This window comes from Rhizobium brockwellii, assembly GCF_000769405.2.
Lineage (GTDB): Bacteria > Pseudomonadota > Alphaproteobacteria > Rhizobiales > Rhizobiaceae > Rhizobium > Rhizobium brockwellii.
Map to the genome: position 1 here is coordinate 114,555 of NZ_CP053442.1, position 57,511 is coordinate 172,065.

Sequence of the window (57,511 nt, forward strand, 5' to 3'; positions counted from 1 at the left end):
CGTTCTTGAGCGCCAGGACCACAGCATTTCCGTGCCGGTCATGACATTTTCGAGAACGGTCAGATTGGGTGCGAGCGAAAAATGCTGATGCACCATGCCGACGCCGGCGCGGATCGCCGCACGCGGCTTGCCCTGCGGCACCTCCGTGCCCTCGATCAGAATGCGGCCGGCATCCGGCATGTAATGGCCGAAAAGGATGCTCATCAGCGTGGTCTTGCCCGCGCCGTTCTCGCCAAGCAGGGCGACCACCTCTCCCCTGGCGAGCGTCATGGAAATATCGTCATTGGCGAGATTGTCGCCGAAACGCTTGCTGACGCCGATAATTTCCAGAACAGGCCCGGTCATGACGGTAGTCCTGCAACGGGAAAACGATGCTGCCATCGCCCCTCGGCCTCCAGGCGCCCGGCAAGCGACAGCAGGCGCGGCTCGTGACCCATCGGCGCCATGATCTGCACCGGCAGCGGCATGGCATGCTCATCCTGTCCGAAAGGCAGTGTCAAAGCAGGAAAGCCCGAAATATTGGCGAGGCAGGCAAGCGGCGCAAATGCCGTCATCCGCTCGAGATGCAGATCCGTGTCGGCATGATCGGACGGAAAGGAGCCGATCGCAAGGGGCGCGGAACACAGCATCGGCATCAGGATGCAATCGACCCTGTCGAAGAGTGTCCAGAGCTTACCGCTCACCAGGACGGCCTCGCTCAGCGTGTTCCAAAGCATGGTGGCCGACAGCGCTCGTCCGCGCGCCGCGAAAGCCTGCGTCAGAGGCTCGGCCCTGCTTTCGTCAAGCGCCGCCGCCTTTATGAGTGCTGCAAGGTTGACGGAGACGATATCCGCGAAGGCGCGGCCGCTGGCGGTGACACTCCATTCGAACTCGGTCCAACTCAGCGGAACGATCTCGTGCCCGTCGCTCTCGAGAGCTCGAGCCGCATCCCCGATGGCTGCGAGCCGAGCGCCCTCAGTCGGATAGACTGAGCCGGTATCGACAAGCAGCCCGATCCGCAAACGCCCGTTGTCAATATCGACAGGGGAGGGATCCGCAAAGGGACCTCGTGAATTGCCGCTCAGCTCGTCGAAAATCAGCGCCGTATCCCGCACCGAACGGCAGACTGCGAGTTCACTCGCAATGCCAGCAAGGTGGTTGCCGAAAGATGGCCCACCCGGGATGGCGCTGCGCGTCGGCTTCATCCCGACAAGGCCGCAGCAGGCGGCGGGCACGCGGATCGAGCCGCCGGCATCGGTGGCATGCGCGATCGCGACGATCCCGGCGGCAACCGCTGCCGCCGCACCACCGGATGAGCCGCCCGCGGTTCGTGCCGGATCGAGTGGGTTGCGACAGACAGGTCCGATCGCCGGTTCGCTGGCGAGCGATAGGCCGAATTCCGGGCTGGTCGTCAGGCCGAACAGGCAGAAGCCGGCGTCGCGGAAACGGACAGCTAGATCGGAATCCGCTTCGCCGACCGTTCTTTCGAAAAGACCGGATCCGGCCGTGACCGGTAGCCCGGCAAAGGGGCCGCCAAGATCCTTTGCCAAGGTCGGCACGCCGGCAAAGGGCCTGGCGGCAAAGCGATCGGGCGCGCTCCGCCGCTCACCGTCCCGGTCGTCGGCCGAGGCAAGGCCCATGGCGGCATCGAGATAGGCGATGGCGCCGAGCGGCTCCTGCCGCGCAGCTGCCTCAAGGGAAGCCTGCATCGCCTCTGCAGCGCTCACCTTGCCATGGCTGATCGCTGCCGCCAGATCCGTCGCATCGCCACGCATCAGCCGAATTACTTCGGCTCGTCCATCATCTTCGGAACTTCGAAGCTGCCGGCCTTGATCTCCGCCCGCTTGGCTTCCATGGCAGCCTCAGCCTCGGCGGGTGCGACGCCCTTGACGAAGACGATATCGCTGCCGCCTTCCTTCATCAGGCCGTAGGACGTGTAGTTCCTGCCGACCGGCTTTCCGGCAGCGACATCGGCGATCGCAGCGTCCAGGATCGGGCGGAAGTACCACATTGCGTTGGCAAAAACCGTATCCGGATAACGCGGCGTGTAGTCGATCAGCGAGCCGACGGACTTGATGCCGCGCTCCTTGGCGGCATCGGCCGTGCCGATGCGCTCGCCGAACAGGATGTCGGCGCCGGCGTCGATCTGGGCAAGACCGGCTTCACGGGCCTTCGGCGGATCGAAGAAGGTGCCGATGAAGGAGACGAGGTGCTTTGCGTCCGGATTGACCGCCTTGACGCCGGCCGCGAACGCATTGATCAGCATGTTGACCTCGGGGATCGGAATGGCACCGACCGAACCAACGACATTCGACTTGGTCATCTTGCCCGCCAGCATGCCGGCAAGATAGGCGCCGTCATGGTTCCAGGTGCCGAAGACGCCGAAATTGTCGCCGGCCTGCTCGCCGCTCGAACCCAGCACGAAAGCGGTATCGGGATAATCGGCCGCGACCTGTCGGGCCTCTTTCTCCACCGCATAGGCCTCGCCAATGATCAGCTTGTTGCCCTGTTCGGCATATTCGCGCATGGCGCGCGGATAATCGGTGCCGGAGACTCCTTCGGAGAAGACATATTCGATCACGCCTTCCTTGGCCGCGTCCTGCAGGGCCTTGTGCAGACAGGAGTTCCAGGCATTTTCCACCGGCGACGCATGAATGCCGGCAACCTTCAGCGGCGCAGCCGCCCTTGCCAGCGGGGCAAAGCCGCTGACCCCAAGCGCAATGCCGGACGCGATCACTGCCCGGCGTGAAATCAGGATATCTTTGGTCATTGATTGTTCCCCTTTTTTACCATTTGGTTCAAAAATCATAGTAGCGCCCAAAAATGTGTCAAGCAGCAAACAGGCTTAAAAATCAGGCTGTTCGACCCGTGCTCGCCGCCGGCTCGTCGAAGCGCGGAGGCGATGGGCTGGATTTACAAGGTGTTATGTCTTGGCGTGACGACGTCGGCAGGATATGCAAGTATCATTGGGGTTGGGGGACATGAAATGGGGGAAGAAGAGGGCGCCTCGCGGCGACCGATCGCGAGCCGGTCGTCGTCCTGGGCCATCGGCCTCAGCGCGTGGCTGGCGCGGAGTGGCGCGACGCCGAACGGCATTTCGCTTTTATCGGTCGTATTCGCAGGTATAGGCGCAGCGCTCATCGTTTTCACAACACATCCGATTGCCATGGTTTGTGCCGCGATCTCGGTGCAACTGCGGCTCGTCTGCAATCTGCTGGACGGAATGGTCGCGATCGAAGGCGGCAAGAAAACCAAGAGCGGGCCGCTCTACAATGAATTTCCCGACCGGGTTGCCGACAGCCTGTTTCTCATCGCGGCTGGCTATGCCTGCGGCTTTGGCTGGCTCGGCTGGCTGGCTGCGCTGCTCGCCGCACTCACCGCCTATATCAGGGTCTTCGGAGGATCGGTCGGCCTTCCCCAGGACTTCAGCGGCGTCATGGCCAAGCAGCGCCGCATGGCGGTGCTGACGGCGGGCCTCCTCGCCCAGAGCGTCGAGACGCTGATATCCGGCAGCCACTGGTCGCTGATCCTGGCATCTGCGGTCATCGCGGCCGGCAGCCTTGTTACATGCATCACACGCACGATAACGCTTGCCCGTTCCCTGGAGAGACTATGATCGCCCTCATTCGTCGCCTTCTCGTGCTGTTCGTCCGTATCCTGGTCGGCGCCCGAAGCGAGTGGCGGGGCTGCACGCCCGATTCCAGCCGCCGCATCTATTTCGCCAATCACAACAGCCATGTCGATACCGTCGCCGTCATGGCCGCCCTGCCGTGGCCGGTGCGCCGGCTGACCCACCCGATTGCGGCGCGCGACTATTGGGGAACGAGCGCTTTTCGCCGCTTTATCGCGGAGAAATGCCTGCGCGCCGTTCTGATAGACCGCAAGCCTGCGCCGGACAGCAATCCGCTGGAGCCTCTCGAGCGCCTGCTCGAGGAAGGTCGTTCGATCCTGATTTTTCCTGAGGGGACGAGAAGCGCCACCGATGAGATCGCCCCGTTTCGCAGCGGCATCTATCGCCTCGCCTGCCGTTTTCCGGACGTCGATCTGGTGCCAATCCATCTCGACAACCTTCAGCGCATCCTGCCGAAGGGAAGCATGCTGATCGTCCCGATCACCTGCACGGCGCGCTTCGGCAAGCCGCTCCGCGTCGAACCAGGCGAGGAAAAGGCCGAATTCCTGACCCGCGCCCGCGCAGCGGTGATTGAGCTCGCAGATGGGGGGCATGCCGCATGACCAGCCTTTTCTCCATCGTGCTGGCCGCGATCCTCGGCCTGCTTGCCGTCGCCTCGGCCATCGGTTTCATCCTGCAGCGACGCGCGACAGAACCCGGCTCCGTCGCCACCGTTCAGAACCTCAACGCCCGTATCCGCTCCTGGTGGATCATGGTTGCCGTCTTCGGCGGCGCGATCCTGCTCGGCGAAACGTCGACGGTCATCCTGTTCGCATTTCTATCGTTTATGGCGCTTCGCGAATTCTGGACGCTGACGCCATCGCGACGCGGCGATCATCTGGCGCTTTTCTTGTCGTTCTTCGTGGTGCTGCCGATCCATTACGTGCTGCTCGGAACCGAGTGGTACGGCCTCTTTTCCATCTTCATCCCGGTCTATGCCTTCCTGATCCTGCCGGCAGTGGCGACCCTAACGGGCGACGTCAACGAATTCCTGGCCCGCAGCGCCAGGGTGCAATGGGGATTGATGCTGACGGTCTATTCGATCAGCCATGCCCCGGCACTCCTCATGCTGGAGACCGGCACGCCGCCGGCACTTCTTCTCGTTTATCTGGTCGTGGTCGTGCAGCTCAGCGACGTTTTCCAGTATGTCTGGGGCAAGCTCCTCGGGAAGCACCGCTTCTCGCCGAATATCAGTCCGTCGAAGACGATCGAAGGGCTGGTCGGAGGCGGCGCCTCCGCCATCCTCGCGGGAACACTGCTTTATCGCTTGACGCCGTTCTCACCGCTGCAGGCCGCTGCCATCAGCACGGTCATCGTCGTCGCCGGCTTCTTCGGCGGCTTCGTGCTCTCGGCCATCAAGCGCGATCTCAATGCCAAGGACTGGGGCTATGTGATCGAGGGCCATGGCGGTGTGCTCGACCGCCTCGACTCCATCACCTTCGCCGCGCCGCTGTTCTTCCACATCGTCCGCTATTGGTTCACCACGTAGAAGCTGGTTCTGGCTAAAGCCGGTCGATCTCCTCGAGGCTCTCGAACAGCCGGTGCTGAACATCCCGCTCCTGCTTGCTGATGGCGGTCATCAGCTTGCCCATCGTTCCCCGAAGGCCGTGCAGCTCGTCGACCAGCTCCATGACGACATCGACGCCGGCTTCGTTGACGCCCATGTTTGCCATGAGATCGAGGATCAGCCGGGCGCGTGCGACGTCGGCGTCGCGAAATTGCCGTTGGCCACCTGACGTCTCCGGGATCAGCCAACCCTGTTCGATCCAGAGGTCGAGCTGGACGATGTCGATTTTCAAGTAAAGACGGAATTCGAGATCATCCATGATCAAGCCTCCATGTTCTTTCTCGGATCGTGGGAGTTTGCCGTCGCCCATTCCTTCATGAAGGCCGTCAGCCGTTCATCCGGGGCGTCGGGCAGCACAATCTTCAGCGAAATGTAGACGTCGCCATGTTCGCCGCCGCGTTTTACAACACCCTTGCCCTTGAGACGCAGGACCTTGCCGCTGTTCGAATGAGGTGGCAGCGTCAAATTAACTGGTCCGGACGGCGTCGGCACACGAACCTTGCCGCCGAGCACGGCCTCGCTGAGGGAGATCGGCAGTTCCAGGCGGATATCGTCACCGTCTCGCAAGAAGAAACTGTGCGGGCGCACACGGATTTCGATCAGGGCATCGCCCGCCGGCCCGCCGCCGATGCCCGGCTCGCCCTTGCCGCGCAGCCGCAAGGTCTGGCCGTCGCGCGTCCCCGGCGGGATCTGTACGTCGAGCGCCGGGCCACTCGGCAGCTTGATCTCCGTCCTGGTGCCGTTGACGGCCTCAAGAAAGTCAACCTCCATGGAAAATTGCCGGTCACGACCACGACCACGGGTCTGGCCGCCGCCGGCACGGCGCGAAAAGAAATTGGCAAAGACATCGTCGGCATCGCCGAAGTCGGCAAAGCCGGCACTGTTGTGATAGGGATCGCCAGGGCCGTTCTTCGAGGCATAGTCGCGGTAATAGTTGCGCTGCGCCCGCTCGGCGCCGGTTATATCGATCTCGCCGCGGTCGAAGCGGCCGCGTTTTTCCTCGTCGCTCAAGATCTCGTTGGCAGCCGAAATCTCCTTGAACTGCTCCTCGGCGCGTTTGTCGCCGGGGTTAAGGTCGGGGTGGAGCTTCTTGGCGAGCTTGCGGAACGCGCTTTGAATATCCTTTTGCGTCGCATCCCGCTTTACGCCCAGAAGCTCATATGGATCCTGGCTCATACATATCTCCGGTCGGGCAGCGAATACTGCTGGTTGGTTTGGGGATGATATAGGTTGCCGGGCCGCCGTCGGGGAGGGGAGGCCGCCCGGATTGCTCTTCAGGAGGCCTTGTGGAGGTTAGAGCGGTGCCACATCTTCCGCTTGAGATGCTGAGCCTTCAAGCGCTGGCGCTGGCCGCCGATCGACAAGAACCGAGCATCCGGCGTGGCGCACGACCTTTTCGACGATCGAGGAGAAGACGTAGTCGGTGATATCGGGCACATGCGATGAAAGCAGAATGAGATCGGCCGACTTCTCCCTTGCTGAAGACACCAGCAGGGAGGCCGCAACACCGATGCGAACCTCGATGACCGCCGGTATTTCCAGCTCCTTGCAGAGCGATGACAGTTTCTTTTCGGCGTCGACGATGGCGTTCGTTTCGAATTCTTCGGGGAGGTCCATCAGGTGACGGTGCGGGATATTCTCGATGACGTGCATGACGATGACGCTTCCACCTTCATCCAACAGCGCTGCAGCCCGGCGAAGGATGCGGATTGCCGTCTGTCTGGAACCCATGCCGATACCGCAGATGATCGTTCGATACATTGAAATCCATATCCTCGAATGCGAATGATAGCACCGATCATACCGGTGTCGACTGTCCCGACATTGACGAATATCAAGCAGTAGTGCCGCAACGGCAGCGCGCATGAAATGGCCAACTGCTTCGGAACGGACCTCCGGCTGAATCGTCGCAGTTGACGGCATGGCCCTCGGCAACATTTCTCACCTGACGTCGTCACTGATTGAGGTTCATATGCCGAATTTTGCGATTATCGGATCGGGCGCGATGGGAAGTGCCGTCGCCAAACGGCTGATCGACCACGGCGCTACGGTGCTGACTTACCTCGAGGGCAGGAGCGAGCGGACGATTGCGCGGGCAAAGGCAGCCGGCATGGTGCCGGTCGGCCGCCAGGAGCTGACGAAGGCCGAGCTGATCCTGTCGATCGTTCCGCCGGCTGAGGCGATCAAGGTCGCAGACCTCATCGCGGACATATCGTCGGGGATGCCGGTCCCGCCACCCTTCGTCGACCTCAACGCCATCGCGCCGAAAACGATGCAGGCGTTGGCGGCACGCTTCGAAGGCAGCGGCGTCGAGGCGCTTGACGGTGCGATCATCGGCGGGCCGCCGGTCCCCGGCAAGCCAGGTCCGACCATCTATATCAGCGGCGACACCGCGGAGCGAAGCCGGCTGATCGAGGATTGCGGCCTGCGGATCCGCAGGCTCGACGGACCGCTCGGCGCCGCCTCGGCACTGAAGATGTGTTATGCCGGCATCAACAAGGGATTTGTCGGCCTTGGCACCGCCATGCTGCTTGCCGCATCGCGTTCGGGTGCCGCCGAAAGCCTGAAAGCCGAACTCTCCGAAAGCCTTCCCGACATCGATCGCAAGCTGTCGGGATCCATACCCGACATGTATCCGAAAGCCTATCGGTGGGTTGCCGAAATGCAGGAGATCGCCGATTTCCTCGGCGAGGATGATCCGGCAGCGACCATCTTCCGCGGCATGGCGGACGTCTTCTCCAGGATGGCGACCGACGTGGAGGGCAGCCGTGTGCTCGTCGGGCAGTTGGACGAAATCCTCGGCAGCACCGACATTGGTAGCTGACCGCAATACTCAAGCAATCCCCGCAACAGCCTACCAGGTGCTTGGCTACTTCCATTCTTTGATGAAGGATGCGCACGATGATGATCTGGCCCGCGTCCTTAATTTTGAAGTACAGAAAATGAGAGCCAACGGAGATCTTTCTGTACACGTTCCAAGAGCCGCCTGGTCTCCGTGTTGCCTAACAAGATCATCGAAAAAGCTTACAAACACCATCGCCCCTATAAATCCGAAGACGATACCAGGGCCTTTGCGTGTTGCGTAAACCAGGCATTCTGCAACACGCAAGAAGGCCTTGTACTATAGGGCTTCTCGCCAGTTTTGACCCATTTATTTCAAACTCGGCAATTCTGAAAAAACGCCCGTCTGCGAACGGGCTCGACATCCCAGATCGCCAGGCCCTTTACTTCGCCGATTTGTCCGCGATGATACCCAATTTATGAATTTCCGGTGTTTTGGCGAACATGTCGCCTGCCTTGATATTTTCCATCAACGCGGCGGCGACCTTTCCGTTGAGATGCGCGTCGCGTCCAGCCTCGTCATCAAACGTATCGAATATCGCGAAAGAGGAAGGCCCCTCTTGAATCGCATACCACGAGATCGTGCCGGGCTCGGCATTCACCAAAGGAACTGCCGACCGCAGGAAGTCCGCGACCTCCTTCTCCTTGCCGGGCTTGGCTTCAAGCGGAACGTATAGGGCGAACCTTGTCATTCTACTCTCCTGTTCTGATCATCGCGAGTGTCTCTCGGCCACCAATTGGCTTCGTGTCATAAACCCTCAACCGTATAATTTCTGGCATCGAGATCCAATCCTTGCGGAACTCTCTTTACTTTCCCATTGCGGTAATTTGAGGAATAAGGCACGCGGCGGCATTGGCTGAACGTCGCAGCGTCCGCAGTTGCTGAGAGAGCTGACACTGCACCCGCCGTGCATTTCTCAAGACTTTTGCAACAGTCTTACAGGTGTTGTTTTTCCTGCCTGATTTTATGTCTTCACCGTAAATTTATATGTGGCCGGCGCTTTGACGATTGCGTGAAACCGCGCCGACACCTGTGACAAAACCTCATCGCCTCTGCTATGTCAGGAAAAATGCGGCAGCCCAACTGGCGTCGCGCTCTGTCCGATCAATGCCAGGAGTTTGAAAGATGAGCGGTTCTCCCGATTATACACCCCCGAAGGTCTGGACCTGGAACAAGGTGAATGGCGGCCAGTTCGCCAGCATCAATCGCCCGATCGCGGGACCGACGCATGACAAGGAGCTTCCGATCGGCCGCCATCCGCTGCAACTCTATTCGCTCGGAACGCCGAACGGCCAGAAGGTCACCATCATGCTCGAGGAGCTGCTGGCCCTTGGCCATGAAGGTGCGGAGTATGACGCCTGGCTGATCAAGATCGGCGATGGCGACCAGTTCGGAAGCGGCTTCGTCGCGGTCAATCCCAATTCCAAGATACCGGCGCTGATGGACCGCAGTGGGCCAAAGCCGATCCGTGTCTTCGAGTCCGGTGCGATCCTCACCTATCTCGCCGAGAAGTTCGGCGCCTTCCTGCCGACCGAACCGAGCGCGCGCGCCGAATGCCTGTCATGGCTGTTCTGGCAGATGGGAAGCGCGCCCTATCTCGGCGGCGGCTTCGGCCATTTCTACGCCTATGCGCCGACGAAGATCGAATATGCGATCGACCGCTTCGCCATGGAAGTGAAGCGTCAGCTCGACGTGCTCGATCGTCGCCTCGCCGAAAGCGAGTATCTGGCAGGCAGCCAATATACGATCGCCGATATTGCCGTCTGGCCCTGGTATGGCGGGTTGGTGAAGGGCTGGACCTATGGTGCAGCCGAGTTTCTGCAGGTCGAGGACTATAAGAACGTGCTGCGCTGGGCCGACACCATCCACAGCAGGCCGGCCGTGCAACGCGGCCGGATGGTCAACCGCCTCTCCGGTGATCCCTCGAGCCAGTTGCACGAGCGCCACGACGCCAGCGACTTCGACACCAGGACGCAGGACAAGCTCGCGGCCGCCGAGTAAGCGAGCGGCCTCAGCCACTTGTCGCCGCAACAAATGATGCTCCGCCGCCTTTACGGCGGCGGAGCATTTGCATGCTGCCCGAACTCAGTTCTTGACCGTGTCTTCCAGGAAGAACCGGCCGAGCGGGTTCTGGTAGAAGTTCTCGATATTCTTGCGAGAGACGTTGATATAGGGGCTGTAATAGAGGTCGATCCAGTTGACGTCGTCCTTGGCCATCTTCTGCAGATCGACATACATCTGTTCGCGCTTCTTCGGGTCGAGCTCGAGACGCGCCTTGGCAACCAGTTCCTTCACCGCCTCGTTCTTGTAGTTGGTCGAATAGTTGTTGTTGGAATCGTGGCCGAGGACGAAGGTGGTCTTCTGGTCCGGATCGAGAATGTCATTGGTCCAGTAGTTGACCGAGACGTCGTAGTCGCCGGCAACGATCATGTCCCATTCCTGGCTCGGGTCGACCTTCTGCAAATTGGCGGTGATGCCGGCCTTCTGCAGTTGCTGCTGGACCAGAACGGCCGTCTGTTCGTCGACTTCGTCGCCGGCGCGGACCAGATAATTCAGCGTCAGGTCCGAGACGCCGGCGGCGGCCAGCAACTCCTTTGCCTTTTCGGGATCATAAGGCCGCTGCAGGTTGTCGGCATAATAATAGAGCGCGCCCTTCGGAATATAGGAGTTGGCGACGGTGCCCTGGCCGAAGGTGACGGTATCGACGATTGCCTTCTTGTCGATCGCGAGATCCAGCGCCTGGCGGACTTCCTTTTTGCCGAGCGCGCCATGCGCATGATTGATCAGAAGATGATCCTCGCGAGTCGAAGCGTCGATATCGACGTTGAGGTTCGGGTCCTTCTTCAACTCCTCGACGCGAGAAAAGGGAACGAAGATCGCCGTATCCAGCTCGCCGGCCTGAACGTTCAGCATGCGGGTATTGTCGTCAGGCACCGAGATCCACTCGACACCGTCGAGCTTCACCCGGTCCGCCTGCCAGAAATTCGGGTTCTTCTTCAGGATGACGCGGTCGCCGCGCCGCCATTCCTCGACGGTGAACGCGCCGGATGCGATCGGCTTTTCGCCATAGACGTCGGGACCGAGCGATTCCATGCCCTTCTTGGAGATGACCGAGGCATTGGGCAGCGCCAGCGTCGAAAGGAACGGCGCGGACTGGTTCTTGAGCTTGATCGTCAGCGTGTGCGCGTCGGTCGCCACGGCCGTGTCGATCACCTTATAGGAATCGCTCCAGAGCGATGCAGCGTCATCGCGGATGCGCAGCAGGCTGTAGGCCGCATCTTCCGCCGTCAGCGGCGAACCGTCGGAGAATTTCGCGTCGCGGATCTTGAACGTGTAGGTCAGCCCGTCATCCGAGGTGGTCCAGCTTTCGGCAAGGCCCGGCTCCAGTTTCGTGCCTGTCTTGTCGACGCGGATCAGCACGTCGTAGACGTTGGAGAACACCCAGTTGTCGATGTTCTGCGCGGTCTTGATGGGATCGAACGTCGTCGAATCCTCGCGGCGGCCGATGGTGAGTACACCGGCGGCCTCGGCATAGCTTGCACTGAGCGTCAGACCGGCGAGCAAGGCTGCAAGCCCGATTGATTTCCACCTGTTTGTCATGAGTTCGTTCCCTTCGTTGTTATGGCATGCGTTTGATTGATTGAATCGGCATCGAATGCGGATCGTCCTTGCCGCCGACACCTTGAAGCAGCGGCTTGTCAGGATCGATGTCAGGAATGGCAGCGATCAGCGCCGCCGTGTAGGGATGTTTCGGCCGCGCGAAGACCTCTTCGGAGCGGCCTTCCTCAACGATCTCGCCGCGATACATCACGACGACCCGTTCACAGAGATTGCGGACGATTGCGAGATCATGGGCGATGAAGATCAGCGTCAGGTTCATCTTCGCCGTGAGATCGCGGAAGAGTTCGATGATCTGTGCCTGGATGGTGACGTCGAGGGCGGCCACGCATTCGTCGGCGATGATCAGCTTCGGATCGACGGCCAGCGCCCGGGCGATGCCGGCGCGCTGGCACTGGCCGCCGCTCATGCTGCGCGGTTTGCGGCCGGCGAATTCGCGTTCGAGGCCGACGAGATCGAGCAGTTCGCCGATTCGAACAGGGATATCGGCCTTGGCGACCTTGCCCTGCACCTTCAGCACCTCGGCCAGCATCTGCCCGATCGTCAGCCGCGGATTGAGCGCATTATAGGGGTCCTGGAACACCATCGCCGTCTCGCGCCTGAGCTTTGCCAGGCCAGCGCTTTTCTGTAGCGCCAGATCGACGCCGTCGAAGGTGACGTGACCCGAAGAAAGCGGGGTGAGGCCGAGCACGGCGCGGGCAAGCGTGCTCTTGCCGCTGCCGGATTCGCCGACGATGCCGACCGTCTCGCCCGGCATGATCTGCAGGCTGACGCCGGCAACGGCGCTGACCGTCTTAGCACCGCCCCTGAGCAGGGCGCCGCCGGCTCTGAAACGCACGTGGAGGTCATCGATTTCGAGTAACGGTCTCGCCGGCTGGCTGGCCTCGGCAAGCTCCGGCAATGGCGCTGATATCTCGCCCGGCAGGGAAGGGTGGCTGTTGATCAGGTTGATCGTATAGGGATGCTGCGGCCGCGCCAGAATCGTCCGCTTCGGCCCCTCTTCAAGCAGTTTGCCGCCGCGCAGCACGGCAATGCGGTCGCAAGTCTGGGCGACGATGCCGAGATCGTGGGTGATCAGAATGATCGACAGGCCGCGCCGATCGCGAATGTCAATCAACAGCCGCAGGATCTGCGCCTGGATGGTCACGTCGAGTGCCGTCGTCGGCTCGTCGGCGATCAGGATTTTCGGATTGCAGGACAGCGCCACGCCGATCATCGCGCGCTGCCGCATGCCGCCGGAAAATTCGTGCGGATAGCTGTCGTACTGGCGCTTCGGATCGGGGAAGCCGACCTGCGCCAGGATTTCCGTCGCTGCGGCGCGGGCCTCGCGGGCGCCGAGGCTCTGGTGATAGCGGATGCCCTCGGCGATCTGATCGCCGATCCGCATCACCGGGTCGAGATGGCTGGTCGGGTTCTGGAAGATCATGCCGATCTCGCCGCCGCGCACTTTCAGCATCTCGCCATCATCGATCCGCATGAGGTCGCGCCCCTCGAGCAGCACGCTACCGCTTTCGATCTTCAGCAGCGAGGAGGGCAGCAGACGCACCAGGGAACGGCAGAACAGGCTCTTGCCCGAGCCGCTCTCGCCGACAAGACCGAGGATCTCGCCCTTGCCGAGGTCGAGCGAGACCGCATCGAGCAGCGTGCGCGGGCCGGAATCGACATGCGCCCTGACGGTGAGATCACGGACGGACAGCACGGATCCGCTCATTCGTGCACCCCCAGCAGTTCGCCGAGCGCGTCGCCCAGCATGCTGAAGCCGAAGGCGAGGCAGACGATGGAGAGACCGGGAAACAGCGTGATCCACCATGCGGTGGTGATGAAGCTCTGTCCTTCCGCGACCATCACACCCCATTCGGCGATCGGCGGCTGGACGCCGAGGCCGAGATAACTGACGGCAGCGCCGCTGAGAAGCACCAGCGTCGCATCGGACATCGAAAAGACGATCGAGCCGGCGATCGCGTTCGGCAGCAGATGGCGGAACATGATGCGCGGGCGGCTGAAGCCGAGACTGACGGCGGCAACGGCATAGTCGCTGCCTTTCAGCACCAGCATCTGCGCCCGGATCAGCCGCGCATAGGAGACCCAGCCGACCAGCGCCATGGCGATGTAGAAACTGCCGAGGCCGGGGCCGAGGATCGCGATGATCGACAGCATCAGCACCAGGAAGGGGAAGGCGAGGATGATATCGACGAGGCGCATGAACAGCGCATCGACGATCCCGCCGAAAAAGCCGGCGATCGTGCCGACCGTCGTGCCGATCACGAAGGGGAAGATGACGCCGATCAGCGCCATCTGCAGGTCGAGGCGGGCGCCCCAGATGACGCGGGAGAGGATGTCTCGGCCGAAATTGTCGGTGCCGAAGGGATGCAACAATGACGGCGCCTGCAGGCGCACCTCGGCATTCTGCATGATCGGGTCGTAGGGCGCGACGAGGGGCGCGCCGACCGCCACCAGCACGAAGAACAGCAGCAGGCCGGCACTGAGCACAAGCATCGGCCGCCGGCCGAAGAACCGGCGCCAGCCGGGGGATGCGGGGGCGATCGCCTCGATGCTCATAGCTTCACCCTCGGATCGACGGCGACAGTGACAATGTCGGCGATGAAGTTGATGAGCACGGTGGCGCAGGCAAAGACCATGGCGACGCCCTGCACCACCATGTAGTCGCGTGAGAAGATCGCCCTGACCAGCAGCTGTCCCATGCCGGGCAGCGCAAAGACGCTCTCGACTACCACAGTGCCGCCGATCAGCCAGCCGATATTGACGGCAAGCAGATTGATCGTCGGCACCAGCGAATTCGGCAGGACGTGTCGCCAGAAGACGATGCCTTCGGGCATGCCGCGAGCGCGCGCCGCGGTCGCGACATCCGACTTCAGTTGCTCGATCATCGCCGCCCGCAGGCTGCGCGTCAGCACGGTCGAGAGCGACAGCGCGACCGTCAGGCTCGGCAGCACCAGATGCGACAGCTTTTCGCGGATCGTTGCACCATAGCCCGAAACCGGCAGCACACCGAGTTCGACACTGAAGAGGATGATCAGCATCAACCCCAGCCAGAAGGGCGGAAAGCCGATGCCGAAGGTCGAGACGATGCGCACCGCATGATCCGGCGCCCGGCCGGCATTGCGTGCGGCAATCGCCGCCATCGGCACTGCGATCAGGACCGACAGCACGACGCTGGAGACGACGAGCGCAAGCGTCGGCTCGATGCGGGTGACGATCAGCTTCAGCACGTCGATCTTGTAGAGGATCGACTTGCCCATTTCGCCATTGGCAAGGTTCTTGAGGAAATAGACATATTGCAGCCACATCGGCTGATCGAGCCCGTACTGGGCGCGGATGCTGGCAAGTGCTGCCGGCGTCGCGCGCGTGCCGAGGATGTTGCGTGCCGGATCGCCGGGGATAAGCCGGACCAGAATGAACGTGATGACGCTGATGCCGAAGATGACAGGCAGGAACTGCAGCGGACGCGTCAGAACGAATTTATAGCGATGCATGACGGCGATCGCCCCTTTGTCTTCGTCGGGTTCGGTCCGCTTCCTGTTGCATCAGCCTGCCTCGTGCCGGTTGAGAAAATCGAGAAGCGCCGGATAATAGTCCTGCGGGTTCTCATAGAACGGCATATGGCTGGCATTGGCAAATACCTTGAGTTCGGCATTCGGCAGCGCAAGCTTCATCCTGAGCGCACAGGCTGGCGTCAGCTCGTCATGCTCGCCCGTCGTGATGAGCACCGGCAGCGTCAGCCGCGGCAGATCGGGGATGCGGTTCCAGTCCTTGAGGTTGCCGATATAGAGAAACTCGTTCGGTCCCTGCATCGTCTCGTAGGGCGCCATGTTCCAATCGTCGAGCGAGCGCCGCACCGGTGCCGGCCATTCCGGCAGACGGCAGACGTGGCGATAGTTGAGGATGGTGACGGCGGCGAGATATTCCGGATGATTGTAGGTGCCCTGCGCCTCGTGCTTCTGCATCATCGAGACGGTTTCGGGACCGAGCGCTGCGCGCAGCCGTTCCAGTTCCGAGATCAGATGCGGCATGTCGGCGACGGTATCCTCAAGGATCAGCGTCTTGAGGTTTTCGGGATAGGTCAGCGCATATTCTATCGCCAGCCAGCCGCCCCAGGAATGGCCGAGCATGTGGACCTTGCCGAGCCCCAGCGCTTTACGCACCGTCTCGGTCTCCTCGACATAGCGGCCGATCGTCCAGAGTGTGAGATCGTCCGGCCGGTCGGAGGCGCCGGTGCCGAGTTGATCGAAGGCGATGACGCGATAGCCCTTATCGATCAGGCAGGAATGCGCCTCGCGCAGGTAATCGCAAGGCAGACCCGGCCCGCCGTTGAGGCAGAAAACCGTCTCGCTGCCGGTCCCGAAGCTGTAGGCAACGACGCGATAGCCATCGACATCGATCTCGAATCGCTCGTCCGGCCGTATTTCACGCCACATTGATCGCTCCGGCAGAAGATTTCGCTTGCTCAATATTTGGGCACGGCTAAATTTTTACCTTAAACCGCATTCAGTGCCAGCTATAAGAAGTGATAGGGTGGGCCGCGATGCCGAACCCCGGGAGCAGCCCATGCTTGACGACCCCATTCTTGACGACATCGGAACGATCAGACGGCAGTTTACAGCGCACGAAACGCTGGACGGCCGGATCGACCAGGCCTTTCAGGCGATGAAGCAGATCGGCTTCGAGGCGCTGATCTACGACTATACACCCGTTCCCTACGATCTCGACGGCGCGATCATGATACCATCGCTGCTGAAGCTGCGGAATATCTCCGACGACATGCACGACTACTGGTTCAATCGCGGCTATTTCCGTATCGATCCGGTGCAGCAGGTGGCGCTGCGCACCTCCGCACCCTTCTTCTGGAACTACGACCCGGACGCCGACACGCTGATCAACCGTTTCATGAACGACGACACCGCGCCGGTAACGCGCTATTTGAGCGAGCGAGATATGTCGACCGGCGTCACCGTCCCGGTTCATATGCCACGCGGCGACTATGCCACCGTCACCGGCATCCGCTTCGGCCGAAACAAAGATTTCGAGCGGCACGCACTGCGCTATATCGCCGACTTCAACCTGCTTGCCCATGTCTTCCATGAGACCGCCTATTCGCTTTTCGACACGCGGGCGAAGAGCGTCGGCACGATCCGCCTGACCGAACGGGAACGGGAATGCCTGCGCCATTCGGCGGAAGGCTACTCCGCCAAGGAAATTTCCCGCATCATCGACCGTTCCGTGCCGACCGTCGTGATGCATCTGAACGCCGCGACAAAGAAACTCGGCGCCCGCAACCGCACCCAGGCCGTGGTTCGCGCCATCCATTACCGCCTGCTCGAAGACCGGCCGACCCATAATTGGCCACCCTATAACTTGTGATAGCTGCCTTCACCGTCGCCGCCGCGTTATGCTTTTCATCATTGCTAAGAGATGGAGACACCGGTGGGCGAAGTCACGACCAAAGAAGCCTATCTGCCCTTTCGCGACTATCGCACCTGGTATCGCATCACCGGTTCGCTGGAGAGCGGCAAGCTACCTCTCGTCGTCGCCCATGGCGGGCCTGGCTGCACCCATGATTATGTCGATTCCTTCAAGGATATCGCCGCCCTCGACGGCCGTCCGGTCATCCATTACGACCAGCTCGGCAATGGCAATTCCACCCGACTTCCGGAAAAGGGCCCGGATTTCTGGACGGTCGGCCTGTTTCTCGAAGAACTGGACGCACTGCTTTGCCATCTCGGCATTCGGGATCGCTATGCCTTCCTCGGCCAGTCCTGGGGCGGCATGCTCGGTGCCGAACACGCGGTGCGCCGGCCGGAAGGCCTGAAGGCGCTTGTCATCGCCAACTCGCCGGCGAACATGCACACCTGGGTTTCGGAGGCAAACCGGCTGAGGCAGGAACTGCCGAAGGAGGTGCAGGACACGCTGCTGAAGCACGAGCTGGCGGGAAGCCTCACCGATCCGGACTATATCGCTGCCTCGCGTGTCTTCTATGACCGCCATGTCTGCCGGGTGGTGCCGTGGCCGCCCGAAGTGGCGCGGACCTTTGCGATCATGGACGAAGACAACACCGTCTACCGCAACATGAATGGCCCGACCGAATTTCACGTCATCGGCACGATGAAGGACTGGACGATCGAGAACAGGCTCGACCGCATCGAAGCCCCGACACTGCTGATCTCGGGAAAATACGACGAGGCGACACCCCTGGTGGTAAGGCCCTATCTCGAACGCGTTCCGGGCTGCGAATGGGTGCTCTTCGAAAATTCCAGCCACATGCCGCATGTCGAGGAAAAGCAGCTTTGCCTGGCGACCGTTTCCGGTTTCCTGTCACGGCACGATTGAGAAAACTCGTCCACGCTGACAACACCGTTTCTTGCCGTGGAGGTGACGTTTGAGATAGTCTTGGTCCCATTCGAGAACGACGGAACGGACCGATGAACGATCATCCGCAGGCAGGGAGCGCGACAATCCTCGCAACGAGCAGGGGACGCGGCTGGCACGGCCTGGAGGCCGATCTGGTGCGCATTCCGCCTGGCCGCACGCATATTGCGGGCACGCCCTATCATCGCCTCGGAATTCATGTCGGCCGGCCGGTGCGCGCCCAATGCCGCTGTGACGGGCGGGAGCATCGCCGACTGCAGAAGCATGGCGATATCGACGTGGTGCCAGCCGGCCTCGATGGCGTCTGGGAGGACGACCGCGAATGCACGATCCTGCGACTGAAGATCAGCAAGGATCTTTTCCATCGGGCTGCCATCGACCTCGGCCGCGATCCCGCAACGGCAATCGTGCCGCAATTTCAACTCCGTGATCCGCGGCTCGAGGCAGTCGTCTGGGCCTTGAAAGCGGAACTCGAAGCGAATGTGCCGTCCGACAATCTCTACGCCGATACGCTGGCGACGGCCCTCGCGCTCCGTCTGGTCGAGGCGGGCAGCGGCAGCGCTCGTCCAGTGGATAGCGGCAGAGCGCTCTCGCCCCGTCAGAAGCGGCTGCTTGCCGACTACATCGAGGATAATCTCGATACGCCGCTTTCCCTTGCAGACCTGGCCGGTCTTGCCGGACTGAGCCTCTCGCATCTGAAGACGCGGTTTCGAAACAGTTTCGGCATGCCGCCGCATCAATATGTGATGCACCGCCGGATCTCGCGTGCCGAGGCACTGATCCGGAGCTCCAGCCTGCCGCTGAGCCAGATCGCGCTGGAAGCAGGCTTCGCGCATCAAAGCCATATGGCAAACAGCATGAAGCGGCTGGTCGGCGTCAGCCCCGGCACCATCGCCCGCCTGCGCAATTGATCAAAAATGGCCGATCCTGCAACGGATCGGCCGAATGCGCAGGCAATGCCCCTTAGCGCCAGCGCATCATTCCTTCGACTGCGAACAGAGAAGGAATGATCATGTTTGTCATCTTCGGCGCCACCGGCAAGGTTGGCAAGGCAACGATAACAAGGCTTCGGGGCGAGGGCGCTCCGGTCAGGGCAGTGCTCCGCGATCCCGCCAAGGCCGCACCCCTTGCGGCGCTCGGATGCGAGATCGCCATGGCCGAGGTCGGCGATGCCGATGCCATGGCGCTCGCGATGAGAGACGCGGCGGCTGTACAGCTCATCTGCCCGATCGACCCTCGCGCCGCCGATGCCAGCCACCAGATGATGCAGTCGATCGAGCGGATGGCGGAGGCGATCGACGCCGCCCGGCCGCCGCGCGTCCTGGCGATCTCCGATTACGGTGCGCATCTGACGATCGATACCGGCATTACCAGCCTGTTCCGAGCGATGGAGGAGCGGTTCCGGCAGTGCCGCGCCAGGATGGTCTTTCTGCGTTCGGCCGAACATATGGAAAACTGCGCACGCTATCTGAAGATCGCCAATGAGACCGGCGTGATGCCGAGCATGCACCAACCGCTGGAACGACCCTTCCCGACCGTTTCAGCCGCCGATATCGGCGATATGGCCGCAAACCTTCTGCTCGTCGACGAGGATCATGGCCCTTTGCCGCGGATCATCCATGGCGAGGGGCCGCGCGAATACACGGCGCTCGAGATCGCTGCGGCCTTGGGGCGGTTATTGACCCGGAGCGTCGTCGCACGCGAACTGCCGCGCGCCGATTGGCCGGCAACGCTGATGCGCGCAGGACTTTCGGAAAGTTACACCGATCTGATCGTCAGGCTGGGCGATGTGCACAACAAGGGCTTGATTGAAGCCGAAGCCGGCGTCGGCGAAATCCGTCGTGGCCGCACGGAGCTTTCCGCTGCCATTGAACCATTTCGTCCTGATGTCCGGCAGGCGGTGTCGTGATAGTCTCAATTACGTGACGCACGGAGAGGAGTCCTGCCGGGGACGGCAGCTCCCGAGAACCTCTATCGGCGAATGAGCCATTTCTTGGCGACACGGCAAGCCATCGTGTAGGCCGGGTCGAAGACGTTGCCAACGTCATATCGCACCACCTGGCCGAGCAGATGGCTGGCCGCCGTTCTGTCCAGACCATAATCCGATGCCAGCCAGGTCAACATTTCGCTGGTCGCGTGCTGGAGCGCCTGATCGAGGGGCCGGGCATTGCCGATGGTGAAGATGTCTTCGGCGGTTTCCCCGCGCGGCCAGACCAGTCCGGCCTTCTTTTCCACCGTCAGCTGCACCGTGACTTCGAACGTCGTCTCGATGCCGGTTCCGACGATCTCGCCATCCCCTTGCACGGCATGGCAGTCGCCCAGAAAGAACAGGGCGCCGGGGGCGGCTACGGGCAAGCGGACGGTGGTGCCCGGGCCGAACAGCCGATAGTCCATGTTGCCGCCATATTCGCCGCTGGTGGCGGTCGATATCGCCTGGCCGAGGCTGGGCGCCACGCCGAAACAGCCGATCATCGGGGCGAGAGGCAGAACGAAATTTTCAAGACCTGCAACCGGTTCGGAAAGGCGGACGGTCAGGGCTTCGCGGTCGATCGCCCAGATGGCGATATCGCGCGGCGGCAGGTCGCGAACCGCCTCGGGATCGACCACATTGGCGGCGACGACGCTGCGGGTAAAACCCGTGTCCCTGGTCGGGATCATGCTGATGATCTCGACCTTCAGCGCATCTCCGGGCTCGGCACCTTCCACGAAGATCGGGCCGTTCATCGGATTGGGGCCGGATGTCTGCTTGATGCCGTCCTTGTCATGCCCGGCAGCATCGAGCGTCTCGGTGACCACGGTATCGCCGTCGGCGATGTACAGGGCCGGCGGAAGAGAGCCGATGACATTGTGAAAGCTCGTCGGAATGAAGCGGTGAGTGGTCATGAAAATACAGCTCTCGCTCGTTTCGAATGTCATGAGCCTGCGGCTGAACTGCCCGGCGGAGAGAGTTCGAGACTACTGCATAATTGCTTAAACCGGAATCGATTTAAGGATAAAATTATGCAGCAATTCAATCTGCTACAGCGTCCCTTGCGCGTCTTTTCGGACACGCGGCGCTGTCGATCAGAGATTGCCGGCACTGACGAAGTCGGGAGCGCCGAAGCTGCCGTCCAATCCATTTTTCGGCGTCGGTCCGATCACGGATGCGATCACCGACGAAGTGGATAGCCGTCTGCGGCGCATCGCTTTCGATACATGGAGCGAGAAGTCCTATCGCAAGTTCGACGACAAGGGCAACGATATCGGAAAAACAGAACCGATCTAGTTGCGGCGCCGGCTCCCGATGCGACATTGACCGAAGCCAAGGATCTTCCCTTATGCACACAACGCGGCATTGACAGCAACATTCAACAGGATTGAGCAGCGCGACCGTTACTGCATGTACCAGCCATGGCTGACGACGAGTGACTGGCCGGTGAGAGCATTGGTTTCGAAACCGGCAAATAGCAGCGCCACTTCGGCGACATCGTCGACCGTGGTAAACTGTGCATCCACCGTGCCTCCGAGCATTACCTTCTTGATGACCTCGTCTTCGGAAATTCCTAGTTCCTTTGCCTGTTCCGGAATTTGCTTGTCGACCAGCGGCGTCCGGACGAAGCCGGGGCAGATGACGTTGGCACGCACGCCATCCGGTCCGCCTTCCTTGGCGACCACACGAGCAAGGCCGAGCAAGCCGTGCTTGGCGGTGACGTAGGCCGATTTCAGCGGCGAAGCCTCATGCGAATGCACCGAGCCCATATAGATGATCGCGCCGCCCTTCTGCGCTTTCATGTGGGGAACGCAAGCCTTGGTGGTGAGGAATGCGCCATCGAGATGGATGGCAAGCATCTTCTTCCAGTCGGAAAAGGCGTAGTCCTCGATCTTGTTGACGATCTGGATGCCCGCATTTGAGACGAGCACGTCCACCCGGCCCCACTTGGTTACGACGGCGGCGACGCCGGCATTCACGGCTTCCTCGCTGGTGACGTCCATCGCAAGACCGATCGCCTCGCCCGGGCCTGTAGCCGTCAGGTCCTTGGCCGCCGCTTCCGCCGCCTCGAGCTTCAGGTCGGCGATGACGACCTTGGCACCTTCAGAAACGTATTTTTTGGCGATCGCCAGCCCGATACCGCTGGCCGAGCCGGTGACGATGCAGACCTTGTCCCTAAGCTTCATGGTTTGGACTCCTTATTTTGCAAGATAATCATGGACCACTTCGCCGAGGCCCAGCGTCAGGTCCGAGAGAATATGGATGGCGGATTTAACCTCAAGCACCGGCAGGTCGGCGACCGGCGCCAGTGCATGCGGAAACAGCGCCAGGGCGCCCGGGCCTTCCCACGCGCCCTTCACCGTCAGATCCTCCAGATAGTAGCGCACCAGCTCGCAGATGCGCGGTGTGCAATCGACATGTGGAATGATCTTCAGCATGAAATTCGGCTGCATCAGGCTTTCGAGGATTTTCGCCTTGTCGAGTGTCCGATGCTTGAAGCCCATCGTTGCGGTGGCGACGCGCTGACCGCCATAGTCAAGCGTGCCGACAAGCGCATCTTTGACGGATGTCAGCGATGGCTCGGCCAGTTTCTTCGGAAAGCCCCAAATCTCGCGGCCACCGGCGATCGGCGCGTCGTCGTTGAGGTACATAGAATGCACGTAACCGCCGTGTACGCCTTCATAGGTCACCGGGATGACTTGGCCGGATTCGGTATAGTCGCCAAACCCGGTCGAGTCCGGCATGCGGATGAATTCGTATTTCACCAGCGGCTCATCGAACTGCAGCGGCTCCGGCACGACCCGGCGCAGGGCCTCCGGATCGGTGCGATAGGTGATGATCATATATTCGCGATTGACGAAGCGGTACGGCCCTGGCGGGTAGGATGGGCTCGTCAGCGGCATGGCAAAGGCATTGCGAACGACATCTTCAATTTTCATGGTTTTTCCCACGCAGGCGTTGCTCGGCAAGGTCGAAAATCCGTATCCCATTGGTCGGACGCGTCCGGTTGAGCCACTCTGGATGTTTTAGCGTCTCGACCACATCGTCATGGCCGGCCTTCCAGTGTTCCTCCACGGAGAGCCGCGAAAACTCATAGTCCTTGGATCCGGTTTCGTAGGCGGCACGCCTATAGATCAGGTGCACCATGGTGACGGCGCAATCATTGCCGATCCTTTCAAGAAGCTTCGCATCAGGATCGTCCTTCAGCTCAGGCGGCAGCTTTTCCATCAGCCGCTTGGCCGCCATGCGCACCGACTGAAGCTTGCGGAACTGGTCGGTGTTGAGCCGGGTGCGGCTGGAAAAACGGATTTCCTTCTCGCGGGCATCGACGTCAAAGACATCCTTGGGCAGCACGCCCTTGGCGCTGAACAAATCGACCTGGAAGATGCAGAGATCTGTCTCCAACTCGCTACCACCGAGAATGCGCTGCAGCGGCGTGTTGGAAACGATACCGCCATCCCAATAAAAGCGGCCATCGATCTCGACAGGCGCAAAACCCGGCGGCAGTGCTCCGGAGGCGGCCACGTGTTTGGGCGAAAAAGCGCAATCGCGGTTGTCGAAGTAATTGAAGTTGCCGCTAACAACATCGACCGCGCCGAGGCTGAGACGGATGGCACCCGAGTTGATCAGGTCGAAATCGACCAGATCGGCGAGTGTTTCCTGCAGCGGCGCGGTGTCGTAAAGGCTGATCGCGGCCATCGGATCGCCCGGGATGTTCCATGGCGCAAAGACACGCGGCGTGAAAAAGCCGGGAACGCCGGTCAAGGACCCCAGAAAGGCCGAGGATTCGTTGAACCATTTGCGCATCGCATTGCCATTGCCGAGAAAATGGCCGGGCAATCCGGAGGAGACCCGATGCCAGAAGGTCCGGAGGTTATCGACACGCTGATCGACGGGGCTTCCGGCAATGATGGCTGAGTTGATTGAGCCGATAGATATCCCGGCCAACCAGTCGGGGCGGATGCCAGCCTCATGCAAAGCTTCGTAAGCGCCGGCCTGGTAGGCACCCAGAGCACCACCGCCCTGAAACACCAGCACGGTTTTCTCTGTCGGAATAGTACTCACGGGACGCTTTTCCTTAAATGCTGCGGCCGCTAACAAATAACACAGGGAAGGCCATCAATCTGCACAGTGCAGATTAAGTTTTAGTAATGCAGGAAAGCTTCTTCAATCATCGTATTCCAAGTTATTTCAGAGGCTTGCTAGTCAAAGCGGCGGATTGTTCGCAATCATTGAGGCCCTTTGGTAGTCCTGCCGAGCGCATCTTGCAATGCAACAAAATGTGACAGCACTGGCTGTGTGGAGATGTAGACTCCGAATTCACCCATGCCAGGCCAATCCTTCATTTCAGGCTTTCTACGCCGTTCGACCACAGTCGTCAGCTGGTTCAATCAATGAAGTCTCGCTTCGAGACAGGAGGCATTCTTATGTTCCATAATGTTGATTACGCCGCAAATATTGTGCCGCAAAGTTGTAGCCGCAAAGTTGAAGTGTCCTGTTTCTGCAAAGTTGGAATGTCACACTCCCCGGGTTTGATGACCTGGGAGATTGCGGATGGGACTGAATTCGATGAGCGAGCGCGATCCGCAGCGGATCGGGATTTTGTCGAAAGTCATCGCCGACCGGATGACGTTGGTGTTGGCAGGAAGAGCGAAACGTCGCCTCCGGAACAATGCGTCTTCATCCGAGTTTGCCTAGCTGGACTAGCCGCTCGCGAAATCCCTCGTGAGCAGCGCCATCTTCACAGGAATCCCTAATGATATTACCGCAAGGCACAGTCGTCGCCGTCACTGACGGCGAGAAGCTAGACCTCTATCGCAATAACGGGTCGGGTCCGGAGCTAAGTCTGTCCCTCATACATGGCGTATCGATCGTGGACGAAGCCAAAGGCTCCGGCGGACGTCACGGAAGCACGTCGGCAAATCCGGATGACAGCCAGCTCGCCGAAGACGGGTTCTCCGCAGGCATCGCGCAGTACCTTAACAAGCAAGTGCTCGAAGGCGAGATCGAACATCTGGCTATCATTTCCGCACCGCGTTCGCTGGGCGAACTGCGCAAGCACTACCACAAGTTTCTTGCTGCGAAACTCCTGCTTGAAATCCCCAAGGAGCTCACCGGCCACTCGGTCGAAGACATCGAGAAGGCCGTCCTGGGGGCTTGAGTTTCTGCCGCGGGATAGGGCATCGAGACGCCCTGTCATTAGCACTCTTGGTAGATTTGGAAGACCGCCGTCGCGTTGATGTGGACGGTCTTAGGGGACGATCGGCTGACGGCGGGACAAGAGTTCATAGCGACCTCGGAGCCAACGCCGTCTGGCCGACCGAACTGAAAGGCGAGTGCATCATCTCGCGGCCTCTTTTCGCCTATCGATGATCAGTCTAGACGGCGGCTGGGCCAGCCTTCACACTGGTGAGAAGCTTGACGAGCGCCTGTGCTCTCGCGGTGGACGATGCCGGGTTCTGCCCCGTGATCAACCTTCCGTCGGTAATAGCGAAACTCTCCCAGTTCGCCTTCTTCTCATACAGGCCGCCGAGACGTTTGAGCTCGTCTTCAACGAGGAAAGGCACGACCTTCGTCAATTGCACCTCCTCCTCCTCGCCATTGGTAAAGCCTGTCACCCGCTTTCCCTTGACGATCGGTGCGCCTTTATAGTTTACGCGATGAAGCACCGCCGGCGCGTGGCAGACTGCCGCTACTGGTTTGCCGGAGTTGTAGAAGGACTCGATCAGCTTGATGGACTCCGGATTGTCCACGAGGTCCCACATCGGGCCATGGCCGCCGGGATAGAAGACGGCGTTGAAGTCTTCGGACCGGACTTCGCTCAGCTTCCTGGTGGTCGCAAATACCTTCTGCGCGGCCTTGTCAGCCTTGAACCGCGTCATCGCGGGTATCTGATTTTCCGGCAGATCGCTTTTTGGATCGATCGTAGGTTGACCGCCTTTGGGTGACACGAGAGTCAAGTCGACGCCTGCATCGCGGAAGACCTAGTATGGTGCAGCGCCCTACTCGAGCCAGAAGCCAGTCTTGCGCCCTGCGCTTCCGAGGGTGTCATGTGAGGTGAATACCATGAGGACCTTCATGTGTAGGCTCCTTCCACTTCTCTGTTTCGCAGCCGGTTGGCTGCACGATTGGAAGCATGTCTCAGATCGGCGAGTTTTGCATGTGCACGTTGGTAACGCCGATACCTTGGTGTGGGTGAAAGCCCCTGGACCCGGGGCATGTGTGTTTTTTAGAGCTCGCCGGTCAGGAACTGCGCTCTGCCCATGCCGAACGACCAGTCTTCGTCCGAGTTGATATGCAGCGAGACCATCACGTCGGATGGCGGCACATCGCAACGAGCCTGGAGCGCGCGCGTGAGGTTTGAATAAAAAGCCACCTTCGCATCGCGAGACCTCGGACGGCTGGTGATTTCGAGCAGGATGAATTTCTCGGTCCGAGCGATGTCGAGCCCGGTGTCGAGCGCGCGAAAATGTGACGCCTCGTGCTCTTGAAGGATCTGGTACCGGTCTCTCGGCGGAACTCCAAAGGACTTCACGACGACCTCGTGGACCGTATCAAGCAGCACGTCGATCTCCTGCGGCAGGCGACCTTTCAGAATATGGACTTTGACAAGGGGCATTGGCGTCTCCAAGATTGCTGAATACGGCGTCGCCGACAAATATCCTCCTGACAAAATCCAAAGCTATTGCACGATGGTATGTCGACGCCTCAATGGCTCGGGAAAACCACTTTCCGATTGCCGCGGCACCTCGAACCACGAGGTAGCTGGGAAAGAACCCAGTTCGTTCGCGGCACGGTCCGCATCCTTTGTCGTCGAGCCGAGAGCTTCGGTCCTTGCATGCACCGAGATCCGGGCGGCGGCGAAAAACGCACAAGCCGCAGGTGGTGACCGGCGGCCTGCATTTTCTTCGTTGGGATCACCCTGAGATCAAGCTTTTCCTTCAGCCTTCTTCCTCCGGTACTGGACGGTTGGAAGGCCGCCCCAGCCCCAGTTGTCCAATTCGACCTCCTCGATCACCACATATGTCGATTCCAGCGGCTTATTGAGGACGTCGAGCATGACCTGGCTGACGCCGGCGATGATTGCTGCCTTCTCCTCGGGAGTGACCGAAGTGCGATCAGGGATCGTGCCTTCACGGGTTACTTGTACGGTGACTATTGGCATTTCCTATTCTCCTTGTTCGATACCTTTATCGATCTGTTAGGCGGCCATTGCTGCAAGGTGCTTCTCAAGTTCGTCGACGTGCGCATATCCAGCGCCGACCTTGCGAAGAGTTTCACCCTTCTTCAAGAACAGCGTCGGGAAGCTCGAAACACCCATGGCGCGTACCGTCGCGAAATCCGTCGCAGCCTCTTCGATCGTGCTCCGTTTATTCCACTCTGCCAGGAATTCCTCCGAGACGACGGGATGACCGAGTTCGGTGAGTGCGCGAGATCCGGTCTCAGCCAGTATGGCGCCGTCCGTGGTGTCAAGCGCGTCGACGTAGAAGGCATGCTGGAATGCCCGGAAGACGCTCAGAAGATCCGCGTCCGGCCGGAGGATACGAGCGGTCACGACCGCACGGCACACGGGTTCGGTGTCGTAGACGAAGCCTTTTCTGGCGAGGAGGCCTTCTCGGTTGAACGGTACGCCGCTGGCTTCCTCGACCTTGCCCCAGTGGTGCAGTCTGAACTGCTTGCCCGCATCGTCGAGAACGTCGGTCGCGCCCGCGCGCAGTCCACCGAGAATGATCGTCAAGGATAGGTCCGGATGTCGCTCAAGCAGCAGTCCCATTTGCTTGCCGAATCCATAGCACCACGAGCACATCGGATCGGCGGCTAGTACAAGTTCCATTGTCTTTCCTTTCACTCGCTTGCCGGGCGCGCGGCATATCCACGCCACGTGCCCGCTTCCTGGTCGAGGCCTACCAGCGGCCGGCGTTCTGGCCACCGTCGACGTGTAGGATCTCTCCAGTGACGAAGCTTGCGCTCTCGAGGTAGATCACGGCGTCGACGATGTCGCTTATCTCGCCCATGTGGCCGACCGGATGGAGAGCGGAGAGGAACTCGTGAGTCTCGGGAGCGTGCATCGGGGTCTTGATGATACCAGGAGACACGGCGTTCACCCGGACACCCGTCTTGGCGAACTCGATGGCCAGTTCCTTCGTGACGGCGTTCAGACCGCCCTTGGTGAGCGAAGCGAGAGCCGTGGGGACGCTCGACACCGGCTGGTTTACGAGGCTCGTGGTGATGCTGACGATGTGGCCGGAGCCCTGCTTGAGCATCTCCCTCGCCGCCCGCTGCGTGATGTGGAAGAAGCCCGAAACGTTCACGCCGAAGTTCAGGTCGTAGTCTTCCTGAGTGAAGTCGACGAAAGGCTTTGCAGTGAACACGCCCGCGTTGTTGACCAACGTGTCGATCCGGCCGAAGCGTTGAATCGCCTCGCGGACGACGCGCTCTGCGGTCTCGGAATTGGAGATGTCGCCCGCCACGGCATGTACGCCGTCATCCGAACCCTGTTTGATCGAACGCGATGTGGCGACCACGCGATAGTTCCGCTCGCGATAGGCGCGGACCAGACCTTCGCCGATGCCCTGCGATGCACCGGTGATGATGGCGACCTTCTGCTGATTGCTCATGATATACATCCTTTTCAATTGCAGCGGTCCTTGCTCGGGCCGCCCTCCGCCCTCGGCGTCGGTGCAATTGATTTAAGTGCTGACGTTCATCGGGAGAATTACTGAAGAGCGGCATTCACTCCGCCGTTTTTCGGGAGAATGTCTTGCTACCGCAGCTATCTGCGCGCTCCGAAGATCCCGCGTGTAGGCGAGGACGGACGCAGCCGATACCAAGGTGTGGGGCACACCTTCGGACAATATCGGTCCGGAACCCACCTCTGTAGCCTGAGGTCGCCGCCGAGAGATCCCGAGGCGGGGCAACAATAGGAGCCGACATGACCGACGCCACGCAGCAAGCGAAACCCCCGTCTAAGACGTCAGATACAAGACTGACCAGCATGAACCTTGAACTCGTCGTGATCCCGGTCTCCGACGTGGATCGTTCAAGAACGTTTTACGAAAGCCTGGGCTGGCGACTGGACATAGACCACGCCACGGGCGACGATTACCGCATCGTCCAGTTTACCCCGGCTGGCTCCGGAGGCTCGGTGATGTTCGGCCAGAACATCACCACGGCGGCGCCCGGCTCCGCCCAGGGCATGCATCTCGTCGTGTCCGACGTCCTTGCCGCGCGTGACGACCTCGTACGACGCGGCGTGAAGGTCAGCGACCCTTTCCACGACGTCGGCGGAATCTTCCATCACTCCAACGGCAAGGGAATTGCCAAGGGACCGAATCCCGAAAGGAAGAGCTACGCCTCGTATGTCACGTTCGAGGATCCCGATGGCAACGCATGGACGTTGCAGGAGGTGACGGCGCGTCTTCCTGGATCGCTCCGCGACACGAGCTTCACGACGCAGCTTCACGACGCCGTCTGGGGATCCGCGAAGTAAACGGACCCGTTGATGGGACTTTTGCTCACCGTATTTCTGTCCGTAGAGTGACGAGCCGACATCGCCTCCGTTCCTCGACAAGGGTGATACGCTGCAAAGCAGCGAAACGCTCCAGCGTCCTCCCCTCCGCCGGAGCGCGCGGATCTAGCCAAGATCCGCCTGGGCCGTCTCCTTTTCCGCCGGGAGACGGCCTCTTTCGAACACCGAGATGGGTAGACGCAATGGCCACCGAAGATATATTCGCCAGACAGGCATCCGCGGATTCAAGTCTTTCAAGGAATCTACAATGAAGAAGACCCGCCCCAAGGTGTTAGGCGCTACGACCATCCGGCAGGTGGCTGGGACGCGTTGAAGGCGGTTGCCAAAACGCTGGCCCGTCAGCAGATCGTAGCGCAGGGCAGCAGAACCTTGCTAAAGGCGAACCAACGGGAAGGATTCGACTGTCCCGGATGCGCGTGGCCGGACCCCCGCGTGATCGAGCGGTTCGCGGCGCCTCAAGATTCCGTCGAGATGGTCACGATGTCCTCCACGCCGATCGCATAGACCTATCACCAGCTCCGCGTCGGCGGCGATCTGGCCGCCTCAAAGGCCTGATGAAAGCAGTCTTCGAGCTCGATACGGCAAGTCTTGCCGCAGGTGGCGACGGCGTCCTCGACAGGACTTTCATCGACGAGAACACGTCCGGTTTCGATTTAGACGCGTTCGCTGCTATGGAGAATTGTCACTCCCTGGAGACACCCAGCCGCTATTCGGCATAGTTACACAAGGCTGCCGGACTCCGCCGCGATGCGTCCAAGTTCCGCCCGTAGACGCGGTACCGCAAAGTCAATGAATGTTCGCACCTTGGGAACGGCTGCACGGCCCTGAGGGGTCAGGATATGAACGGGCAACGCAGGTGGCTCGGCGTGCGAAAGAATGATCCTCAGATGGCCGGCGCGGACGTATTCAGCGACATGGTAGGAATAGAGACGCGTCACGCCCATTCCCTCCGCCGCCGATGCCGCGGCGGCCCGAACACTGTTGACAAGGTAACGGGGAGCGAAGTGGACGGTCCTCGGGACGGAAGAACCCTCGGTTGGCGCAAAGCTCCAGGATTCGAGACCGAAATTCGAGAAGGCGATGAGGTCGTGTTTGGTTAGATCGGAAAGCTCATCGATTGCGGGATGACTTTCGAGGTATTGCGGGGCGGCCACCACCACGCGCCGCACATCGCCACCGATGCGGGTGGCGATGTGCGACGAGTCCGTGAGGTTGCCGATTCGAAGCGCAGCGTCCACGCCTTCGTCGACCAGGTTCACGAAGCGATCGAGCATCAGAAGCCGAACTGAGACGCTTGAATGATCCCTTAGGAAGGCGTCGAGAATAGGCCGCAGCACCTCCTCGCCCAAAATGGGCGGTGCGGAGATGGTCAGCGTCCCACGAGGCGAGGATCGCTCCGAACCTGCGACCATGTCGGCCTCCTCGAGATCGACCAGCACCCTCCGGCAGGCTTCGACGTACCGCTGGCCCGCTTCGCTGAGCTTCAGACTTCGCGTCGTCCGGTGAAGTAGTTCTACGCCAACATGTTGTTCAAGCAGACCCAATGCTCGGCTGATCGCCGTCGGGGATCGCTTCAGCTTGCGAGCAGCGCCCGCCAAGCTGCCTTCTTCGACTGCGGTGACAAAGACCTTCATTGCATCTATACGATCCATCATCCACTCCTGACGCACGGTAGATCTTCGATGACGCGCGCGCAGTTGCTCGTCATGGTCTTCTACGCGAAAAGCAGGATGATGCGCGACCCTCTTGGTCCGATACCATCGTACAATCGACTCGCCGCCGGATCCGCTCATTCTGGCCGGGCTAAAAAAGCGAGTTGATGATCGGGCCGTCAAGCCCCCTCCGCCAAGTCAACGGCGACCGCGTTCAACTTCAACAAATCGATTTCCACACAGCAGTCGAGCCGGGACGTTGGAACGGCCGTCCGATACCAAGGTGTCGGCCATACCTTGGTGCAATAGTTGCAAGGCTCCTTTGGTGCGACCTTCCTCCTTGTCGAATAAGGCGCACAAGCAAGGAGGACGCCATGTCCCACGTACAGCCGAATGTCACCCGTCGAACACTGCTTGCGGTCGCTGCGTCCGCGAGCGCTATCGGGATGATTCCCGAAGCGTTCGCAGCCACCGGTGCATTACCCGCTCTCCGACCCTTCAAGTTCATCGCGACCGAGGACCAGCTCGTCGATCTTCATCGCCGCGTTGCTGCCACCCGCTGGCCGGACGAGGAGAACGTTACGGACGACAGTCAGGGTGTCAGGCTCGACACAATCAAGAAGCTCGCCAAGCATTGGAAAAGCCACAACTGGCGCAAGGTCGAGGCCCGGCTTAACGCCTTCCCGCAGTTCATCACGGAGATCGACGGCCTCGACATCCATTTCATCCACGTCAAGTCGAAGCACGCAAATGCGCTGCCGATCATCATCACCCATGGCTGGCCAGGCTCTATCATCGAGCAGTTAAAGATCATCGAGCCGCTGACTGATCCGACGTCCCACGGCGGCACCGAAGCCGACGCCTTCCACGTGGTCATCCCGTCGCTGCCAGGGTACGGGTTCTCGGGAAAGCCCCGTCAAACAGGTTGGAACCCACCGCGCATCGCAAAGGCTTGGGCGGCCCTCATGGAGCGTCTCGGTTACAACAAATATGTCGCTCAAGGAGGCGACTGGGGTAATGCCGTAACCGAATTGATGGCGGTGCAGCAACCCAAGGGACTTCTCGGCATCCATACCAACATGGCGGCGACGGTGCCTGCGGAAATCTCGAAGGCACTCGCAACGGGCGCCCCGCCTGTCGGCCTCGGTCCGGACGAGAAGCGTGCTTGGGACCAACTCGTCGATTTCAACCAAAATGGCCTTGGTTACGCAATCGAGATGAACAATCGCCCCCAGACCCTTTACGGCATTGCCGACTCGCCGATCGGCCTCGCCGCCTGGATGCTCGACCATGACATCCGCAGCTACCGGATGATCGCCCGATCCATCGACGGAGAGAAGGAGGGACTGTCGCCCGACGATGTACTGGACAACGTCACGCTCTACTGGCTGACGAACACGGCGATCTCCTCGGGCCGTCTCTACTGGGACAACGCCCACCACCCGACGGGTGGCTTCTTCGATCCGCGCGGAATCAAGATTCCGGTCGCTGTCAGCGCCTTCCCGGACGAAATCTACCAGGCGCCGCAAAGCTGGGCTGAAATGGCCTATCCTAATCTGATCCACTACAACCGACTGTCGAAAGGCGGGCACTTCGCCGCGTGGGAGCAGCCCGAACTGTTCACCTCCGAACTTCGCGCTTCGTTCGCGCCGCTACGGGATCAGATCTGACGCTGGATGGCACGGTCTTTAGACGCGCAAAGTTGACGCCCTAGTCTCAAGCAGAATGGCCTTCGGACCTGATGTCAGTCCGGAGGCCACACCAGATGGCCGAACGACACTGGTCTCGGCGGCGCGTGTTTCGGAGTTAAGCACACGACAGGTTCGCCGGCTGCTGGATAGGATCGGGACGAGTGGTGCGGCGTCGATGCTCTCGCGCCTCCTCGGGCAGCCGCCGAAAGCCGGGGGAAAACCCGACTTGACCGCTATGCGAGGCGGGCCAGGCCGCAGCCATGGGATACGAAGTATCTGCCTCGAAGCTCGCTTGGGATCGCCGGAGCGAACTAGTCCGCCGCGTCCTACGGCTCGCGTATTGCGTTGTCGAGGCCACGTAGCAGCGGATACAGAAAATAGGAGATCACCGTACGGTTGCCGACCTTGATTTCCGTGGTCACAGTCATGCCGGGAAGCAGCCGCACCGGCACGTCCGTGGCATTCAGCCGTGTATCGGCAAGCAGGATCCGCGCCTTGAAGAAGGGGGCGGCCGGCTGGCTGGTGGCGGCCTCCTGCTGGCCCGTGAGGAAGGTGTCCTGGCTGATGGTCCTCACCTCGCCTGTCGCGGTGCCGTATTTCTGGAACGGATAGGCATCGAGCTTGATACGGGCTTCCTTGCCGACGGCCACCCGGCCGATATCACGCGTGTTGATCGAGACTTCCGCTTCCAGCGGCACGTTAATGGGCACGAGTGTGACCACCGGCTCCGCCTCCCGCACCACCGAACCGACCGAGCGCTGCGCCAGGTCGAGCACGACGGAATCGGCCGGCGCCGTCAGCACGACCATGTTGCGGCGCAGTGCCATCTTCTTGAGTTCCTCGTCCGCCATGTCACGCTGGCCGCGCAGCTCCACCAATTGCTCCATCGCCGCCCGGCGGAAATCCTCGATGAAGGCCTGCCGGTCGGCCCTCAGCTTGGCATAGGCGTGTGCGGCCTCGTCGGCCCGGCCGCGAACGGCCGTCAGATCGGATTCGACGTCGAGGCGGGCATCGCGCGAGCCGAGCAGCGTGATCAGCGAGCCGCTCTGCTTATTATAGAGCCGCTCCCGCGCCGCCTCGATCTGCGAGAGCCCATCGCGCCTGTCATTGAGCACAGCCTCCTGGTTCTTGCTCGCCGCAAGAGCGGCCGACTGGCCGGCTATCTGTTGCTCGAAATTCTGCAGCTGCGCCACGTAGAAGGCCCGTCGTTGGCCGAAGAGCTGCGCTTGCAGCATCTGGTCGGGCGTACCTGCCGCCGTGTAATCGTCGCCGGCAAGCTCGGCCTCGATGCGCCTCACCTGGGCGTCGAGCGCGGAGAACTTCGCCTGCTGCTGGTCGACATCGGCCTGGCTGAAAGTGGCGTCGAGGGTGGCGAGCGTCTGGCCGGCATGCACCACTTCGCCGGCCTTCACCTCGATGGTGCGGATGATCGAGGTTTCGAGCGGCTGGACGACGATGGTCGGCTGGGTGGTGACGAGCTTGCCAGGCGCGATCACCACCTCGTCGATCGACGAGACCGAGGCCCAGATGATCGCCGAAGCAATCAGCGCGGTTACGCAATAGAGCGTCATGCGTGCAACTCTGGGCGGCGCACGTTCCTCGAGCTCGACGGCATCGGATTGGAATTCCGCAATTGCCGGCGGCAGCGGCGGGCGGGCCGTCAGTTGCCTTCCCCCGTCTGAGGGCGCCTTGTCTGAAGGGCCATTGCCTGAAGGGACCGGCAGGTTCTCGCTGGGTTTTCTGATGTGCGCGTTCATGCAACCTGCCTCATCTGCTGGGACCATAGTTGGCGATAGGTCATGCAGCGCGATACAAGCTGATCATGCCGGCCGATATCGGCAACCTTGCCACGCTCGATGACGAGAATGGCATCGGCATCGACGAGCGTCGAAAGCCGGTGGGATACGATGATGACGGTGCGGCCGGCGGCGATGCGGCTCAGATTATCGCGGATGATCGCCTCACTGTCGGGGTCGAGCGCGCTCGTCGCCTCGTCGAAGATCAACAGCTTCGGATCGGTGATAAGCGCGCGGGCAATGGCAAGCCGCTGCTTCTGGCCGCCTGACAGGTTGGAGGCGTTTTCCTCCAGCATCGTGTCAAAGCCGCGCGGCAGGCGCTCGATGAACTCCTCGGCGCCGGCGATGCGGGCAACTTCCATGATCTCCTCGATGCTGGCATCGGGCTTGGCGGCGGCAATATTTTCGCGCACCGAGCCGCGAAACAGGAAACTATCCTGCAGCACGACGCCGATGCTCGTTCTCAGATGCACGAGGTCGATCTCGCGGCTGTCATAGCCATCCATGCGCACGAGGCCTTCCTGGCTCTGATAGAGCCCCTGGATGAGCCTTGTGATCGTCGTCTTGCCCGAGCCGCTCTTGCCGACCACGCCGAAGAGGCAGCCCGCCGGAATGGCAAAGGAGACATTATCGAGCGCCGGCGCGCTATCCGGGCCGTAACGGAAGCTGACCCTGTCGAATTCGATGCGGCCCTGCAGATGCGGCCGAACACCTCGTCCGCGGCCCGCCTGCTCCGGCCGCTGGTTCATGATCTCGCCGAGCATGCGCACGGAGAGCGCGACTTCCTGATATTCGTGCACCATTGTGACGATCTGCACCAGTGGTCCCGAAACCCGGCCGGCGAGCATGTTGAAGGCGACCAGCGCGCCGATCGTCATCGCGCCGCTGAAGACATCGAGCGCGCCGAGGCCGATGATCGCGACGCTCATCAGCTTCTCCAGCAGTCCGGTCATCGCCTGGGCGATGGTCGAGATCTTGTCGACCCGGAAACGCACGGAGATCGACTGAGCCGAATAATCGTCCCACACCTTGCGCTGGCGCGGCTCCAGCGCCAGCGATTTGACGGTGCGCATGCCATGCACGGTTTCCACGAGCAATGCCTGCCGGTCGCCTTCGGCCTGGTAGAGTGCCTGCAACCGGCGCTGGAACGGCCCGACGAGCATCATCACCACGAGCCCGACGAGGGCTGCGAAACCGAGCACGACAAGCGTCAGCTTGACGCTGTAAAGAAGCAAGATCGGCACGAAGACCAGCAGCGAAACGCCATCCAGGAGCGTGAGAAACAGCCGGCCGGTCAGGAATTCGCGGATGCGCCCGGTCTGCTGCATATGCTTGACGAGAACGCCGGCCGAGGCATGCTCGAAGAGCGCGATCGGCAGGTTGAGCAGATGGCCGAAGGTGCGGGTCGCGACGCGGATGTCGATCCTGTTCGTCGCATAGAGCAGCAAATAGCGGCGCAGGAAGGTGAAGGTCGCGTCGAAGACGAGCGCGATCGCGATGCCCGCCGTCAGAACCGTCAGCGTCGCATAGCTCTGATGCACCAGCACCTTGTCGATGACGAGCTGAAAGAAGATCGGCGTCGTCAGCCCCAGCCCGTAGAGCACGAAGGCGGCGAGCGCAACGTCTCGGAAGAAGCTGCGCTGCTTGATGATCTCGGGGACGAACCAGCGGAAGCCGAAGGGCCGGTCCTCATCGGACATGCGATAGTTGCGCTTCAGCAGGATCACCGACCCGAGCCAGGCCTTGGCGAACTGCTCTTCGCTGAGCATCATCACCTCGGCGCGTGACGCCAGCGGGTCGAGTACGCGGATTCTCTCATCCTCCCCGCTCCCGACAGCGCCGGCGATGACCACCCAATTGCCGTTCGTCAGCTCTGCGAGCACCGGGAAGGCCTCGCCGAGTTGGAACAGGGATCGCCAGTCGAGTGTCAGATGCCTTGCCCTGAGGCCGGCATCCTTGGCCATGCGCAGCAGCTGCCGCATGGCAACAGGATCGTTGCCGACGGCATAATCGTGCTGCAATCGTTCAGGAGCAAGATCGACGCCGTGATGACGCGCGACCAGTGCAAGACAGTGCAGGTTGGTATGCAGAAAACCACTCATGGCCCACCCGAAACAATACGAGACCGAGGCTTCGATTTGAAAAGTAGAGCGTCTTTGTGCGTCCGAATGGACGCACGGCGCTCTAGACCTGTCTTATCAGTTGAAGTTCGGCGAGGCGTTCGAAGCGCCGGCCTGCACCGTCTGAATATCGGCAGCCGCCGCAGCTGGCATATCGCCGATGCGACGGACCGCACCCGACTCGACCAAGCCGCCAAGCGCCTTCTGCATGAGATCGACCGCATTGGCGAAGGCGTCGACCGGCATGATGATGCGCTGGCGGAAAACCGGCTTCGGATTGTTGTTGGCGTCACGATCAGTGGCCGAGAGCGACATCAGGTCGATGCGCACGATCGTTCCCGTGATGGTGATTTCGCCGATGCCATCTGCATAGAGTTCGTTGCTCATAGTTCTCTCCTCTGGTTGATAATCAAAACGTCTTCACCTTAGGGCGCCTTACGTCCATTAGGACGCTCTAACTATTTCAATGTGCGTGCTGCCACGCCGGAAACGGGTCCCGAAGCCCGGCGGCGGTCTGCGGATCGAAGCCTGTCTCCTCACCGGTCAGGCAGTCGTCGAGCGCGGTGCGGATGGCTTCCTCGTCGAAGCCGGCGCCGATGAAGACCAGTTCCTGGCGGCGGTCGCCCCAGACCTCGTCCCAATGCCGGTCGAGTAGCTGGCGGAATTGAGGATAACGCGGCCATTGCGCCTTCGGCACGGACGTCCACCAGAAGCCTTTGGTGTCGATGCGGCACTGCGTGCCGGCAATCGACAGCAGGCCGATCTCGTCGGGCCTTGTCGCCATCCAGAAATGGCCCTTCGCGCGGATGAGGCCCTGCCATTTCCTGTCGAGAAAATCCCGCAACCTGGAGGGATCGAACGGCCGGCGGCCGCGATAGACGAAGCTCGAAATACCGTATTCCTCCGTCTCCGGCACATGGTCGCCCCAGCCGAAAAGTTCTTTGTGCCACAGCGGATGGCGAGCAGCTCTGGCTTCGCTGAAGAGGCCGGTATTCAGGATGGCGTCGAGTGTCAGACGGCCGAAGCCGGTCTCGATGACACGGGCATCGGGGTTGAGTGCGGCAACGATGCGGCGAACCTCGGCAAGCGCTGCAGGCGGCACATCCTGCGCCTTGTTGATGACCACCACATCGGCGAACTCGATCTGCTCGACGAGCAGTTCCACCAGCTTGCGCTCGTCGTCTCCGTCCCGGCTCTCGCCGCGATCCCGCAGGAATTCCGCGCTCGCATAATCAGCCAGAAGATTGACCGCATCGACGACGGAAACCATCGTGTCGAGCCGCGCGACATCGCAGAGGGCGGCCCCGCTCTCGTCGCGGAAGGAGAAGGTGGCTGCGACCGGTAGCGGCTCGGCGATCCCGGTGCCTTCGATCAGCAGATAATCGAAGCGGCCGGCGGCGGCGAGGCGGCGCACTTCGTTCAGGAGATCGTCGCGCAATGTGCAGCAGATGCAGCCATTGGTGAGCTCCACCAGCGTCTCGTCCGTCCGCGACAGGTTGGCGCCTCCGTCGCGCACCAGATCGGCATCGATATTCACCTCGCTCATGTCGTTGACGATGACGGCGACCCGGCGCCCCTCGCGATTGCGCAGGACATGGTTGAGGATCGTCGTCTTGCCGGCGCCAAGAAAACCGGCAAGGACCGTCACCGGAAGTCTGTTGTCTGCACTCATCATCGGTACTCCCCGCTCGCTTCTTTTACGCCGCGAGCTGCGGTCTGAATGCTACGTCCACATAGTAGTTTGTGCTGTTATAGCTGGCGCTCGGGAATAACCCGCTCGACCCATAGGCATAGACGCCGTTACTGCCGCTGAGCGCCGTCAAGTCGCCATTCGTTACATCGGCGCTGAAGTAATTGCCGGTCGCCGAATAATTGCCGTTGGTGCTGTAGGAAACGACATAGGTCGTATCCGCGGCGACCTCGACCTGCTGCGTGAGCATCGCAGTCTGCCAGCCGCTTGCAGTTTCATTGTTGAAGGTGACGCTGCCGAGCAATGTGCCCGAGGCGGTCCAGAGATAGCCGTTGTGCGGGCCCGTATTGTCCGCCCCCTTGTAGAAGCGGATGCCGGTGACCCAGCCTGCCGTATCGGCCTGGAATTTCATGCCGAGATTAACCGGCTGGTTGTCGTTGACGGAGACGATTAAAGGCGTCGCATCGGCGGCAAAGAGGTTCTGCTCCGGCCCTCCCGTCTGGCCGCCGTTGATGGTGAGCGCAACCTGCGCCGACGCCGTGCCGCCATTGCCGTCTGCAATCGCGTAGCTAAAGCTCGCCGGTCCCGAATAGCCTGCCGTCGGCGTGAAGGTTACCGTCTGGGCCTGCGCGTCGTAGGCGACCGAGCCATTGACCGCGCCGCTGACGTTGGTGATGGCAAGCGGATCGCCATCGGCATCGGTGTCGTTTGCCAGGAGCATGGAGGCCTGGATGGTAATCGGCGTGCCGGTACTGGTCGACAAGCCGCTGTCATTGGCGGCGACCGGAACCGCATTCTGCGCGCCGCCCTGCTGATAGAGCACGTCGACCCAGTAGTTGCTCGCATTATAGGAAGCGGTCGGGAACAGGCTGCCCGAGCCATAGGCATAAAGACCGTTGCCGCCACTCGTAGCACTCGACGGTGCCGTCAGCGCGCCGTTCGCATGGTCCGTCGTGAAGTAGTTCGCCGTTGCGGAATAGAAACCGTTCGAATGGTAGCTCGCCACATAGGTGGCGCCGGCCGCAACATTGATCGGCTGGGTGAAGGAAACCGTCTGCCAGCCGCTCGCCGTCTCGTTGATGAAGGTCGCCTGGGCCAGAAGCTGGCCGCTCACTGTCCAGAGCGAGCCGACATGCGTGCCGGTATCTTGGGCGCTCCTGTAATAGGTGAGCCCGGTGATCTGGCCGCTGGCGGAAGCGATGAACTTGACGCCGAGTTCGACCGAGTTGGCATCATTGGCGGCGGCAACGCCCGACGTGTCGGCGCCGGTGAACAGGCTTGACGTCGTGCCTCCCGCGGGCGGCGTGCCGACAGTGAGGCTCACCGTGGCCGACGCCGCGCCGCCATATCCGTCCGAGATCGAATAGGAGAAGCTTGCCGCACCCGTATAACCCGCTGTCGGAGTGAAAATGACGGACTTGGTCTGGCTGTCGAAGGTCACCGTTCCGTTGACCGCGCCATTGACGCCGGTGATGCTGAGCGGGTCGCCATCGGCATCGGTGTCGTTTGCGAGCAGGCTGGCTGCGGAAATCGACAGCGCCGTATTGGAATAGGTCGTGTAGCCATTGTCATTGGCGGCGAACGGCACCGCATTGCTTGTCTGGTTGTAGACGACATCCACCCAGTAGTTCGACGACTGGTAGCTGGAGGTCGGGAAACCCGTGCCATCGCCGAAGACGCCGTTACTGCCGGCGAGCGCCGTCAGCGCCCCATTGGTGTGGGCGGACGTGAAATAGCCTGCTGTCGCCACATAGGAGCCTGTCGTGTGGTAGGAGGCGACATAGGTCGTCCCGGCCGCGATATGCACCGGATTGGTGAATGTCGCCGTCTGCCAACCGTTCACCGATCCGCTGTCGGCGAAGCTGACGGTCGCGACCAGCGTGCCGTCGGCCGTCCAGAGGGAGCCGGTATGGGCGCCGGCATCGCCGGCCGCCTTGTAGTAGCGGATGCCGGTAATCATGCCGCTGGACGAAGCGACGAACCTCATCCCGAGTTCCAGCGACTGACCTTCGTTGAAGCTTGCGCCCGTCGGACCTTCGCTTGATGTAAACAGCGTTTCCCCGCCAGGGCCCTGGTTTACGGTGAGGCTGACGTTGCCCTGATCCGTGCCGCCGCGCCCGTCCGACAGCGTATAGGTGAAGCTTGCCGGCCCCGAATAATTGTTGGTCGGCGTGAAGATGACGGTGCCGTTCTGCCGATTGAGCGTCACCGTTCCGTTGACGGCATTGCTGACGGCCGAAATCGTCATCGCATCGCCATTGGGATCGGCATCGTTTCCGATGAGCGAGGCGATCGATATGACGACGCTGTTGTTGCGGGTGATGGTCAGCCCCGTATCGTCGGCTGCAACCGGCGCGCTGTTGGGTCCGGCATCGAAGACCACGTCGACCCAATAGTTGGTGCCGGTGCCGGGGCTCTGGCCGGGGAATGTGCCGGCATTGTCGCCATAGGCATAGACGCCGCCGCCATCGACGGCCTTCAGCGCGCCGCTAGCATAGGGGCTGCCGAAATAATTCTCGGTGGCGGAGTAGAAGCCGCTGCCGTGATAGGAGGCCACATAAGTCGTGCCGGCGGCAATCTGGATCGGCGAGGAGAACATCACCGTCTGCCAGCCGGAGAGCGGTTCGCCAACCGACACGCCGCTCGCCAGCAACGTTCCGTTGGCACTCCACAGGCTGACGACATGGTCGCCGGTATCGTAGAAGCCTTTGTAGAAGCGGATGCCCTGCACCGAACCTGCCGTCGTCGCCTGGAAGCGCAGGCCGAGCTCGACCGGATTGGGATCGACCGCCGCTTCGACCGCAGGCTTTTCCGCCAGCGTCCACAGGCCCTGTGTGCCCGGTAGGGTAACCGTGACCTGCTTGCCGGCCGATGGTGCCTCCAGATTGACGCTGTCGTCGACGGCGCGCGACAAGATCGTATAGGTGCCGCTCGCCTGGACGACCCAGTTATAGCTCCAGCTCTCGCGGCCGGTGGCCTTGAACCAGTGCTGGCCGCCGTCGGTCGAAACTTCCACGCCGGCAATGATGCCGCCGCCGAAATCCTGCGCCGTGCCGGTGATGGTGACGCGCTGCCCCTCGACGAAGCTTGCACCGATGATCGGCGAGCTGATCGACGAGGTCGGCTTCAACGCGTCGGTCGATTGGGTCGCGAGGATCAGGCTCGCGTCGAGCGTGGTCGGCTGGATGCCCATGTCCGCGAACATGTTGACCATCGCCTGCTGCACGTTGGGATCGGTGGGCGTTTCCGGGCCCTGATGGTTGGCGTTCAGACCCCACGACCAGAAGACGGTGCCGGCGCCGAAGACGAGCGCGCCGCTTTCGGCCCGGTACATGGTGAGGCTATGGGTCGCCACCGCATCGCCGACCGTCGTGCCGTAGTCGCGCAGATAGGTGCTGACCGCGATGGAGGAGAGCGACAGGTTGATAAGGCCATCCGGCCGGAAGCCGTTTTCGACGTCGGAATCCCACTCGTAGCCGAGCAGGTTCTGCACGAGATTATAGGTCTCGCCTTCCTGCAGCTCGGCGACATCGGTGTTGCGCCAGAAGCGCAGGTTCGAATAGTCGTAGGGGATGGTGATCGTATCGGAACGGTAGCTGTCCACCTGGAACATCGTTCCGGTCAGCGAATTTTCCGGCTCCTGCCCCGGATCGGCATAGCGCGGATCACGCCAGGTGCCAGTGCCGGTAGTGCTCGGATCCGTGCTCGTGCCCCAGGTTTCTTTATAGCAAACCATCGTGCGGTAGGCTTGGCCGCTGCCGTCGATGCTGCTTTCCCAGCGCACCTTCCAGTAGCACTCGTTGCCGCTCCAGAAGGCGAGGTTCACGCCCGCATCGCGGGCCGCCTCGACATTGGCGCGCTGCTCGGCCGACCAGTATTCGTCATGACCGACAGAGAGATAGGCATCATGGTTCAGCAGCAGGCTGCCGCTGCGCGTCGCATCGACGCCGGAGATATAGGAAACATCATAGCCGTTCTGCTCCAGCCACTGGATCGCCGAAGACTCGACGCCGAAGATGAAATCATGCGAGCCGCCGATCGGGCTGGTATTGGTGATGATCGGGCGGTTGTAGCTGACGGCCGAGGCACGGCCGATCGCGGTCAGTCCGCAGCTGCAGTTCGGCGGCAGGTAACCGATCATGTCGGCCGGATCGACGGGGACTTGGCCATAATAGAGGCTGGCGCCGCCCCAGGCATTATAGGCCTGCCAGGTGGTATCGGATGTCTGGAAGACGATATCGCTGGTCGAGGCATCGTCGCGCACCACGAAGGGGATGATGCTTGCATCCTCGGTCCCATCCTCGCGCACCAGCTTGGCGAAATAGACGCCGGAGACCGCGTCCGTCGGAATCTGCCAGCTCGCCGAGACCGACCAGTTGCCGCAATCGATGAGGCCGAGCGACATGTCGACAATCGGGTGCGGCTGGATCTGCGCCGATGTCAGCGATTGCTCGATCGAGTCGACCTTGCGCGCCCCGGCCCCACCGTAATAGCCAATGCGGTAAATATCGATGCGGTAGTGGGTGGAATCGGTGGCGATCTTGAAATCGACGGTCTGGCCGATATTCGTGCTGATTTCGGTGGCGAAGCCCTGAATGGTGCCGCCCCCGTCGCCCTCAAGACCCCATTCGCTGATCGGGTTGCCCTGCTTCAGGTTTTCGAGCGCGATCTTGTTGGGCGTCGCCGCCGCGGCCGCCGCCAGCGGTGTCGCCAGTGCAGTCGGGGCCGCAGTTGTCTCAGCGGAAACGTCCTGGCTCGGCTCCACCGAGATGGATGCTATCGACGCCTGAAGGCGCAACGAAGCCGTGTCGAGGCTGCTGGAAGAACTGACCGCCGCCGCCGTCTTGGCGCTGCCGGTGTCGGCGTCGCTGGTAACACCCGTAAGCGTGGGAGCAGCGGGCAGTGTCGCAGCCTCCTCGGACGGATCCGGGCCAAGCACGGTGCGTTGCGGTGTCGAGGACGGCGTCTGGAAGACCGTCGCAGCCGACGCCGTCTTCATGGACGTGTCCTGCGCGCCGCCCTCGGCCGCAGGCGCCGGCATCGCGGTCGACGACGATGCAGGGGACGATTGCATGTCGCCTGATGATATCAGGGAAGATGTGACCGTGCCGGTGAAGGAGGATTGCACGGTTGCGCTGCTCTGTTTGGCAAAGCTTGGGGAACCATCGGTACTTGTCGAAGAAACGACCGTCGCGGATCCAAGGACTGCGCTCCAGGCAGAGGATGTACGACAGATACTCAACGCTCCACCAAATGTACTCAGGTACTCACGATTACTGACATGAATTCTCCGCATTAGCGGCGTCCCCTCCCGCGTCGGCCGGCCCTTCGACCGTTATAGAAGACGTGCATTCTGGCACCTTTGCCAAGGGAACGTACGACAGCAATCTGGGGTATGAGGGAGGTATCCCCTACGCCGATATGATGACCCTCCCCGCATACCCGACAGACAAGGCACCAAATCTGCATGCGCCCATTCAAAATGTTAGAGCGTCCTTAGCGCGTCTGAAAGGACGCGCGGCGCTCTAAGTGGCTTACGCTGGTTGAAAAGGAATCCTGGGCCGGTCCGGCTGGTCGAGCCGGTTAACGCGAGTGTTGTCCTGCGCCGCCCCGCGCTACCACGCCGGAAACGGATCTTCGAGGGTGGCCCAGTCGCGCGGATCGGCGCTGGCGAGGCATCCGTCCAGTGCGGTCCGCACACCTGTTTCGTCCATATCAACACCGATGAACACGAGCTCCTGCCGACGGTCGCCCCAAGCGCTGTCCCACCGGCTCTCGATATGCTGACGAAACTGCTGATGGTTCGGCCAGTCCTGCCGGGGCACGGCTGCCCACCAGAGCCCCATGGGCTCGCAGCGCCGTTGGATGCCGGCAGCCGACATTACGCCCACATGACGCGGGCGCGTGGCAAGCCAGAAATGGCCTTTGGCACGCATCACCCCCGGCCAGGGCTCGTCCAGGAACGCTCGAAACCGCATGGGGTCGAAGGGACGCCTCGTGCGATAGACAAAGCTCGCTACCCCGTATTCCTCCGTCTCCGGAACATGGTCGCCCGGACTGTACAGTTCCTTGTGCCACAACGGGTGCGCGGCGGCCTTTGCTTCATCGAAGAGGCCCGTACTCAGGATGGTTGCCAGAGAAACCTTGCCGAAATCCGTCTCCACCTGGCGCGCATCCGGGTTGAGCGCAGCAACTATCTTGCGGACTTCCGCGCGGATCTCTTCGGTCGCGTCCGAGATCTTGTTGATCACGACAACATCGGCAAACTCGATCTGATCCACCAGCAGGTCGATGAGTGTGCGCCGGTCCTCGCCGTCGCGCTGCAGGCCGCGGTCGGCAAGCAGATCGGCACTGCTGTAGTCGGCCAACAGGTTTGCAGCGTCGACCACGGTGACCATCGTGTCGAGGCTGGCAAAATCGGCGAGCGAGACGCCGTTCTCGTCGCGGAAGGAAAAGGTTGCAGCGATGGGGCATGGCTCGGCAATGCCGGTGCCTTCGATCAACAGATAGTCGTATCGCCGCTCTTCGGCCAGTCGCCGTACTTCCGTCAGGAGGTCGTTGCGCAGGGTACAGCATATGCAGCCATTGCTGAGCTCGATCAATGTCTCCGTCGTATGCGACAGGTTGCAGCCGCCGTCCCGAATGAGACTAGCGTCTATGTTCACTTCGCTCATATCGTTGACAATGACAGCGACCCGCAGGCCCTGACGGTTGTTCAGGACGTGGCTGAGGAGCGTCGTCTTACCAGCGCCAAGGAAGCCGGCCAACACGGTTACCGGGAGCCGCTCGAACTTGTTCATCGGCATTCCTTGAATGCGGGCGGTCGAAGCGCCCTTCGCTGCGACCAGCATTTGTGTCGTATGAGCCTCATTCGAAACCGGCCCGTAACCTTGTCCTTTTCTTCATCCGACGAGCTGCGGCCGAAAGACAACGTCGGCATAGTAATTCGCTGAATCGAAGGAGTTGGTCGGGAAGAGACCTGCGGTGGCAGATCCGCCATACCCATAGACACCGTTGCCACCGGCGACGGCACTTGATTGGGCCGTTAACGGACCGTTTGTGACGGCATTGGCGAAGAAGCCATCGGTTGCCACGTACGCGCCCGTGGTGTGGTAGGAGGCGATATAATTGGTATTGGCGGCGATCGTGACCGGGGTTGTGAAGTTCACCGTTTGCCAGCCGCTCGCCGTGGTGTTGGTGAAGGTGGCGGTGGCGAGCTTGGTACCCGTCGTGGTCCACAGGTCGACGACGTTCTGGCCGTTGTCGTTGGCGCTGCGATAGAACTTGATGCCGGTGACATCACCGACAACGTTCGACTGGAACTTGACGCCGACCTCGAGCTGCTGACCATCGTTGAGGTTCGTCTGGGTCGGCGTGCTGGAGGCGTTGAACAGGCTGTAGGTCACAGGCGCCGCTGTTGCAGTGATGTTGAAGTTCTCGTTGGCGGCAAGGCCGCCAAGGTCTGTCGCCGTCACCTTGACGCCGTAGGTGCCTGATGTCGTCGGCGTGCCGGAGAAGGTCCGCGTCGTGGCGTTGAAGGCGAGCCAGGCAGGCAGGGCCGTGCCATCGGCAGCCGTTGCCGTGTAGGCCAGCGTTTCACCGCTGTCGACATCGGTGAAGGTCGTCGTCGGCAGTACGAAGGAGAAGGCAGAGCCGACGGTGGCGTTCTGGCCAGCCGTCTGGACGGCGAGCACCGGCGCGTCATTGGCGCCATGGATGGTGACGGTGAGGCTTGCCGTGGCCGTGGCACCACCAGTGTCGCGCATCGTATAGCTGAAGACATCGCTCAGCGTGTTGGTCGACTGGCGCAGCGCCTGGACGGCGGCGCTGGCCTCGTTGATGGCATAGCTATAGACGCCCGATGCACTGAGCACGAGACTGCCATAGGTGCCGTTCAGTGCGGTGCCGAGCGTGCCTGAGGTCGCGCCGAAGCCGACCGCGGTGACGGTCTTGGTGTCACCGGCATTCGGATCGGTATCGTTGGTCAGCACGTTGCCGCTGGCAACCACGCCACCCGAACCGTTGGCGACCCCGCCCTTCTCGGTCGCATCCCCCACATCGGCAACTGCCGTCGGCGGCGTGTTGCCAGGCGTCGACACGGCGATGTTGAAGCTCTCGTTGGCCGCAAGGCCGCCAAGGTCTGTCGCCGTCACCTTGACGCCATAGGTGCCTGATGTCGTCGGCGTGCCGGAGAAGGTCCTTGTCGTGGCATTGAAGCTCAGCCAGGTGGGCAGCGCCGTGCCATCGGCAGCCGTTGCCGTGTAGGCCAGCGTTTCACCGCTGTCGACATCGGTGAAGGTCGTCGTCGGCAGTACGAATGAGAAGGCAGAGCCGACGGTGGCGTTCTGGCCAGCCGTCTGGACGGCGAGCACCGGCGCGTCATTGGCGCCATGGATGGTGACGGTGAGGCTTGCCGTGGCCGTGGCACCACCAGTGTCGCGCATCGTATAGCTGAAGACATCGCTCAGCGTGTTGGTCGACTGGCGCAGCGCCTGGACGGCGGCGCTGGCCTCGTTGATGGCATAGCTATAGACGCCCGATGCACTGAGCACGAGACTGCCATAGGTGCCGTTCAGTGCGGTGCCGAGCGTGCCTGATGTCGCACCAAAGACGACCGCGGTGACGGTCTTGGTGTCACCGGCATCCGCATCGGTGTCGTTGGTCAGCACATTGCCGCTCGCAACCACGCCGCCCGAACCGTTGGCCACGCCACCCTTCTCCGTCGCATCCCCCGCATCCGCAACCGCCGTCGGCGTCGTGTTCGGTGTTGTCGATGCCGGACGGAAGACCACATCGGCATAGTAATTGGCGGCGTTGTAGGTGGCATTCGGGAAAATGCCTGCGGTAGCGGAGCCGCCATAAATGTATACGCCGTTGCCGCTGGTTGACGCGGTCAGCGGGCCGCTGGTCACTGTGGTGGTAAAGAAATTGTCGGTTGCCACGTACGCACCGGTTGTGTGGTAGGAGGCGACATAGGTTGTATTGGCGGCAATGGTGACGGGTGTTGTGAAGTTCACCGTCTGCCAGCCGCTCGCCGTGGTGTTGGTGAAGGTGGCGGTGGCGAGCTTGGTACCCGTCGTGGTCCACAGGTCGACGACGTTCTGGCCGTTGTCGTTGGCGCTGCGATAGAACTTGATGCCGGTGACATCACCGACAACGTTCGACTGGAACTTGACGCCGACCTCGAGCTGCTGACCATCGTTGAGGTTCGTCTGGGTCGGCGTGCTGGAGGCGTTGAACAGGCTGTAGGTCACAGGCGCCGCTGTTGCAGTGATGTTGAAGTTCTCGTTGGCGGCAAGGCCGCCAAGGTCGGTTGCCGTCACCTTGACGCCGTAGGTGCCTGATGTCGTCGGCGTGCCGGAGAAGGTCCGCGTCGTGGCGTTGAAGGCGAGCCAGGCAGGCAGGGCCGTGCCATCGGCAGCCGTTGCCGTGTAGGCCAGCGTTTCACCGCTGTCGACATCGGTGAAGGTCGTCGTCGGCAGTACGAAGGAGAAGGCAGAGCCGACGGTGGCGTTCTGGCCAGCCGTCTGGACGGCGAGCACCGGCGCGTCATTGGCGCCATGGATGGTGACGGTGAGGCTTGCCGTGGCCGTGGCACCACCAGTGTCGCGCATCGTATAGCTGAAGACATCGCTCAGCGTGTTGGTCGACTGGCGCAGCGCCTGGACGGCGGCGCTGGCCTCGTTGATGGCATAGCTATAGACGCCCGATGCACTGAGCACGAGACTGCCATAGGTGCCGTTCAGTGCGGTGCCGAGCGTGCCTGAGGTCGCGCCGAAGCCGACCGCGGTGACGGTCTTGGTGTCACCGGCATTCGGATCGGTATCGTTGGTCAGCACGTTGCCGCTGGCAACCACGCCACCCGAACCGTTGGCGACCCCGCCCTTCTCGGTCGCATCCCCCACATCGGCAACTGCCGTCGGCGGCGTGTTGCCAGGCGTCGACACGGCGATGTTGAAGCTCTCGTTGGCCGCAAGGCCGCCAAGGTCTGTCGCCGTCACCTTGACGCCATAGGTGCCTGATGTCGTCGGCGTGCCGGAGAAGGTCCTTGTCGTGGCATTGAAGCTCAGCCAGGTGGGCAGCGCCGTGCCATCGGCAGCCGTTGCCGTGTAGGCCAGCGTTTCACCGCTGTCGACATCGGTGAAGGTCGTCGTCGGCAGTACGAATGAGAAGGCAGAGCCGACGGTGGCGTTCTGGCCAGCCGTCTGGACGGCCAGCACCGGCGCGTCATTGGCGCCATGGATGGTGACGGTGAGACTTGCCGTGGCCGTGGCGCCGGCGGCATCGCGCATCGTATAGCTGAAGACATCGCTCAGCGTGTTGGTCGACTGGCGCAGCGCCTGGACGGCGGTATTGCTCTCGTTGACGGCATAGGAATAGACGCCCGATGCGCTGAGCACGAGACTGCCATAGGTGCCGTTCAGTGCGGTGCCGAGCGTGCCTGATGTCGCACCAAAGACGACCGCGGTGACGGTCTTGGTGTCACCGGCATCCGCATCGGTGTCGTTGGTCAGCACATTGCCGCTCGCAACCACGCCGCCCGAACCGTTGGCCACGCCACCCTTCTCCGTCGCATCCCCCGCATCCGCAACCGCCGTCGGCGTCGTGTTCGAGGCCGACGTGGTAAACATCACATCCACCCAATAGTTCGTCGACTGGAAGGTGCTCGTGGGATACAGGCTGGCGCTGCCATAAGTGTATACACCGTTGCCGCTAGCCGGCGCCGTCAGCGGCCCACTCGTCACATTGGAGATGAAGTAGTCGGCGGTTGTCGAATAGTGACCGGTATTCGTGTGGTAAGACGCTGTGTAGGTTTGTCCGGCCGTCAGCGCCACCGGACTGGTGAAATAGGCGATCTGCCAGCCGCTGGCGCTCTCGTTCGTGAAGGTGAGGGTTGCAAGCCGCGTGCCGGTGCTCGACCACAATGAACCGGTATGCGTGCCCGTGTCCTGGCTGCCCTTGTAGAAACGAATGCCGGTGACGGTGCCTGCCGCAGAGGTCTGGAATTTGACCCCGAGTTCAACAGCGGAGGTATCGCCGGTGTTGACGACCGCTGGCGTCGCCGAACCGAAGAGAGACGTGTAAGTCGGTCCGGTGACGGTGACCGTTCGCCCCACTGAGGGTGTTTCGAGGTTGATGTTATCGTCGACGGCGCGAGACCGGATTGTGTAGGTGCCCGCGGTCTGCGGCGACCAAGTATAAGTCCAGTTCTCATCGCCTGTCGCCGGATGCCAGCTCGCCCCGTTGTCGGTGGAAACTTCGACGCCGGCGATGACACCGCCGCCCGTGTCGGCAGCGGTACCCGTAATCGTCACAGTGGATCCAACGGCCGCTGTCGCGGGTACCGTGATGACGGAGGTCGGTGCAACATGATCCGTGGAACCGGTTGTGGCGACGAGTCCGGATTGCAGTGTTCCCGGCTGAATGCCCATGTCGGCGAGCAGATTGACCATCGCCTGCTGCACGCGAGGATCGGTCGGGGTCGCCTGATTGTCGTGATTGTCGCTCAAACCCCATGTCCAGTAGACGGTACCGGCGCCGAACACCAGTGCACCGCTCGGCGCACGATAGAGCGTCAGATTGTGGGTCGCGGTCGCACTGCCGGTGGTATTTCCGTAATCGAGCAAGTAGGTGCTGACCGGAAGCGTCGTCGACGACAGCTTGACAAGGCCAGCCGGATCGAAGCCGTTATCGGTCGCTTCGTCCCATTCGTAACCAAGATAGTTCTTGGTAAGTGTTGCCGTCTGGCCAGGCTGAAGATTGGCAACGCTCGTATTGCGCCAGAAGCGCAGGTTGGCGTCGTCATATCCGACTGTGATCGCGGCGAGATTGTTGCCGACATCGTCGACCTTGAACAACTGTCCGGTCAGTGAGTTTTCCGGGTTTCCGCCGCCCACGGCAGGTGGGCTGAGGCGCGGGTCGCGGAAGGTGCCTGTCCATTCGTTGGAAGGGTCGATGCTGGTACCGGGTGCCCACGTCTCCTTGTAGGAGATGAGCGTGCGATAGGGCGTGCCGTCGGCGCTGTAGGCATTGCCCCAACGGGTCCGCCAATAGACCTCGTTACCGCTCCAGAACATCAGGTTGACGCCTGCATCGCGCGCGGCTTCGACATTGGTCCGCTGCTGTCCAGACCAGTATTCGTCATGCCCGGCATCAACATAGGTTTTGTGATTGAGCAACAGGCTGCCATAACGGTCGACGTCCACACCCGACATGTAGGAAACGTCATAGCCGTTCTGTTCCAGCCAGTAGATGCCGGCATATTCGGCGCCGAATAGGTAATCCTGCGGACCGGCATAGGTGCCGACCCCGCCGCGGGTCGCGATCGGCCTGTTGTAGCTGACCGCATAGGCCCGCCCCGCCCCCTGCCCTGTCGCCGGACCGTTGCCGCCATAGAAGTTAGCGCCACCCCAGCCGTTATAAGCTTGCCAGGTCTCGTCGGCAGTCTGGAAAACGATGTCGCTGTGGCTATCGTCATCCCGCACGATGAACGGGATCTGATTCTCGCCGGAGGTGCCATCCTGTCGCACGAGCTTAGCGATATAGACGCCCGAGACGGCATCATCAGGTACGGTCCACGACGCCGAAACGGCCCAGTTGCCGGCATCCACCGTGCCGGTTGTGGCATTGCGCAACGGACTTGGTTGATTCTGCACTCCGGTATGCTGCATGGTCGCGACCTTGCGCGCGCCCATGCCGCCATAATAGCCGAGCCGATAGATGTCGATCCGGTAGTTGTTGGAATTGGTATTGATCTTGAAGCTGACCGTCTTGCCGTTGTCGACGCTGATGTCGGTCGCAAACCCTTCGATGTTGGTGCTACCCGCACCGTCGATGCCCCACTCGCTCTCTGGATTACCCTGCTTCTGGTTTTCCAGGACGATCGCGTTGCTGGCCGCCGCCGCAGCGGCCGACAGATTTTGCGTTGTCAGCGACCGCTGTGTGGAAGGTGGCGTCGTCACAGAGCCGGAAAGGGAACCTATACCTTTGGTTGTGCCCGTTCCCGTTCCGATTTCTCCGCCACCGGGCAACGATCCGTTCAAGATCGTCGAATCCGTCCACGTTGCGGTCCCGCGCCAGCCCGAGAGAGGGGACAAATTGCGATCGAGAAGAGGATCGCTGACCGAGGCGCCGATGGCCCGCTTGATCGTCGCTGCATAGTCCGGTCCCTCGGTCAGCCTGGTCCCCGGCAATTGACCGTCCGGTTGAAGCATGGAGCCGCCATGGGCCCAATCGAGAATCCGCGTAGGGGAGGTATAGTAGCCGCATCCGCACACACCAAAGGGCATGCCAAATGCCAGCGAATTAGCGCCAGCATGCTGCGCAGTCGCCTGCGCTGACGGGCTCGATTCGAGAATGACGACTTTACCCGAGTGCGCACGCTCGCCCGTCACCGCAGCAGAACCTTGCCCCGAAACTGACGGTGCAGGACTTTGCGACAGATAGGAAGCCAGAGGATCGTCGCCTATGAGGCTCATTCCAGCGCCGGCGTGATAAAGGGACGGTTGAGCCCCAAATGCAACTCCTTTCGCGTTCCGCTCGAAACCTGCAAAACCAGGCGTATGGGCGGGCAACAGAGACGCGGCTATCTCATCGTGTCGAATTCCCATTTCGCTTATCGTTGTGAAAGCGTCAGGCAAGGGCGGCGATACGCGGGTGATATCGGCCCGACCGTCCGGGTCGCCGATCACGCTCACTCTATGTTCAGCGTCATGCTCGTCGAGCGCCGCGTTGTTGTGGGGATTGTCGGCAAGGGTACCATACTTGTTTCCATCCGCAGTTTGCACGGATGCCGCAAGTTGAGCACTATCCTCGCGCCTTTCGCCAGGTTTGCGTGGCCTTGGCTCTCCGCCGGCAGTCAACCATCGGGAGACCAACGAATCAACCAGGAGTGAACGCGAGGTCCACCGACGAGCGTTGCGATACATGGTAGGCACCTCTCGCGAGATTTTCAGGATCGAATCTATGAGGACCGTTCGATACGCGGCCCTGAATTGTAGTCGAAAACTGAGCGAGTATATCCTACGCCTTTCGCTCTACAGGCGGCATCCTTTGGGCAGCCGGCCGTGTTGTGTCGCCCACGCGATGGAACAGATGCGCGAGGGCAGAGATTCGCGGCTTCTTGGGCAAGGCTCGAAGCCGCAGAGGTGGCGAAGCAGCCGGCCATCGTGCGGTAAAATCGACGATCCCGAGCATGAAGGCGCTGCCGGAGGGGTTGCACTTTACCGAAGCGAGCGCGCCTATTTCTGCGTGAAGAACCTATTGATTTTCCAAGGCGACCCCAGTGTGTCGCACCAACAATATAGGTGTCTACTCAATTTAGGCTGAAGCACCTCCCTGCCTCATCAATAGTGATGTGGCAAAGCAAACGACCTCCACCTTCCTCAAGGCTTCGCCAGGCTGCACACTGACGATGTGGTTTCGGACTTGGCGTCCGGCGTTCGAACAGGGCTTAAAGCATTGAACCAGCGTTTGTTGAAGGAGTTTTGTAGGCGAGACATGTACATGAATCTATTGCGCCTGCGCCGCCCCCCTCGCGTGTCCTTTCGTGCGACGTCTGTCATCAGCGCACTCGTCCTGCTTGCCGGAGCAGTGTCGCCAGCTCTCGCCGATAGCGCCCCCTTGGCTCCACAAACGAGAATCCGCCTGACGATCGTCCAATGGATACCGTCCAAGGGACAGTTTGAACGATGGGATGGGATTGGAGGCGACTATACGGTCTCGGATGCGGGTGTGGTCTCCCTGCCCTTTCTGGGGTCGCTGTCGGTCGGAAATCTGGACAATGAGGAACTAACTAGCGAGATCGGCAAGCGCCTTCAGGCAAAGATGGGTCTGGCCCAGGCACCTGCAGTGACCATCGACATTCTCGACTATCCCTCTATTTACGTCGTCGGAGACGTAGTGGCGCCGGGAGAATACAAGTTTCGCTCCGGCCTCAGCGTCCTGCAGTCCCTGGCGATGAGCGGCGGCCCGTTGCGGGCTGCGGCACTGCAGCAATCGCAGACGATCAGGCTTGCCGGGGATTTGCGGGAAATCGACCATTCGCTGCTGCGCAGCTCGGCAAAGCTCGCGCGTCTGCAAACTGAAATGGCCGGCGCGAAGGAGATCGTCTTCGATCAGCCGCCCGCTGCCGATCGGCAATATGCCGAGAGTCTCTACCAGGAGGAGCGGGTCATTTTTAAGGCCCGTGCAAACGCACTGGACAAGCAGTCGGTGGCTCTCGCCGAATTGCGCAATCTATTGACGGCGGAAATCGATACACTGGAAGAAAAGCTGAAAGGCTCGGATGACAATATTCAATCGGTCGAAGAGCAACTGACGAGCGTGAAGACGCTGGTCCAGAAGGGCCTCACGATCACTTCACGCCAGATGGATCTGGAACGATTGCTCACCACCTATCGCTCCGACCGGCTCGACCTCGTGACGGCCATCATGCGGGGCCGCCAGGCGATCAACGAGACGACGCGAAATCTCGAGGGACTTTCCGACACTCGCCGTAGCGAGGTCGCTTCCGAGGTGCAGGCTGAAAAAGCCAATCTCGATCAGCTCAAATTGAAGCGTGACACCACGCAACAACTGCTTCTCGAAGACCTGTCGAACGGCGCCAACGTGAATAGCCGCGTTGAAGAACTCCCCCTGACATTCCTCGTGAACCGGCGGGACAAGGGAGAGGTCAATCAATTCCAGGCCTCCGAAACGACCGAGCTAGCACCGGGCGACGTGATCAGGGTAAGCCGGGCCCGCATCGCCGATGCGCCGCCCGAAGACGCCGCTGCGCTGCCTGTTCAGACAGAGGCGCATGTCAGTCAGGTAAGCCGGTGACAAGAGAAAAGCATGTGCTGCAATCGAGCCTGCGGCGGGCGGTTGAACGCCAGCACGGGATAGATGGCTAGGGGTATCTGATGACTTTGCGCATGACCCCACCCGGCAGCCAAACCTACACTGAGATCCTCAGGTCGACGATTCTGATGGGTGGCGCTTCGCTCGTAAACGTCGCACTCAGCATTGTCAGAAACAAGGCGATGGCCGTCTTGCTCGGGCCGGAAGGCATTGGGCTTATGGGCCTTTATAGCTCGATTGTCGATATCGCGGCGTCTATCGCGGGTCTGGGCGTCGGCGGCAGTGGCGTGCGTCAAGTCGCGGAGGCAGCCGGCACTGGCGACGCAGCGAGGATTGCCCAGTCGGCGACCGTACTGAGACGCATATCGGTGGTGCTGGCGCTGCTTGGCGCGCTTCTTCTCGCAGCAACGGCATATCCTGTCTCACGTTTCACTTTCGGTGATTTCCAGCACGTCGGTGGCATTGTGCTGCTGTCGCTCGCCGTTTTCTTCCGGCTGGTGTCTGCGGGACAGAGCGCATTGATCCAGGGCCTTCGCGGCATTGCGGATCTTGCTCGCATCAACGTGATTGCCGGGCTCTTCGGCACAGCCGTGAGCATCCCGCTGATCTACCTGTTCGGGGTCCAGGCGATCGCACCGTCGCTCGTGGTCATTGCAGCTGCCTCAATCCTTCCGACCTGGTGGTACAGCCGGCGGATCTTCCCGCATCCCTCGCCAATGCCGACGCGCCAGTTCAGCCGGGAGGTGTCGGCGCTGCTCCGGCTCGGTTTCGTCTTCATGGCAAGCGGGCTTCTGACCTTCGGTGCGGCCTATGCCATCCGCATCATCGTGCTGAAGGAGGGCGGCGTCATGGCGGCCGGGCTGTATCAAGCGGCCTGGGGCCTCGGCGGTCTATACGCGGGTTTCATCCTGCAGGCCATGGGAACGGATTTCTATCCGCGCCTGACTGCAACGATCGACAACAATGCCGAATGCAATCGGCTGGTCAATGAACAGGCAGAAATCAGCATGCTGCTGGCTGGCCCCGGTTTGCTCGGCACGCTGACGCTCGCGCCGCTCATGATGAGCCTGTTCTATTCAGCGGAATTTCATGGGGCAGTCGAGCTTCTGCGCTGGATCTGCCTTGGAATGATGCTGCGGATTATTTCCTGGCCGATGGGTTTCATCGTCGTGGCGAAGCGTACGCAGGCGATTTTCTTCTGGACGGAGGTTGCGGCGGCAGTCGTGCATGTAGGGCTTGCCTGGCTCTTCGTATCGCTGCTCGGTACGCGCGGAGCCGGCATGGCGTTTTTTGGCCTCTATGTCTGGCACAGCATCCTGATCTATGTGATCGTGCGCAAGCTGACCGGGTTTCGCTGGTCCGCCGCCAATCGCAGACACGCGCTGCTTTTTTTGCCCGCATCGGGACTGGTGTTCCTGATGTTCTCGATTTTGCCGCTATGGCCGGCGACGGTGATTGGCTTTGTCGCCGTCGTTCTCTGCGGGCTCTATTCGCTGCGCATGCTGATCGACCTGCTTCCGCCGGAGTCCGTGCCAGCAGCCATCCGCGGATGGATCACGAAATCAGCATAACGAACAATGCGCGCATCCGGGGATACGCGCATTGTTTCGTTATGCAAATTGTTACGTCGGGCAAATGCGGGTTCAGGCGACAGCGACCTCCACGGCACGTTGCACGCTGGCGGCCCCGACCGTCGCTTCCGCAACGGCTGCGCGAAGTGCCTCAACGACCCGGTCCAAGTCGGACACCGTCATCTGGGCATAAAGCGGCAGGATTATCGTTTGCTGCTGCGCAGACACGCTTCGCACCAGGCTCGTGGCAGCGCGGTAGGAGTTCTCACCAGAATAGGCTTTCTCCAGATGAATGTTCATCACGCCACGCCGGGTCGAGATACCTTGATCGAGCAGGCTTTGCATGACGGCCCGCTGGTCGACCGTATCGGGCAATCTCACACAGAAGCTCTGCCAGTTGCTGCGAGCCCATCGCGGTTCGGCCGGCAGAGAAAGCCCGGCAATCGTCGACAGACGTTCGCAATATTGCTCGGCAAGCAGCCTGCGCTGGGCAACCAGATCCGGCAGCCGCCGCAACTGCTCGCGTCCGACGGCCGCTTGAAGATCGGTCATCCGGTAATTGTATCCCAACTCGTCATAGTCTTCGAAGATGACCTGTTTCGAGCCGTGACGAACCGCATCGGTAACGCTCATACCATGCTGGCGCCAGAGCCGGAACTTCCGGTCATATTCTGGATTGGCGGTCGTCAACATGCCGCCATCGCCAGTCGTGACGACCTTTCTGGGATGGAAGGAGAAACAGGCAATATCGCCATGCGCTTTGCCGATCTTTTCCCAACGGCCGTCCCACAGGATTTCGCTTCCGGTCGCACAGGCTGCATCTTCGATAACCGGTATCTGGTGGCGCTTGCCGATCTCCACGATCGGGCGGAGATCGCAAGGCATGCCGAGTTGATGCACGCATAGGATTGCCTTGGTGCGGGGCGTGATGGCTGCTTCGATCAGGCTGGGGTCGATATTGTAACCGTCGGCCTCGATGTCGACGAAAACAGGCACCGCATCGCAATACCGAACCGCGTTTGCGGTCGCGATGAAAGAATGGCTGACCGTGACGACTTCATCACCGGCGGATATGCCGACTGCCTTCAAGGCCAGATGCAACGCTGTCGTGCAATTGGACATGGCGCAAGCATGCGCGGCGCCCACGAAGGCGGCGAATTCACGCTCGAAAGCCGCGACTTCCGGCCCCTGGGTCACCCATCCCGACAGAATAACGCGGCGCGCAGCGTCGGCCTCTTCCTCCCCGAGGACGGGTTTGGCGACCGGAATTGTCAATTGAGATGAGCTCATGCAGCCTGTCCCCCTGCGTCGGTCTGCATTTGCCACCAGGCGACGAGATCACGAAGTCCTTGCTCCATAGAGATCTCCGCCTTGAAGCCGAGGAGCCGTTCGGCCTTGCTGATATCGGCAAGACGACGGGTTACGCCGTTGACCGTGCGGGCCTCTTTGTGCTGCGGTTCGAGTGAGGAACCCATAATGTCGCTCAGCATCTTCGCGAGTTCCAGCAGGCTTATTTCCTTGCCGCTCGCGACGTTGAACACTTCGTCCGTGACATCGCTTTTCGCGGCCAGAATGTTTGCGCGGGCGATGTCG

45 protein-coding genes and 4 pseudogenes (2 of these 49 only partly in view) are annotated in these 57,511 nt (G+C 61.2%); 17 read left to right on the plus strand and 32 right to left on the minus strand.

Annotated features, from left to right (window positions below):
* The 3 genes in view from RLCC275e_RS30895 to RLCC275e_RS30905 are tightly spaced (at most 8 nt apart) and all read right to left on the minus strand, a layout consistent with a single transcriptional unit that may run on beyond the window.
* On the minus strand, window positions 1-345 hold the 5' portion of the coding sequence (locus RLCC275e_RS30895) for an ABC transporter ATP-binding protein (protein ID WP_033184009.1). The gene continues 1,188 nt to the left of window position 1, outside the view; the window shows 345 of its 1,533 coding nt (coding positions 1-345); the start codon lies at window positions 343-345; its stop codon lies beyond the left edge, outside the window.
* On the minus strand, window positions 342-1,754 hold the full coding sequence (locus tag RLCC275e_RS30900) for an amidase (protein ID WP_033184008.1): 1,413 nt from the start codon (window positions 1,752-1,754) through the stop codon (window positions 342-344). Before RLCC275e_RS30900 ends, RLCC275e_RS30895 begins: the two co-directional genes overlap by 4 nt.
* 8 nt (window positions 1,755-1,762) lie before the next feature.
* Entirely contained in the window at window positions 1,763-2,749 is a 987-nt protein-coding gene (locus tag RLCC275e_RS30905) for a BMP family protein (RefSeq protein WP_033184007.1), read from the minus strand.
* Window positions 2,750-2,965: 216 nt separating this feature from the next.
* Between RLCC275e_RS30905 and RLCC275e_RS30910 the strand changes: the two genes are divergently transcribed.
* Genes RLCC275e_RS30910 through RLCC275e_RS30920 form a run of 3 tightly spaced genes read left to right on the plus strand, consistent with a single transcriptional unit; the run spans window position 2,966 to window position 5,138 of the window.
* Window positions 2,966-3,595, plus strand: coding sequence for a CDP-alcohol phosphatidyltransferase family protein (locus RLCC275e_RS30910; protein WP_033184006.1), 630 nt, complete (start codon window positions 2,966-2,968; stop codon window positions 3,593-3,595).
* Complete coding sequence (locus RLCC275e_RS30915) at window positions 3,592-4,212, plus strand: lysophospholipid acyltransferase family protein (RefSeq protein WP_033184005.1); 621 nt, start codon at window positions 3,592-3,594, stop codon at window positions 4,210-4,212. Before RLCC275e_RS30910 ends, RLCC275e_RS30915 begins: the two co-directional genes overlap by 4 nt.
* The gene (locus RLCC275e_RS30920; protein ID WP_033184004.1) at window positions 4,209-5,138 is read left to right on the plus strand and encodes a phosphatidate cytidylyltransferase; all 930 of its coding nucleotides are present in this window, start codon (window positions 4,209-4,211) and stop codon (window positions 5,136-5,138) included. The genes RLCC275e_RS30915 and RLCC275e_RS30920 overlap by 4 nt, the downstream gene beginning before the upstream one ends.
* A gap of 13 nt (window positions 5,139-5,151) precedes the next feature.
* Here RLCC275e_RS30920 and RLCC275e_RS30925 read toward each other — a convergent pair whose 3' ends face one another.
* From RLCC275e_RS30925 to RLCC275e_RS30935, 3 genes are all read right to left on the minus strand, one after another.
* Entirely contained in the window at window positions 5,152-5,475 is a 324-nt protein-coding gene (locus RLCC275e_RS30925; protein WP_130685641.1) for a chaperone modulator CbpM, read from the minus strand.
* A 2-nt stretch (window positions 5,476-5,477) separates the two neighbouring features.
* Window positions 5,478-6,392 (minus strand): DnaJ C-terminal domain-containing protein, encoded by a 915-nt coding sequence (locus tag RLCC275e_RS30930; RefSeq protein ID WP_033184003.1) that lies wholly within the window; start codon window positions 6,390-6,392, stop codon window positions 5,478-5,480.
* 117 nt (window positions 6,393-6,509) lie between these two features.
* Entirely contained in the window at window positions 6,510-6,977 is a 468-nt protein-coding gene (locus RLCC275e_RS30935; RefSeq protein WP_033184002.1) for a universal stress protein, read from the minus strand.
* A gap of 160 nt (window positions 6,978-7,137) precedes the next feature.
* Between RLCC275e_RS30935 and RLCC275e_RS30940 the strand changes: the two genes are divergently transcribed.
* The gene (locus tag RLCC275e_RS30940) at window positions 7,138-8,040 is read left to right on the plus strand and encodes an NAD(P)-dependent oxidoreductase (RefSeq protein ID WP_033184001.1); all 903 of its coding nucleotides are present in this window, start codon (window positions 7,138-7,140) and stop codon (window positions 8,038-8,040) included.
* Between the two features lie 61 nt (window positions 8,041-8,101).
* Here RLCC275e_RS30940 and RLCC275e_RS34830 read toward each other — a convergent pair.
* Window positions 8,102-8,188, minus strand: a pseudogene (locus RLCC275e_RS34830) (type II toxin-antitoxin system RelE/ParE family toxin); the annotation flags it as partial.
* Between the two features lie 252 nt (window positions 8,189-8,440).
* Complete coding sequence (locus RLCC275e_RS30950) at window positions 8,441-8,749, minus strand: putative quinol monooxygenase (protein ID WP_033184000.1); 309 nt, start codon at window positions 8,747-8,749, stop codon at window positions 8,441-8,443.
* A gap of 434 nt (window positions 8,750-9,183) precedes the next feature.
* Here RLCC275e_RS30950 and yghU point away from each other — a divergent pair, with 434 nt between their 5' ends.
* Complete coding sequence (yghU, locus tag RLCC275e_RS30955) at window positions 9,184-10,059, plus strand: glutathione-dependent disulfide-bond oxidoreductase (RefSeq protein WP_033183999.1); 876 nt, start codon at window positions 9,184-9,186, stop codon at window positions 10,057-10,059.
* 84 nt (window positions 10,060-10,143) lie between these two features.
* Here yghU and RLCC275e_RS30960 read toward each other — a convergent pair whose 3' ends face one another.
* Genes RLCC275e_RS30960 through RLCC275e_RS30980 form a run of 5 tightly spaced genes read right to left on the minus strand, consistent with a single transcriptional unit; the run spans window position 10,144 to window position 16,112 of the window.
* A complete protein-coding gene (locus tag RLCC275e_RS30960; RefSeq protein WP_033183998.1) occupies window positions 10,144-11,658 on the minus strand; it encodes an ABC transporter substrate-binding protein in 1,515 nt (504 codons plus the stop codon).
* 19 nt (window positions 11,659-11,677) lie between these two features.
* Window positions 11,678-13,387 (minus strand): dipeptide ABC transporter ATP-binding protein, encoded by a 1,710-nt coding sequence (locus RLCC275e_RS30965; protein ID WP_171891375.1) that lies wholly within the window; start codon window positions 13,385-13,387, stop codon window positions 11,678-11,680.
* Window positions 13,384-14,235, minus strand: a complete 852-nt coding sequence (locus RLCC275e_RS30970) for an ABC transporter permease (RefSeq protein WP_033183997.1) — start codon at window positions 14,233-14,235, stop codon at window positions 13,384-13,386. The genes RLCC275e_RS30965 and RLCC275e_RS30970 overlap by 4 nt, the downstream gene beginning before the upstream one ends.
* A complete protein-coding gene (locus RLCC275e_RS30975) occupies window positions 14,232-15,170 on the minus strand; it encodes an ABC transporter permease (RefSeq protein ID WP_033183996.1) in 939 nt (312 codons plus the stop codon). Before RLCC275e_RS30975 ends, RLCC275e_RS30970 begins: the two co-directional genes overlap by 4 nt.
* 51 nt (window positions 15,171-15,221) lie before the next feature.
* Complete coding sequence (locus tag RLCC275e_RS30980; protein WP_033183995.1) at window positions 15,222-16,112, minus strand: proline iminopeptidase-family hydrolase; 891 nt, start codon at window positions 16,110-16,112, stop codon at window positions 15,222-15,224.
* Between the two features lie 130 nt (window positions 16,113-16,242).
* On the opposite strand from RLCC275e_RS30980, the gene RLCC275e_RS30985 reads away from it, so the two are divergent.
* The 4 genes from RLCC275e_RS30985 to RLCC275e_RS31000 all read left to right on the plus strand — a co-directional run bounded on the left by RLCC275e_RS30985 (window position 16,243) and on the right by RLCC275e_RS31000 (window position 19,969).
* The gene (locus RLCC275e_RS30985; RefSeq protein WP_171816987.1) at window positions 16,243-17,055 is read left to right on the plus strand and encodes a helix-turn-helix transcriptional regulator; all 813 of its coding nucleotides are present in this window, start codon (window positions 16,243-16,245) and stop codon (window positions 17,053-17,055) included.
* A 63-nt stretch (window positions 17,056-17,118) separates the two neighbouring features.
* Complete coding sequence (locus RLCC275e_RS30990) at window positions 17,119-18,021, plus strand: proline iminopeptidase-family hydrolase (RefSeq protein ID WP_033183994.1); 903 nt, start codon at window positions 17,119-17,121, stop codon at window positions 18,019-18,021.
* A gap of 92 nt (window positions 18,022-18,113) precedes the next feature.
* Window positions 18,114-18,971, plus strand: coding sequence for a helix-turn-helix transcriptional regulator (locus RLCC275e_RS30995; RefSeq protein ID WP_033183993.1), 858 nt, complete (start codon window positions 18,114-18,116; stop codon window positions 18,969-18,971).
* Between the two features lie 95 nt (window positions 18,972-19,066).
* Entirely contained in the window at window positions 19,067-19,969 is a 903-nt protein-coding gene (locus tag RLCC275e_RS31000) for an NAD(P)H-binding protein (RefSeq protein WP_082229855.1), read from the plus strand.
* A 62-nt stretch (window positions 19,970-20,031) separates the two neighbouring features.
* Here RLCC275e_RS31000 and RLCC275e_RS31005 read toward each other — a convergent pair whose 3' ends face one another.
* Complete coding sequence (locus tag RLCC275e_RS31005; protein ID WP_033184122.1) at window positions 20,032-20,943, minus strand: acetamidase/formamidase family protein; 912 nt, start codon at window positions 20,941-20,943, stop codon at window positions 20,032-20,034.
* Window positions 20,944-21,073: 130 nt separating this feature from the next.
* Here RLCC275e_RS31005 and RLCC275e_RS31010 point away from each other — a divergent pair.
* A pseudogene (locus tag RLCC275e_RS31010) lies at window positions 21,074-21,307 on the plus strand (hypothetical protein); the annotation flags it as partial.
* A gap of 125 nt (window positions 21,308-21,432) precedes the next feature.
* Here the strand turns inward: RLCC275e_RS31010 and RLCC275e_RS31015 are convergent.
* From RLCC275e_RS31015 to RLCC275e_RS31025, 3 genes are read right to left on the minus strand one after another with little or no spacing between them, the layout of a single operon-like run.
* Window positions 21,433-22,215: a 3-hydroxybutyrate dehydrogenase gene (locus tag RLCC275e_RS31015; RefSeq protein ID WP_033183991.1), complete on the minus strand. Its 783-nt coding sequence runs from the start codon at window positions 22,213-22,215 to the stop codon at window positions 21,433-21,435.
* A gap of 12 nt (window positions 22,216-22,227) precedes the next feature.
* Window positions 22,228-22,968, minus strand: coding sequence for an acetoacetate decarboxylase (locus tag RLCC275e_RS31020; protein ID WP_033183990.1), 741 nt, complete (start codon window positions 22,966-22,968; stop codon window positions 22,228-22,230).
* On the minus strand, window positions 22,958-24,094 hold the full coding sequence (locus RLCC275e_RS31025; RefSeq protein WP_033183989.1) for a DUF3734 domain-containing protein: 1,137 nt from the start codon (window positions 24,092-24,094) through the stop codon (window positions 22,958-22,960). Before RLCC275e_RS31025 ends, RLCC275e_RS31020 begins: the two co-directional genes overlap by 11 nt.
* A gap of 489 nt (window positions 24,095-24,583) precedes the next feature.
* On the opposite strand from RLCC275e_RS31025, the gene RLCC275e_RS31030 reads away from it, so the two are divergent.
* A complete protein-coding gene (locus RLCC275e_RS31030; protein WP_165403685.1) occupies window positions 24,584-24,727 on the plus strand; it encodes a hypothetical protein in 144 nt (47 codons plus the stop codon).
* A gap of 58 nt (window positions 24,728-24,785) precedes the next feature.
* Window positions 24,786-25,190: a host attachment family protein gene (locus RLCC275e_RS31035; RefSeq protein WP_033183988.1), complete on the plus strand. Its 405-nt coding sequence runs from the start codon at window positions 24,786-24,788 to the stop codon at window positions 25,188-25,190.
* A gap of 217 nt (window positions 25,191-25,407) precedes the next feature.
* Here RLCC275e_RS31035 and RLCC275e_RS31040 read toward each other — a convergent pair.
* From RLCC275e_RS31040 to RLCC275e_RS31060, 5 genes and pseudogenes are all read right to left on the minus strand, one after another.
* Window positions 25,408-26,109, minus strand: a pseudogene (locus tag RLCC275e_RS31040) (type 1 glutamine amidotransferase domain-containing protein).
* Between the two features lie 149 nt (window positions 26,110-26,258).
* A complete protein-coding gene (locus RLCC275e_RS31045; RefSeq protein WP_033183987.1) occupies window positions 26,259-26,648 on the minus strand; it encodes a tautomerase family protein in 390 nt (129 codons plus the stop codon).
* A gap of 309 nt (window positions 26,649-26,957) precedes the next feature.
* The gene (locus RLCC275e_RS31050) at window positions 26,958-27,194 is read right to left on the minus strand and encodes a tautomerase family protein (RefSeq protein WP_033183986.1); all 237 of its coding nucleotides are present in this window, start codon (window positions 27,192-27,194) and stop codon (window positions 26,958-26,960) included.
* Window positions 27,195-27,230: 36 nt separating this feature from the next.
* Window positions 27,231-27,863, minus strand: coding sequence for a DsbA family protein (locus RLCC275e_RS31055; RefSeq protein WP_033183985.1), 633 nt, complete (start codon window positions 27,861-27,863; stop codon window positions 27,231-27,233).
* Between the two features lie 70 nt (window positions 27,864-27,933).
* The gene (locus tag RLCC275e_RS31060; RefSeq protein ID WP_033184121.1) at window positions 27,934-28,647 is read right to left on the minus strand and encodes an SDR family NAD(P)-dependent oxidoreductase; all 714 of its coding nucleotides are present in this window, start codon (window positions 28,645-28,647) and stop codon (window positions 27,934-27,936) included.
* A gap of 314 nt (window positions 28,648-28,961) precedes the next feature.
* Between RLCC275e_RS31060 and RLCC275e_RS31065 the strand changes: the two genes are divergently transcribed.
* Both RLCC275e_RS31065 and RLCC275e_RS31070 read left to right on the plus strand, forming a co-directional pair.
* On the plus strand, window positions 28,962-29,519 hold the full coding sequence (locus RLCC275e_RS31065) for a VOC family protein (protein WP_033183984.1): 558 nt from the start codon (window positions 28,962-28,964) through the stop codon (window positions 29,517-29,519).
* A 279-nt stretch (window positions 29,520-29,798) separates the two neighbouring features.
* A pseudogene (locus tag RLCC275e_RS31070) lies at window positions 29,799-30,214 on the plus strand (hypothetical protein); the annotation flags it as partial.
* Between the two features lie 63 nt (window positions 30,215-30,277).
* Here the strand turns inward: RLCC275e_RS31070 and RLCC275e_RS31075 are convergent.
* A complete protein-coding gene (locus RLCC275e_RS31075; RefSeq protein WP_033184120.1) occupies window positions 30,278-31,210 on the minus strand; it encodes a LysR family transcriptional regulator in 933 nt (310 codons plus the stop codon).
* Between the two features lie 374 nt (window positions 31,211-31,584).
* Between RLCC275e_RS31075 and RLCC275e_RS31080 the strand changes: the two genes are divergently transcribed.
* Window positions 31,585-32,880: an epoxide hydrolase family protein gene (locus RLCC275e_RS31080; protein ID WP_033183982.1), complete on the plus strand. Its 1,296-nt coding sequence runs from the start codon at window positions 31,585-31,587 to the stop codon at window positions 32,878-32,880.
* Between the two features lie 347 nt (window positions 32,881-33,227).
* Here RLCC275e_RS31080 and RLCC275e_RS31085 read toward each other — a convergent pair whose 3' ends face one another.
* The 7 genes from RLCC275e_RS31085 to RLCC275e_RS31115 all read right to left on the minus strand — a co-directional run bounded on the left by RLCC275e_RS31085 (window position 33,228) and on the right by RLCC275e_RS31115 (window position 52,435).
* Window positions 33,228-34,658, minus strand: coding sequence for an HlyD family type I secretion periplasmic adaptor subunit (locus tag RLCC275e_RS31085; protein WP_033183981.1), 1,431 nt, complete (start codon window positions 34,656-34,658; stop codon window positions 33,228-33,230).
* A complete protein-coding gene (locus tag RLCC275e_RS31090; protein WP_033183980.1) occupies window positions 34,655-36,799 on the minus strand; it encodes a peptidase domain-containing ABC transporter in 2,145 nt (714 codons plus the stop codon). Before RLCC275e_RS31090 ends, RLCC275e_RS31085 begins: the two co-directional genes overlap by 4 nt.
* A gap of 96 nt (window positions 36,800-36,895) precedes the next feature.
* Window positions 36,896-37,204 (minus strand): hypothetical protein, encoded by a 309-nt coding sequence (locus RLCC275e_RS31095; RefSeq protein WP_012760108.1) that lies wholly within the window; start codon window positions 37,202-37,204, stop codon window positions 36,896-36,898.
* Between the two features lie 76 nt (window positions 37,205-37,280).
* A complete protein-coding gene (locus RLCC275e_RS31100; RefSeq protein WP_033183979.1) occupies window positions 37,281-38,492 on the minus strand; it encodes a GTP-binding protein in 1,212 nt (403 codons plus the stop codon).
* Window positions 38,493-38,514: 22 nt separating this feature from the next.
* Entirely contained in the window at window positions 38,515-43,803 is a 5,289-nt protein-coding gene (locus RLCC275e_RS31105; protein WP_033183978.1) for a DUF4082 domain-containing protein, read from the minus strand.
* Between the two features lie 319 nt (window positions 43,804-44,122).
* The gene (locus RLCC275e_RS31110) at window positions 44,123-45,307 is read right to left on the minus strand and encodes a GTP-binding protein (RefSeq protein WP_033184119.1); all 1,185 of its coding nucleotides are present in this window, start codon (window positions 45,305-45,307) and stop codon (window positions 44,123-44,125) included.
* Window positions 45,308-45,409: 102 nt separating this feature from the next.
* On the minus strand, window positions 45,410-52,435 hold the full coding sequence (locus tag RLCC275e_RS31115) for a DUF4082 domain-containing protein (protein ID WP_171891376.1): 7,026 nt from the start codon (window positions 52,433-52,435) through the stop codon (window positions 45,410-45,412).
* A 571-nt stretch (window positions 52,436-53,006) separates the two neighbouring features.
* Between RLCC275e_RS31115 and RLCC275e_RS31120 the strand changes: the two genes are divergently transcribed.
* Together RLCC275e_RS31120 and RLCC275e_RS31125 are read left to right on the plus strand one after the other, a co-directional pair.
* Window positions 53,007-54,329, plus strand: coding sequence for a polysaccharide biosynthesis/export family protein (locus RLCC275e_RS31120; protein ID WP_033183974.1), 1,323 nt, complete (start codon window positions 53,007-53,009; stop codon window positions 54,327-54,329).
* Window positions 54,330-54,409: 80 nt separating this feature from the next.
* A complete protein-coding gene (locus RLCC275e_RS31125) occupies window positions 54,410-55,918 on the plus strand; it encodes an O-antigen translocase (RefSeq protein WP_033183973.1) in 1,509 nt (502 codons plus the stop codon).
* Between the two features lie 72 nt (window positions 55,919-55,990).
* On the opposite strand, the gene RLCC275e_RS31130 is transcribed toward RLCC275e_RS31125, so the two are convergent.
* Complete coding sequence (locus RLCC275e_RS31130) at window positions 55,991-57,208, minus strand: DegT/DnrJ/EryC1/StrS family aminotransferase (RefSeq protein WP_033183972.1); 1,218 nt, start codon at window positions 57,206-57,208, stop codon at window positions 55,991-55,993.
* Window positions 57,205-57,511 carry the end of an NAD-dependent epimerase/dehydratase family protein gene (locus RLCC275e_RS31135; RefSeq protein ID WP_033183971.1) on the minus strand. Its footprint extends 665 nt past the window's final position, so 307 of the gene's 972 nt are visible here — the last part of the coding sequence; the start codon falls outside the window, past its right edge — the gene reads right to left on this strand; the stop codon is at window positions 57,205-57,207. Before RLCC275e_RS31135 ends, RLCC275e_RS31130 begins: the two co-directional genes overlap by 4 nt.

Bases quoted from the DNA above. Each gene is read 5' to 3' on its own strand.
- RLCC275e_RS30900 (WP_033184008.1), bottom strand. From the start codon at position 1,754: ATGCGTGGCGATGCGACGGATCTGGCGGCAGCGATCAGCCATGGCAAG.
- RLCC275e_RS30905 (WP_033184007.1), bottom strand. From the start codon at position 2,749: ATGACCAAAGATATCCTGATTTCACGCCGGGCAGTGATCGCGTCCGGC.
- RLCC275e_RS30910 (WP_033184006.1), top strand. From the start codon at position 2,966: ATGGGGGAAGAAGAGGGCGCCTCGCGGCGACCGATCGCGAGCCGGTCG.
- RLCC275e_RS30915 (WP_033184005.1), top strand. From the start codon at position 3,592: ATGATCGCCCTCATTCGTCGCCTTCTCGTGCTGTTCGTCCGTATCCTG.
- RLCC275e_RS30920 (WP_033184004.1), top strand. From the start codon at position 4,209: ATGACCAGCCTTTTCTCCATCGTGCTGGCCGCGATCCTCGGCCTGCTT.
- RLCC275e_RS30925 (WP_130685641.1), bottom strand. From the start codon at position 5,475: ATGGATGATCTCGAATTCCGTCTTTACTTGAAAATCGACATCGTCCAG.
- RLCC275e_RS30930 (WP_033184003.1), bottom strand. From the start codon at position 6,392: ATGAGCCAGGATCCATATGAGCTTCTGGGCGTAAAGCGGGATGCGACG.
- RLCC275e_RS30935 (WP_033184002.1), bottom strand. From the start codon at position 6,977: ATGTATCGAACGATCATCTGCGGTATCGGCATGGGTTCCAGACAGACG.
- RLCC275e_RS30940 (WP_033184001.1), top strand. From the start codon at position 7,138: ATGGCCCTCGGCAACATTTCTCACCTGACGTCGTCACTGATTGAGGTT.
- RLCC275e_RS30950 (WP_033184000.1), bottom strand. From the start codon at position 8,749: ATGACAAGGTTCGCCCTATACGTTCCGCTTGAAGCCAAGCCCGGCAAG.
- yghU (WP_033183999.1), top strand. From the start codon at position 9,184: ATGAGCGGTTCTCCCGATTATACACCCCCGAAGGTCTGGACCTGGAAC.
- RLCC275e_RS30960 (WP_033183998.1), bottom strand. From the start codon at position 11,658: ATGACAAACAGGTGGAAATCAATCGGGCTTGCAGCCTTGCTCGCCGGT.
- RLCC275e_RS30965 (WP_171891375.1), bottom strand. From the start codon at position 13,387: ATGAGCGGATCCGTGCTGTCCGTCCGTGATCTCACCGTCAGGGCGCAT.
- RLCC275e_RS30970 (WP_033183997.1), bottom strand. From the start codon at position 14,235: ATGAGCATCGAGGCGATCGCCCCCGCATCCCCCGGCTGGCGCCGGTTC.
- RLCC275e_RS30975 (WP_033183996.1), bottom strand. From the start codon at position 15,170: ATGCATCGCTATAAATTCGTTCTGACGCGTCCGCTGCAGTTCCTGCCT.
- RLCC275e_RS30980 (WP_033183995.1), bottom strand. From the start codon at position 16,112: ATGTGGCGTGAAATACGGCCGGACGAGCGATTCGAGATCGATGTCGAT.
- RLCC275e_RS30985 (WP_171816987.1), top strand. From the start codon at position 16,243: ATGCTTGACGACCCCATTCTTGACGACATCGGAACGATCAGACGGCAG.
- RLCC275e_RS30995 (WP_033183993.1), top strand. From the start codon at position 18,114: ATGAACGATCATCCGCAGGCAGGGAGCGCGACAATCCTCGCAACGAGC.
- RLCC275e_RS31000 (WP_082229855.1), top strand. From the start codon at position 19,067: ATGATCATGTTTGTCATCTTCGGCGCCACCGGCAAGGTTGGCAAGGCA.
- RLCC275e_RS31005 (WP_033184122.1), bottom strand. From the start codon at position 20,943: ATGACCACTCACCGCTTCATTCCGACGAGCTTTCACAATGTCATCGGC.
- RLCC275e_RS31015 (WP_033183991.1), bottom strand. From the start codon at position 22,215: ATGAAGCTTAGGGACAAGGTCTGCATCGTCACCGGCTCGGCCAGCGGT.
- RLCC275e_RS31020 (WP_033183990.1), bottom strand. From the start codon at position 22,968: ATGAAAATTGAAGATGTCGTTCGCAATGCCTTTGCCATGCCGCTGACG.
- RLCC275e_RS31030 (WP_165403685.1), top strand. From the start codon at position 24,584: ATGGGACTGAATTCGATGAGCGAGCGCGATCCGCAGCGGATCGGGATT.
- RLCC275e_RS31035 (WP_033183988.1), top strand. From the start codon at position 24,786: ATGATATTACCGCAAGGCACAGTCGTCGCCGTCACTGACGGCGAGAAG.
- RLCC275e_RS31045 (WP_033183987.1), bottom strand. From the start codon at position 26,648: ATGCCCCTTGTCAAAGTCCATATTCTGAAAGGTCGCCTGCCGCAGGAG.
- RLCC275e_RS31050 (WP_033183986.1), bottom strand. From the start codon at position 27,194: ATGCCAATAGTCACCGTACAAGTAACCCGTGAAGGCACGATCCCTGAT.
- RLCC275e_RS31055 (WP_033183985.1), bottom strand. From the start codon at position 27,863: ATGGAACTTGTACTAGCCGCCGATCCGATGTGCTCGTGGTGCTATGGA.
- RLCC275e_RS31060 (WP_033184121.1), bottom strand. From the start codon at position 28,647: ATGAGCAATCAGCAGAAGGTCGCCATCATCACCGGTGCATCGCAGGGC.
- RLCC275e_RS31065 (WP_033183984.1), top strand. From the start codon at position 28,962: ATGACCGACGCCACGCAGCAAGCGAAACCCCCGTCTAAGACGTCAGAT.
- RLCC275e_RS31075 (WP_033184120.1), bottom strand. From the start codon at position 31,210: ATGGATCGTATAGATGCAATGAAGGTCTTTGTCACCGCAGTCGAAGAA.
- RLCC275e_RS31080 (WP_033183982.1), top strand. From the start codon at position 31,585: ATGTCCCACGTACAGCCGAATGTCACCCGTCGAACACTGCTTGCGGTC.
- RLCC275e_RS31085 (WP_033183981.1), bottom strand. From the start codon at position 34,658: ATGAACGCGCACATCAGAAAACCCAGCGAGAACCTGCCGGTCCCTTCA.
- RLCC275e_RS31090 (WP_033183980.1), bottom strand. From the start codon at position 36,799: ATGAGTGGTTTTCTGCATACCAACCTGCACTGTCTTGCACTGGTCGCG.
- RLCC275e_RS31095 (WP_012760108.1), bottom strand. From the start codon at position 37,204: ATGAGCAACGAACTCTATGCAGATGGCATCGGCGAAATCACCATCACG.
- RLCC275e_RS31100 (WP_033183979.1), bottom strand. From the start codon at position 38,492: ATGATGAGTGCAGACAACAGACTTCCGGTGACGGTCCTTGCCGGTTTT.
- RLCC275e_RS31105 (WP_033183978.1), bottom strand. From the start codon at position 43,803: ATGCGGAGAATTCATGTCAGTAATCGTGAGTACCTGAGTACATTTGGT.
- RLCC275e_RS31110 (WP_033184119.1), bottom strand. From the start codon at position 45,307: ATGAACAAGTTCGAGCGGCTCCCGGTAACCGTGTTGGCCGGCTTCCTT.
- RLCC275e_RS31115 (WP_171891376.1), bottom strand. From the start codon at position 52,435: ATGTATCGCAACGCTCGTCGGTGGACCTCGCGTTCACTCCTGGTTGAT.
- RLCC275e_RS31120 (WP_033183974.1), top strand. From the start codon at position 53,007: ATGTACATGAATCTATTGCGCCTGCGCCGCCCCCCTCGCGTGTCCTTT.
- RLCC275e_RS31125 (WP_033183973.1), top strand. From the start codon at position 54,410: ATGACTTTGCGCATGACCCCACCCGGCAGCCAAACCTACACTGAGATC.
- RLCC275e_RS31130 (WP_033183972.1), bottom strand. From the start codon at position 57,208: ATGAGCTCATCTCAATTGACAATTCCGGTCGCCAAACCCGTCCTCGGG.